At 71.1% G+C, this 56,452-nt stretch carries 55 protein-coding genes and 1 tRNA gene (1 of these 56 cut by a window edge); 43 read left to right on the top strand and 13 right to left on the bottom strand.

The genetic code is table 11. The annotated features are described in order from the left end of the window. The 15 genes from prfA to NCCP_RS13295 all read left to right on the top strand — a co-directional run. Window positions 1-936: the 3' portion of a peptide chain release factor 1 gene (prfA, locus tag NCCP_RS13365; protein WP_149957781.1), read on the top strand. It extends 147 nt beyond the left edge of the window; the window shows 936 of its 1,083 coding nt (coding positions 148-1,083); its start codon lies beyond the left edge, outside the window; the stop codon is at window positions 934-936. A gap of 7 nt (window positions 937-943) precedes the next feature. Further along, window positions 944-1,840 carry a peptide chain release factor N(5)-glutamine methyltransferase gene (gene prmC / locus NCCP_RS13360; RefSeq protein WP_225873834.1) on the top strand — a complete coding sequence of 299 codons (897 nt, stop codon included), beginning with the start codon at window positions 944-946 and terminating at the stop codon, window positions 1,838-1,840. Between the two features lie 4 nt (window positions 1,841-1,844). Continuing rightward, entirely contained in the window at window positions 1,845-2,537 is a 693-nt protein-coding gene (locus NCCP_RS13355; protein WP_149957779.1) for an L-threonylcarbamoyladenylate synthase, read from the top strand. Then, a complete protein-coding gene (locus NCCP_RS13350; protein WP_149957778.1) occupies window positions 2,534-3,643 on the top strand; it encodes an MraY family glycosyltransferase in 1,110 nt (369 codons plus the stop codon). The genes NCCP_RS13355 and NCCP_RS13350 overlap by 4 nt, the downstream gene beginning before the upstream one ends. A gap of 209 nt (window positions 3,644-3,852) precedes the next feature. Next, window positions 3,853-4,344 (top strand): Cg1360 family ATP-synthase-associated protein, encoded by a 492-nt coding sequence (locus tag NCCP_RS13345; protein WP_149957777.1) that lies wholly within the window; start codon window positions 3,853-3,855, stop codon window positions 4,342-4,344. Further along, window positions 4,334-4,576: a hypothetical protein gene (locus tag NCCP_RS13340; protein WP_149957776.1), complete on the top strand. Its 243-nt coding sequence runs from the start codon at window positions 4,334-4,336 to the stop codon at window positions 4,574-4,576. The genes NCCP_RS13345 and NCCP_RS13340 overlap by 11 nt, the downstream gene beginning before the upstream one ends. 88 nt (window positions 4,577-4,664) lie before the next feature. Then, on the top strand, window positions 4,665-5,471 hold the full coding sequence (atpB, locus tag NCCP_RS13335; protein ID WP_149957775.1) for a F0F1 ATP synthase subunit A: 807 nt from the start codon (window positions 4,665-4,667) through the stop codon (window positions 5,469-5,471). An 81-nt stretch (window positions 5,472-5,552) separates the two neighbouring features. Beyond that, window positions 5,553-5,768 carry an ATP synthase F0 subunit C gene (locus tag NCCP_RS13330; RefSeq protein ID WP_149957774.1) on the top strand — a complete coding sequence of 72 codons (216 nt, stop codon included), beginning with the start codon at window positions 5,553-5,555 and terminating at the stop codon, window positions 5,766-5,768. A gap of 50 nt (window positions 5,769-5,818) precedes the next feature. After that, on the top strand, window positions 5,819-6,367 hold the full coding sequence (locus NCCP_RS13325; RefSeq protein WP_149957773.1) for a F0F1 ATP synthase subunit B: 549 nt from the start codon (window positions 5,819-5,821) through the stop codon (window positions 6,365-6,367). Next, complete coding sequence (locus NCCP_RS13320; RefSeq protein ID WP_149957772.1) at window positions 6,367-7,182, top strand: F0F1 ATP synthase subunit delta; 816 nt, start codon at window positions 6,367-6,369, stop codon at window positions 7,180-7,182. Before NCCP_RS13325 ends, NCCP_RS13320 begins: the two co-directional genes overlap by 1 nt. Window positions 7,183-7,285: 103 nt before the next feature. After that, a complete protein-coding gene (gene atpA / locus NCCP_RS13315) occupies window positions 7,286-8,923 on the top strand; it encodes a F0F1 ATP synthase subunit alpha (RefSeq protein WP_149957771.1) in 1,638 nt (545 codons plus the stop codon). Window positions 8,924-8,989: 66 nt separating this feature from the next. Then, on the top strand, window positions 8,990-9,883 hold the full coding sequence (locus tag NCCP_RS13310) for a F0F1 ATP synthase subunit gamma (RefSeq protein WP_149957770.1): 894 nt from the start codon (window positions 8,990-8,992) through the stop codon (window positions 9,881-9,883). A gap of 51 nt (window positions 9,884-9,934) precedes the next feature. Beyond that, entirely contained in the window at window positions 9,935-11,395 is a 1,461-nt protein-coding gene (gene atpD, locus NCCP_RS13305) for a F0F1 ATP synthase subunit beta (RefSeq protein ID WP_149957786.1), read from the top strand. A 2-nt stretch (window positions 11,396-11,397) separates the two neighbouring features. Continuing rightward, window positions 11,398-11,682 carry a F0F1 ATP synthase subunit epsilon gene (locus NCCP_RS13300; RefSeq protein ID WP_149957769.1) on the top strand — a complete coding sequence of 95 codons (285 nt, stop codon included), beginning with the start codon at window positions 11,398-11,400 and terminating at the stop codon, window positions 11,680-11,682. A 7-nt stretch (window positions 11,683-11,689) separates the two neighbouring features. Continuing rightward, a complete protein-coding gene (locus NCCP_RS13295; protein WP_149957768.1) occupies window positions 11,690-12,121 on the top strand; it encodes a DUF2550 domain-containing protein in 432 nt (143 codons plus the stop codon). Window positions 12,122-12,237: 116 nt separating this feature from the next. Here the strand turns inward: NCCP_RS13295 and NCCP_RS13290 are convergent, their stop codons facing one another. The 3 genes from NCCP_RS13290 to nucS all read right to left on the bottom strand — a co-directional run bounded on the left by NCCP_RS13290 (window position 12,238) and on the right by nucS (window position 14,660). Then, a complete protein-coding gene (locus tag NCCP_RS13290) occupies window positions 12,238-12,441 on the bottom strand; it encodes a cold-shock protein (RefSeq protein ID WP_149957767.1) in 204 nt (67 codons plus the stop codon). A 257-nt stretch (window positions 12,442-12,698) separates the two neighbouring features. Beyond that, window positions 12,699-13,940, bottom strand: a complete 1,242-nt coding sequence (locus tag NCCP_RS13285; RefSeq protein ID WP_149957766.1) for an N-acetylglucosamine-6-phosphate deacetylase — start codon at window positions 13,938-13,940, stop codon at window positions 12,699-12,701. 24 nt (window positions 13,941-13,964) lie between these two features. After that, the gene (gene nucS / locus NCCP_RS13280) at window positions 13,965-14,660 is read right to left on the bottom strand and encodes an endonuclease NucS (protein ID WP_149957765.1); all 696 of its coding nucleotides are present in this window, start codon (window positions 14,658-14,660) and stop codon (window positions 13,965-13,967) included. Between the two features lie 51 nt (window positions 14,661-14,711). On the opposite strand from nucS, the gene NCCP_RS13275 reads away from it, so the two are divergent. Together NCCP_RS13275 and NCCP_RS13270 are read left to right on the top strand one after the other, a co-directional pair. Beyond that, entirely contained in the window at window positions 14,712-15,062 is a 351-nt protein-coding gene (locus NCCP_RS13275; RefSeq protein ID WP_149957764.1) for a hypothetical protein, read from the top strand. Between the two features lie 18 nt (window positions 15,063-15,080). Continuing rightward, a complete protein-coding gene (locus NCCP_RS13270; protein WP_149957763.1) occupies window positions 15,081-15,800 on the top strand; it encodes an alpha/beta hydrolase in 720 nt (239 codons plus the stop codon). On the opposite strand, the gene NCCP_RS13265 is transcribed toward NCCP_RS13270, so the two are convergent. Continuing rightward, complete coding sequence (locus tag NCCP_RS13265; RefSeq protein ID WP_225873833.1) at window positions 15,797-17,113, bottom strand: AI-2E family transporter; 1,317 nt, start codon at window positions 17,111-17,113, stop codon at window positions 15,797-15,799. The genes NCCP_RS13270 and NCCP_RS13265 overlap by 4 nt on opposite strands. Window positions 17,114-17,288: 175 nt before the next feature. On the opposite strand from NCCP_RS13265, the gene NCCP_RS13260 reads away from it, so the two are divergent. The 6 genes from NCCP_RS13260 (at window position 17,289) to NCCP_RS13235 (ending at window position 24,895) form a co-directional block, all read left to right on the top strand. Further along, window positions 17,289-19,076, top strand: coding sequence for a DUF8094 domain-containing protein (locus NCCP_RS13260; RefSeq protein WP_149957761.1), 1,788 nt, complete (start codon window positions 17,289-17,291; stop codon window positions 19,074-19,076). Between the two features lie 137 nt (window positions 19,077-19,213). Further along, window positions 19,214-20,161: a tetratricopeptide repeat protein gene (locus NCCP_RS13255; RefSeq protein ID WP_149957760.1), complete on the top strand. Its 948-nt coding sequence runs from the start codon at window positions 19,214-19,216 to the stop codon at window positions 20,159-20,161. A 79-nt stretch (window positions 20,162-20,240) separates the two neighbouring features. Then, window positions 20,241-21,047 (top strand): ABC transporter ATP-binding protein, encoded by an 807-nt coding sequence (locus tag NCCP_RS13250; protein ID WP_149957759.1) that lies wholly within the window; start codon window positions 20,241-20,243, stop codon window positions 21,045-21,047. Beyond that, the gene (locus NCCP_RS13245; protein WP_149957758.1) at window positions 21,029-22,600 is read left to right on the top strand and encodes a transporter; all 1,572 of its coding nucleotides are present in this window, start codon (window positions 21,029-21,031) and stop codon (window positions 22,598-22,600) included. The genes NCCP_RS13250 and NCCP_RS13245 overlap by 19 nt, the downstream gene beginning before the upstream one ends. 75 nt (window positions 22,601-22,675) lie before the next feature. Next, the gene (locus NCCP_RS13240; protein ID WP_149957757.1) at window positions 22,676-23,005 is read left to right on the top strand and encodes a DUF3039 domain-containing protein; all 330 of its coding nucleotides are present in this window, start codon (window positions 22,676-22,678) and stop codon (window positions 23,003-23,005) included. A gap of 108 nt (window positions 23,006-23,113) precedes the next feature. After that, on the top strand, window positions 23,114-24,895 hold the full coding sequence (locus tag NCCP_RS13235; protein WP_149957756.1) for a DEAD/DEAH box helicase: 1,782 nt from the start codon (window positions 23,114-23,116) through the stop codon (window positions 24,893-24,895). Between the two features lie 11 nt (window positions 24,896-24,906). Here NCCP_RS13235 and NCCP_RS13230 read toward each other — a convergent pair whose 3' ends face one another. Further along, the gene (locus NCCP_RS13230) at window positions 24,907-26,220 is read right to left on the bottom strand and encodes a nicotinate phosphoribosyltransferase (protein ID WP_149957755.1); all 1,314 of its coding nucleotides are present in this window, start codon (window positions 26,218-26,220) and stop codon (window positions 24,907-24,909) included. A gap of 139 nt (window positions 26,221-26,359) precedes the next feature. Between NCCP_RS13230 and clpS the strand changes: the two genes are divergently transcribed. From clpS to NCCP_RS13175, 11 genes are all read left to right on the top strand, one after another. Continuing rightward, window positions 26,360-26,665 carry an ATP-dependent Clp protease adapter ClpS gene (gene clpS, locus NCCP_RS13225; RefSeq protein WP_149957754.1) on the top strand — a complete coding sequence of 102 codons (306 nt, stop codon included), beginning with the start codon at window positions 26,360-26,362 and terminating at the stop codon, window positions 26,663-26,665. Window positions 26,666-26,668: 3 nt separating this feature from the next. Continuing rightward, complete coding sequence (locus NCCP_RS13220; RefSeq protein ID WP_149957753.1) at window positions 26,669-27,238, top strand: DUF2017 domain-containing protein; 570 nt, start codon at window positions 26,669-26,671, stop codon at window positions 27,236-27,238. Window positions 27,239-27,327: 89 nt separating this feature from the next. Beyond that, entirely contained in the window at window positions 27,328-28,335 is a 1,008-nt protein-coding gene (gene murI / locus NCCP_RS13215) for a glutamate racemase (RefSeq protein WP_149957752.1), read from the top strand. After that, window positions 28,332-29,198, top strand: a complete 867-nt coding sequence (locus NCCP_RS13210) for an MBL fold metallo-hydrolase (protein WP_149957751.1) — start codon at window positions 28,332-28,334, stop codon at window positions 29,196-29,198. The genes murI and NCCP_RS13210 overlap by 4 nt, the downstream gene beginning before the upstream one ends. Window positions 29,199-29,269: 71 nt before the next feature. Next, complete coding sequence (gene rph, locus NCCP_RS13205; protein ID WP_149957750.1) at window positions 29,270-30,028, top strand: ribonuclease PH; 759 nt, start codon at window positions 29,270-29,272, stop codon at window positions 30,026-30,028. After that, window positions 30,025-30,702: an RdgB/HAM1 family non-canonical purine NTP pyrophosphatase gene (gene rdgB / locus NCCP_RS13200; RefSeq protein WP_149957749.1), complete on the top strand. Its 678-nt coding sequence runs from the start codon at window positions 30,025-30,027 to the stop codon at window positions 30,700-30,702. The genes rph and rdgB overlap by 4 nt, the downstream gene beginning before the upstream one ends. A gap of 75 nt (window positions 30,703-30,777) precedes the next feature. Then, a complete protein-coding gene (locus NCCP_RS13195; RefSeq protein WP_149957748.1) occupies window positions 30,778-31,467 on the top strand; it encodes a DedA family protein in 690 nt (229 codons plus the stop codon). Between the two features lie 11 nt (window positions 31,468-31,478). Beyond that, window positions 31,479-32,483 (top strand): 3'-5' exonuclease, encoded by a 1,005-nt coding sequence (locus tag NCCP_RS13190; RefSeq protein WP_149957785.1) that lies wholly within the window; start codon window positions 31,479-31,481, stop codon window positions 32,481-32,483. A 331-nt stretch (window positions 32,484-32,814) separates the two neighbouring features. Continuing rightward, window positions 32,815-36,987, top strand: coding sequence for a Pls/PosA family non-ribosomal peptide synthetase (locus tag NCCP_RS13185; RefSeq protein ID WP_225873832.1), 4,173 nt, complete (start codon window positions 32,815-32,817; stop codon window positions 36,985-36,987). A 160-nt stretch (window positions 36,988-37,147) separates the two neighbouring features. After that, window positions 37,148-37,870: a hypothetical protein gene (locus NCCP_RS13180; protein WP_149957747.1), complete on the top strand. Its 723-nt coding sequence runs from the start codon at window positions 37,148-37,150 to the stop codon at window positions 37,868-37,870. A gap of 210 nt (window positions 37,871-38,080) precedes the next feature. Further along, window positions 38,081-38,154 (top strand) — tRNA-Met (locus NCCP_RS13175). Window positions 38,155-38,261: 107 nt separating this feature from the next. Here NCCP_RS13175 and NCCP_RS13170 read toward each other — a convergent pair. Together NCCP_RS13170 and NCCP_RS13165 are read right to left on the bottom strand one after the other, a co-directional pair. Then, a complete protein-coding gene (locus tag NCCP_RS13170) occupies window positions 38,262-38,999 on the bottom strand; it encodes a PspA/IM30 family protein (RefSeq protein WP_149957746.1) in 738 nt (245 codons plus the stop codon). Window positions 39,000-39,120: 121 nt separating this feature from the next. Then, entirely contained in the window at window positions 39,121-41,250 is a 2,130-nt protein-coding gene (locus NCCP_RS13165) for a TPM domain-containing protein (protein ID WP_149957745.1), read from the bottom strand. Between the two features lie 239 nt (window positions 41,251-41,489). Between NCCP_RS13165 and NCCP_RS13160 the strand changes: the two genes are divergently transcribed. From NCCP_RS13160 to NCCP_RS13145, 4 genes are all read left to right on the top strand, one after another. After that, complete coding sequence (locus NCCP_RS13160) at window positions 41,490-42,884, top strand: S1C family serine protease (RefSeq protein WP_149957744.1); 1,395 nt, start codon at window positions 41,490-41,492, stop codon at window positions 42,882-42,884. A gap of 78 nt (window positions 42,885-42,962) precedes the next feature. After that, complete coding sequence (locus NCCP_RS13155; protein ID WP_216364722.1) at window positions 42,963-43,781, top strand: electron transfer flavoprotein subunit beta/FixA family protein; 819 nt, start codon at window positions 42,963-42,965, stop codon at window positions 43,779-43,781. A gap of 21 nt (window positions 43,782-43,802) precedes the next feature. Beyond that, window positions 43,803-44,747 carry an electron transfer flavoprotein subunit alpha/FixB family protein gene (locus tag NCCP_RS13150; protein ID WP_149957743.1) on the top strand — a complete coding sequence of 315 codons (945 nt, stop codon included), beginning with the start codon at window positions 43,803-43,805 and terminating at the stop codon, window positions 44,745-44,747. Next, complete coding sequence (locus tag NCCP_RS13145; RefSeq protein WP_149957742.1) at window positions 44,747-45,502, top strand: PIG-L deacetylase family protein; 756 nt, start codon at window positions 44,747-44,749, stop codon at window positions 45,500-45,502. Before NCCP_RS13150 ends, NCCP_RS13145 begins: the two co-directional genes overlap by 1 nt. A 30-nt stretch (window positions 45,503-45,532) precedes the next feature. Here NCCP_RS13145 and NCCP_RS13140 read toward each other — a convergent pair whose 3' ends face one another. From NCCP_RS13140 to NCCP_RS13130, 3 genes are all read right to left on the bottom strand, one after another. After that, window positions 45,533-46,102, bottom strand: a complete 570-nt coding sequence (locus tag NCCP_RS13140; RefSeq protein ID WP_349766080.1) for an anti-sigma factor — start codon at window positions 46,100-46,102, stop codon at window positions 45,533-45,535. A 231-nt stretch (window positions 46,103-46,333) separates the two neighbouring features. Continuing rightward, a complete protein-coding gene (locus NCCP_RS13135) occupies window positions 46,334-46,828 on the bottom strand; it encodes a tRNA (cytidine(34)-2'-O)-methyltransferase (RefSeq protein WP_149957740.1) in 495 nt (164 codons plus the stop codon). Between the two features lie 35 nt (window positions 46,829-46,863). Beyond that, window positions 46,864-47,790, bottom strand: coding sequence for a J domain-containing protein (locus tag NCCP_RS13130; RefSeq protein ID WP_149957739.1), 927 nt, complete (start codon window positions 47,788-47,790; stop codon window positions 46,864-46,866). Window positions 47,791-48,015: 225 nt separating this feature from the next. Here NCCP_RS13130 and NCCP_RS13125 point away from each other — a divergent pair, with 225 nt between their 5' ends. From NCCP_RS13125 to NCCP_RS13105, 5 genes are all read left to right on the top strand, one after another. Next, the gene (locus tag NCCP_RS13125; protein WP_149957738.1) at window positions 48,016-48,876 is read left to right on the top strand and encodes a hypothetical protein; all 861 of its coding nucleotides are present in this window, start codon (window positions 48,016-48,018) and stop codon (window positions 48,874-48,876) included. A gap of 73 nt (window positions 48,877-48,949) precedes the next feature. After that, the gene (locus NCCP_RS13120) at window positions 48,950-50,188 is read left to right on the top strand and encodes a cysteine desulfurase family protein (protein WP_149957737.1); all 1,239 of its coding nucleotides are present in this window, start codon (window positions 48,950-48,952) and stop codon (window positions 50,186-50,188) included. Next, window positions 50,185-51,318, top strand: coding sequence for a tRNA 2-thiouridine(34) synthase MnmA (gene mnmA / locus NCCP_RS13115; RefSeq protein ID WP_149957736.1), 1,134 nt, complete (start codon window positions 50,185-50,187; stop codon window positions 51,316-51,318). The genes NCCP_RS13120 and mnmA overlap by 4 nt, the downstream gene beginning before the upstream one ends. Window positions 51,319-51,472: 154 nt before the next feature. Next, the gene (locus tag NCCP_RS13110) at window positions 51,473-51,892 is read left to right on the top strand and encodes a chorismate mutase (RefSeq protein ID WP_149957735.1); all 420 of its coding nucleotides are present in this window, start codon (window positions 51,473-51,475) and stop codon (window positions 51,890-51,892) included. Between the two features lie 86 nt (window positions 51,893-51,978). Beyond that, entirely contained in the window at window positions 51,979-52,971 is a 993-nt protein-coding gene (locus tag NCCP_RS13105) for a uroporphyrinogen decarboxylase/cobalamine-independent methonine synthase family protein (RefSeq protein WP_149957734.1), read from the top strand. Here NCCP_RS13105 and NCCP_RS13100 read toward each other — a convergent pair. The 3 genes from NCCP_RS13100 to NCCP_RS13090 all read right to left on the bottom strand — a co-directional run. Further along, a complete protein-coding gene (locus NCCP_RS13100) occupies window positions 52,968-54,260 on the bottom strand; it encodes a DUF58 domain-containing protein (protein ID WP_149957733.1) in 1,293 nt (430 codons plus the stop codon). The genes NCCP_RS13105 and NCCP_RS13100 overlap by 4 nt on opposite strands. Window positions 54,261-54,273: 13 nt before the next feature. After that, window positions 54,274-55,266, bottom strand: coding sequence for an AAA family ATPase (locus NCCP_RS13095; protein WP_149957732.1), 993 nt, complete (start codon window positions 55,264-55,266; stop codon window positions 54,274-54,276). Continuing rightward, a partial coding sequence (locus NCCP_RS13090; RefSeq protein WP_172627406.1) for a DUF4350 domain-containing protein occupies window positions 55,263-56,452 on the bottom strand: 1,190 nt, incomplete at its 5' end. The genes NCCP_RS13095 and NCCP_RS13090, both read right to left, overlap by 4 nt.

The raw sequence follows: 56,452 nt of genomic DNA, 5'->3' as shown, positions 1-56,452 counted from the left end.
CGCTGGAAGCAGATCACCGAGGACCTGGCGGCCGCCCGCGAGATGGCCGACGAGGACCCGGACTTCGCGGCCGAGGTGGCCGAACTCGAGGAGGCCCTGCCGGCCGCCGAGGAGAAGCTGCGCCGGCTGCTCATCCCGCGTGACCCCAACGACGCCCGCAACGTGATCCTCGAGGTCAAGGGTGGCGAGGGCGGGGACGAGGCGGCCCTGTTCGCCGCCGACCTGCTGCGCATGTACACGCGCTACGCCGAGTCCAAGGGCTGGAAGACGGAGATGATCTCCTACAACGAGTCGGACCTCGGCGGCTACAAGGACGCGCAGGTTGCCATCAAGGGCACCTCCAACGACCCCGCCGAGGGCGTCTACGCGCACCTGAAGTACGAGGGCGGCGTGCACCGCGTCCAGCGCGTTCCCGTGACGGAGTCCCAGGGCCGCATCCACACCTCGGCCGCCGGGGTGCTGGTGCTGCCGGAGGTCGACGAGCCCGAAGAGATCGAGATCCACCAGAATGACCTCAAGATCGACGTCTACCGCTCTTCCGGCCCCGGCGGACAGTCGGTCAACACCACCGACTCCGCGGTGCGCATCACCCACCTGCCCACCGGCATCGTGGTGGCCATGCAGAACGAGAAGTCCCAGCTGCAGAACCGCGAAGCCGCGATGCGCGTGCTCCGCTCCCGCCTGCTGGCCCACCAGCAGGAGCAGATCGACGCGGAAAACTCCGCGGCCCGGGCCTCCCAGGTGCGCACCATGGACCGCTCCGAGCGCATCCGCACCTACAACTTCCCGGAAAACCGCATCGCGGACCACCGCACCGGCTACAAGGCGTACAACCTCGACGCGGTCATGAACGGGGACCTCGAGCCGGTCATCCAGTCCTGCATTGAGATGGACGAACAGTCCCGCCTCGATGCCCTCGCCGACGAGAAGAAGTAGGTCCCCGGTGCCTGATGCCCGTACCGGCCCGCAGGGCGCGGACCGGGACCTGGACCAGGCGCTGCGCGAGGCCGCGGCCCGGCTCTCCGTGGCCGGGGTGCCGACCCCGCGCGTGGACGCCGAGCTGCTGGCCGCCCACCTGCTGGGCGTCGGACGCGGCCGCGTGGCCGCGCTGGCGCTGGCCGGGGCGCCCGTCCCGGACGGTTTCGACGACCTGGTGGGGGAGCGCTGCCGGCGCATCCCGCTGCAGCACCTCACCGGCGTCGCCCACTTCCGCCACCTCGAGCTGGCCGTGGGACCGGGGGTCTTCGTTCCCCGCCCGGAGACCGAGACGGTGGCGCAGTTGGCGATTGACCGCGCCGCGCTGTTGCCCGCGCCGGTGGTCGCCGACCTGGGCACCGGGTCCGGCGCAATCGCGGCCGCCCTCGCCTCCGAGGTGCCCGGGGCCCGCGTGGTGGCCGTGGAGCTCAGTGACCTTGCCCACGCCTGGGCCGAACGCAACCTGGCCCCGCACGGGGTGGAACTGGTCCTGGGGGACCTGGCCACGGCCCTTCCCGAACGCAACGGGACCTTCGACGTCGTGGTCAGCAACCCGCCCTACATTCCCGCCGCGGCGGTCCCCAACGAACCCGAGGCGCGGGACCACGATCCCGAGATGGCCCTGTACGGCGGGGGCGAGGACGGAATGCGCCTGCCCGCGGCGGCGGCGGCCACCGCGGCCCGGCTGCTCAAGCCCGGAGGGTTCTTTGTCATGGAGCACGCCGAGGTGCAGGCTCCGGCGGTTGCGGCGCTGCTGCGCTCCAGCGGCGACTGGGAGTCGGTGGCGACCCACCAGGACCTCGCCGGGCGCGACCGCTGCACCTCCGGCATCCGCCGCAATCCACAGATTCGCATGGAAGAATGACCCCGTGACATCACGCTTTGACTGCCAGAATGAACAGGAAAAGGCCGCCGGCCTCGAGGCCGCCCGCGCAGCCATCGCGGCGAAGCAGTGCGTGGTGCTGCCGACCGACACCGTCTACGGCATTGCCGCGGACGCGTTCTCCCCGCAGGCCGTAGCCACGCTGCTGGCGGCCAAGGGCCGCGGCCGCACCATGCCGCCGCCGGTCCTGATCCCGCACGCGGCCACCCTGGACGGGCTGGCCACCGAGGTGAACGGGGACGCCCGCGCGCTGGCGGAGGCGTTCTGGCCCGGCCCGCTGACGCTGATCCTGCGCTCCCAGCCCTCCCTGACCTGGGACCTGGGGGAAACCCGGGGAACCGTCGCGCTGCGCATCCCGGACGACCCGCTGGCCCGCGAGCTTCTTGAGGCCACCGGCCCGCTGGCGGTGTCCTCGGCCAACCGCACCGGAAACCCCGCCGCGGCCACCGCGGCCGAGGCCGAGGAACAGCTCGGCGGCGCCGTAGCGGTCTACCTCGAGGACGGCCGGCGCCCGGTCGCGGGGGAGTCCCTGGCCTCCACGATCGTCGACTGCACCGGCCCGGTGCCCGCCGTCGTCCGCCAGGGGGCCCTGCCGCTGGAGGAGCTGCGCCGCGTGGTCCCCGCCGTGCTCGGCCTGGGCGAAGAACGACTGGGCGAGGAGCCGGCCACGCAGCCATGAGGGTCTACATCCTGCTCATGGGCGTTGCGTTCGCGGCGTCCTACCTGCTCACGCCGGTGATGCGCCGGCTGGGCCTGAGGGTCATGGGCTCGGCTCCGCTGCGCGACCGCGACGTCCACCTGAGCCCCATCCCCAAGCTCGGCGGTGTCGCCATGATCGCCGGCATCCTGGCGGGCCTGCTGGTGGCGTCCCGGATCCCCTTCCTGGAGGGCGTCTTCAGCGACACGGACCAGGTGCTCGGCGTCGTGGCCGCGGCCGGCCTGATCCTGCTGATCGGCGTGGCCGACGACATCTGGGACCTGCGCTGGTACGTCAAGTTCGCCGGCCAGACGCTGGTGGGGTTGACTGTCGCGTTCTCCGGCGTCCGGCTGGAGGCCATGCCCGTGGGCTGGATCCACATTTCCAGCGAGCCCCTGCAGATCGTGCTCACCACCTTCCTGGTGGTCCTGACCATGAACGCCATCAACTTCGTCGACGGCCTGGACGGGCTGGCCGCGGGCATGGCGGCCATCGGCGCCGCCGCGTTCTTCATCTACTGCTACCTGCTGGCGCGCACCATCAACGAGTACGACCACTCCAACTACTCCGCCCTGCTGATGGCCCTGCTGCTGGGCTCGTGCCTGGGCTTCCTTCCGCACAACTTCAACCCCGCGAAGATCTTCATGGGGGAGTCCGGGGCCATGATCATCGGCCTGATGATGGCCGTCGCCACCATTGCGGTGACCACCGACCTCGATGCGCTGGAAGGCTTCCGCTTCCGTAACGTGCCCGCCTACATGCCGATCATCCTGCCCATCGCGGTGATCCTGCTGCCGATGGCGGATCTGGTCCTGGCCATCATCCGGCGCACCGCCCGGGGGCGTTCGCCCTTCTCCGCAGACCGCGGGCACCTGCACCACAAACTGGTCGACGGCGGCTACTCGCACCGCCAGGCGGTGCTGATGCTCTACCTGTGGTCGGCGCTGGTGGCCTTCGGCACGGTGTCGTTCAACTTCTTCGATCCCAACGTGCTGATCCCCGTGCTGGCCGTGCTGCTGGTCGGGGCCGCGTGGCTGACCATGCGCCCGCTGCTGCGCCACGCCCGGGGCGCCCGGGACGCCCGCTAGCCGCATTTTCCCGTGAGGTTGGTGCGCGGCCGGCCCGTGGCTGGCCCATGGGCGGGGTAGGGCCGGCGGCCGCCGCAGGCGTGTGACCGGCGGCACGTCCGGGCCCGGCGTCACACGCGCGGGTGGAAGTTCTATCTCGTGTAGAATTTTCGCTGGCGTCCCATCCGGCGCCGTCCACAGATCCACGCACCGCAAGCGACGGGACCACCATGACCACCAATGGCAGCGGTAGGCCTTCCGTGCCCTCCGCCTCCGGGGCCACCCCCGGGCCCTGGCTGGCGATCCTTCGCACCTGCCTTGTGGCCACCGCGGTCCTGGTGGCGGTGCTTGCCGCCGCCGCGGGCCTGGTCTCCGGGTCCCTGGCGGGCGCCGCCAGCGCCGTCGCGGGCGGCCTGCTCGTGGCCGTGTTCTTCGGCATCAGCCTGCTGGTGGGCCACCTGGTCGGCCGGCGCAACCCGTCGGCCGCGCTCGGCGCCTTCCTGGCCGGGTACGTCATCAAGGTGCTTGGCTTCGGCGTGCTGGCCTTCGGAGTCGGACGGCCCGAGTGGCTGGACACGCTGTGGTTCTTCGTCGCCGCCGTCGCGTCCGTGGTGGTGTGGCAGGCCGCCGAGCTGCGCGCCTTCTCCAAGCTGCGGCTGCGCCTTTACGACGAGCCGGCCGATGGCCCCGCGCCGCAGGAGGGAGGTGCCCGTGGGCACTGAGAATACCGGGGGCCCACGCGCCGCCGGAATGAGCTGGCGCCGGGCCCTGGCCACCTATGTCCTTGGCGGGATCCTCGCCTGGGGTTTGGTAGGGTGGGGGTTGGACTTCCTGTTGCATACCCGCTGGATCTGGATCGTCGGCGCCGTTTTGGGTGCGGGCGGAGGGTACTACCTGGCCCGCCTCCACAGAGACGACCGCGCCCCCGGGCGCGGCGCGGAGGAAAATTCGTGACAGCCCAAAAACTTCATTTGGGGGACAGCCGCGCCGCGGCGGACCACCCACCATGCCCAATGACGGACACCTGCAGAGAGGAAACGCGTTGATCGCGCTTGCGCTTCCGGCGGAAACTGAAAATGGCGGCTTCCACGCCCCCGGCCTCGAAGACTTGCATCTTCCCGAAATCCTTCCGTGGGGGGCTGAATACGGCACCGGCTTCGGCAAGCAGATGCTGCTTGTCCTGCTCTCCATCGCACTGATCTCCTGGTTCCTCGTTGCGGCCTCCCGCCGCGGTGCGATGGTCCCGGGCAAGTTCCAGTTCCTGGGGGAGTACTCGTACAGCTTCGTGCGCAACTCGGTGGGCAAGGACGTCATCGGCGAACGCGACTTCAGGCCGTTCATCCCGCTGCTGGTCTCCCTCTTCTTCTTCATCCTGGTGAACAACCTGTTCGGTTCGATCCCGCTGCTGCAGCTGCCGACCACCTCCCACGTGGGCACGGCCTACGCGCTGGCCGGCATCGTGTACGTGTTCTGGATCGGCCTGGGCATCAAGAAGCACGGCCTGCGCTACTTCAAGGTCGCCACGGTCCCCTCCGGCGTGCCGAAGGCCATCCTGCCGCTGATCGTGGTCATCGAGATCATCTCCACCTTCTTCGTCCGGCCGATCACGCACAGCCTCCGTCTCTTCGCGACCATGCTCTCCGGCCACCTGATCATCGCGCTCTCCGCCGCCGGCAGCTCCTTCCTGCTCCTGGAGGCCGACGGGCTGCTCAAGCCGCTGGGCCTGCTGACCCTCGCGGGCGGCGTCGGAATGTACCTGTTCGAAATCCTGATCCAGGTCCTGCAGGCCTACGTGTTCGTCCTGCTGACCGCGATCTACATCCAAGGCTCCCTGGCCGAGGACCACTAGACCATCCCCTCGCGGGGATCGATGCAAAACCAGCAACCTGTTGCGGGCCAGTAAGGCGCGCGGCATCTTGAAAGGAAAACAATGGAAGTTCACGGCTCTCTCAACCTCATCGGCTACGGTCTCTCCGCCATCGGCGGTGGTATCGGTGTGGGTCTCGTCTTCGCCGCGTACATCAACGGTGTTGCCCGCCAGCCGGAGGCCCAGCGCGTCCTGCAGCCGATCGCCTTCCTGGGTCTGGCACTGACCGAAGCCCTCGCCATCCTCGGCCTGGTTTTCTCCTTCGTTATCGGCGCCTAACGGCACCCCTTCCATAACGCAGGCTCTGGTTATAGAAAGACGGGTGAAATATGAACAACGCAGTTATCCTCGCAGCTGAAGGCGCTAACCCGCTGATCCCCAATGTGTGGGAAATCGTGGTGACGGTCATCGGCTTCGCCATCCTGCTGTTCATCGTCTCCAAGTTTGTCGTTCCGGCATTCGAGAAGACCTATGAAGAGCGTTCGGCGGCGATCGAAGGCGGCATCGCCAAGGCGGAGGCCGCGCAGGCCGAAGCCAACGCCGCGCTGGAGTCGTACAAGCAGCAGCTGACCGACGCCCGCACCGAGGCAAACCGCATCCGTGAGGAAGCGCGCGCCGAAGGTGCACAGATCCTGGCCGACCTGAAGGAGAAGGCGGCGGCCGAGTCCGCGCGCATCACCGAGCAGGCCCACGTCCAGATCGAGGCGGAGCGCCAGGCGGCCGTTGCGTCCCTGCGCAACGAGGTCGGTACCCTGGCCACCGCGCTGGCCGGCAAGATCGTTGGCGAGTCCCTCGCCGACGACGCCCGCTCCGCACGTGTGGTGGACCGCTTCCTGTCCGACCTCGAGTCCCAGCAGAGCGCAGGTGCATCGAAATAATGGCAGGTGTATCGAGCGAGTCATTGTCCGCGGCGCAGGCCGCGCTGGAGGCCAAGCTGCCGACGGCGACCCTGTCCCTGGCGGAGGACCTCTTTGGCATCCTTGGCATTCTGGACGGTAACCCCGGACTGCTCCGCGCCCTGACTGATCCGGCTCGCGAGGGCAAGGACAAGGCTGCGCTGGTTTCGCAGCTTCTGGCGGGGAAGGTCTCGGCCGACGCCGTGGCCATCGTCGCCGACCTTGCTTCCGCGCGCTGGGGCTCGGCACGTGACATTGTGGACGCACTGGAGACCCTGGCCGCGTCGGTGGCGATTGCCGTCGCCGAGAACCAGGGGCTCGGCCCCGCGGGCCTCGAGGCCCTTGAAGAGGACCTCTTCCGGTTCAACCGAGTGGTCGGGTCCAACCACGAGCTGCAGCGCGCGCTCGACGATTCACGGGCGCCGGCCAAGGCGCGCAGCGCCTTGGCCCTGAAGGTTGTGCCCGGGATCGGCGCGGTTGCGCGCCTGCTGGTGACCCAGGCTGTGGCCGCCCCGCGCGGCCTCAAGCCGATGGCACTGGTGCAGCGCTTCCTGGAGCTTGTTGCCAAGCGGCAGCAGCGGTGGATCGCACAGGTCAGCGTCACCCGTCCGCTGACGGCGGAGCAGAGCCACCGTCTGCAGGCCGGCCTGGACAACCTCTACGGGCGCAAGCTGAAGATCAATGTCACCGTCGACCCGACACTAGTTGGCGGCGTCCGCGTGGCTGTGGGGGACGAGGTTGTTGACGCAACCGCCGCGACCCGCCTCGCGGAACTCCGCCGGAGGCTGGCAGGCTAGGACCCTTCGGGGTCCTGGCCTGGCGCCCGAGAACAGACATCACACACCGGTCGTCGCTGCGAAACAAGGCGATGATCACAATTTAGGAGAGCAGGGACTGCAGATGGCCGAATTGACCATCAACGCCGATGACGTCCGCAATGCCTTGAACGATTTCGCGGCGTCCTATGAACCGGGCACCGCGGAGCGCGTCGAGGTCGGCCACGTCACAACGGCTGGCGACGGCATCGCCAAGGTGGAGGGTCTTCCCTCCGTCATGGCGAACGAGCTGATTCGCTTCGAAGACGGCACCCTGGGCCTGGCCCAGAACCTCGACACCCGCGAGATCGGCGTCGTCGTGCTTGGCGACTTCACCGGCATCGAAGAAGGCCAGGAAGTCTACCGCACCGGGGAGATCCTCTCCGTGCCGGTTGGCGACGCCTTCCTCGGCCGCGTGGTCGACCCGCTGGGACAGCCCATCGACGACCTTGGCGCCATCGAGGCCGAGGGCCGCCGCGCCCTGGAGCTCCAGGCTCCGGGCGTCACCCAGCGCAAGTCGGTCCACGAGCCGCTGCAGACCGGCCTCAAGGCCATCGACGCGATGATTCCGATCGGCCGCGGCCAGCGCCAGCTGCTCATCGGCGACCGCCAGACCGGCAAGACCGCCATCGCGGTCGACACCATCATCAACCAGAAGGCCAACTGGGCCACGGGCGATGTCACCAAGCAGGTCCGCTGCATCTACGTCGCGATCGGCCAGAAGGCCTCCACCATCGCGGCCGTGCGCCAGACCCTCGAGGACAACGGCGCGCTGGAATACACCACCATCGTGGCTTCCCCGGCGTCCGACTCCGCGGGCTTCAAGTACCTGGCCCCCTACGCCGGCTCGGCGATCGGCCAGCACTGGATGTACGGCGGCAAGCACGTCCTGATCGTGTTCGACGACCTGTCCAAGCAGGCGGAAGCCTACCGCGCGGTGTCCCTGCTGCTCCGCCGTCCGCCGGGACGCGAAGCCTACCCCGGCGACGTGTTCTACCTGCACTCCCGCCTCCTGGAGCGTTGCGCCAAGCTCTCCGACGAGCTCGGTGCCGGCTCGATGACCGGCCTGCCGCTGATCGAGACCAAGGCCAATGACGTCTCGGCCTACATCCCGACCAACGTCATCTCCATCACCGACGGACAGATCTTCCTGCAGTCGGACCTGTTCAACGCCAACCAGCGTCCGGCCGTCGACGTGGGCATCTCGGTGTCCCGCGTCGGTGGTGCCGCGCAGGTCAAGGCCATGAAGAAGGTCTCCGGCACGCTGAAGCTCGAGCTGGCCCAGTACCGCGACATGCAGGCCTTCGCCATGTTCGCCTCGGACCTGGACGCCGCCTCCAAGCAGCAGCTGACCCGCGGCGCGCGCCTCATGGAACTGCTCAAGCAGGGCCAGTACGCACCGTTCCCGGTCGAGGAGCAGGTTGTCTCCGTCTGGGCCGGCACCAACGGCTACCTGGACGACGTCCCGGTCGAGGACGTCCGCCGCTTCGAGGCAGAGTTCCTGGACCACCTGCGCCACCGCACCCAGGTGCTGACCACGCTGGCCCAGACCAACGTGCTCGAGGACTCCACGGTGGACGCACTCAAGGCCAGCATCGCGGACTTCAAGAAGGGCTTCTTCGGCGTGGGCGACAACCACCTCGTTGCCGCGGGCCACGAGGAGTTCCCGGCACTGGGCGAAGAGAACGTCGACCAGGAAAAGATCGTCAAGCAGAAGCGCTGACCCCCATCCGCAACGCGGTGCCGGCCCTGGCCGGCACCGCGTCCAGCGGATAAGGAAAGGAAAAACATGGGAGCCCAGATCCGGGTCTACCGCCAGAAGATCTCCTCGACGTCGTCGATGCGCAAGATCTTCAAGGCGATGGAACTGATCGCCACTTCCCGCATCGGCAAGGCGCGCAGCCGCGTCGCGGCGTCCGCGCCGTATGCCAATGCGATCACCCGTGCTGTTTCTGCCGTGTCGTCCCAGTCCGAGATCGACCACCCGCTGACGACCGAGCCGGAGCAGATCCGCCGCTCGGCCGTCCTGGTGATGACCTCGGACCGCGGCCTTGCCGGTTCCTACTCCGCCAGCGTGCTTAAGCAGGCGGAGCAGCTCGTCGAACTCCTTCGTGAAGAAGGCAAGGAAGTCAAGATGTACCTGAGCGGCCGCAAGGCCCAGGCGTACTTCGACTTCCGCTCGCGCGAGTACGCGAAGGTCTGGACCGGGGGCACCGACAACCCCGAGTTCTCCGTCGCGCAGGAAATCGGGAAGGCCCTGCTCGAGGACTTCAGCACCGCCTACGAGGACGGGGGAGTCGACGAGATCCACGTCGTCTTCACCCAGTTCAAGTCGATGGTCGTGCAGGAACCCACCGTGATCCGCCTGCTGCCCCTCGAGGTGGTTGAGGAGGAGGTCACCGACCAGGCCGAACTGCTGCCGCTCTACGAATACGAGCCGGAGCCCGAACAGGTGCTGGATGCGCTGCTGCCGCGCTACATCGAGTCCCGCATCTTTGCGGCGCTCCTGCAGGCCGCCGCTTCCGAACTGGCGGCACGCCAGCGCGCGATGAAGTCCGCGGGGGACAACGCCAGCGAGTTGATCAAGAAGTACACGCGACTTCGCAACAACGCGCGCCAGGCGGAGATCACCCAGGAACTCACCGAGATCGTCGGCGGCGCCGACGCCCTCAGCGCGTCCTAGCCACCCGAGCACAACGCAACCCACGCTATAAACACAAGCGAAGTGAGAGACATGACTGCCCAACTGAATGAGCAGGGAACCGCCGCCGCGGCGTCCGGTGCCATCGGCCGCATCGCGCGCGTCATCGGCCCGGTCGTCGACGTGGAATTCCCGGCTGACGCCCTCCCCGAGATTTACAACGCCCTCACCACCGAGGTCACGCTCAACGGTGAGACCAAGACCATCACGTTCGAGACCGCCCTCCACCTGGGCGACAACCTCGTGCGCGCCATCTCCCTGCAGGCGACCGACGGCCTCGTCCGCGGCACCCAGGTGAGGGACTCCGGCGCCCCGATCTCCGTCCCGGTCGGGGACGGCGTCAAGGGCCACATCTTCAACGTCCTCGGCAAGCCGCTGGACGTCGAGGAGTCCGAGCTGCAGGTGACGGAGCGCTGGCCGATCCACCGCAAGGCCCCGCACTTCGCGACGCTGGAAGGCTCCACCGAGATGCTGGAGACCGGCATCAAGGTGATCGACCTGCTGACCCCGTACATCAAGGGCGGCAAGATCGGCCTGTTCGGCGGCGCAGGCGTCGGCAAGACCGTGCTGATCCAGGAAATGATCACCCGTGTCGCGCGCAACTTCGGCGGCACCTCGGTGTTCGCCGGCGTCGGCGAGCGTACCCGCGAGGGCAACGATCTCTGGGTCGAAATGGAAGAGGCCGGCGTCCTGAAGGACACCGCCCTCGTGTTCGGCCAGATGGACGAGCCGCCGGGAACGCGTCTGCGCGTGGCCCTGTCCGCGCTGACCATGGCGGAGTACTTCCGCGATGTGCAGAACCAGGACGTGCTGCTCTTCATCGACAACATCTTCCGCTTCACCCAGGCCGGTTCCGAGGTCTCCACGCTGCTGGGCCGCATGCCCTCCGCCGTGGGCTACCAGCCGAACCTGGCCGACGAGATGGGCCTCCTGCAGGAGCGCATCACCTCGACCAAGGGCCACTCGATCACCTCCATGCAGGCGATCTACGTCCCCGCCGACGACTACACCGACCCGGCTCCGGCGACGACCTTCGCCCACCTGGATGCGACCACGGAACTTTCCCGTGAAATCGCCTCCCGTGGCCTGTACCCGGCCGTGGATCCGCTGACCTCCACCTCGCGTATCCTCGACCCGCAGTACGTCGGCCAGGACCACTACGACACCGCCGTGCGCGTCAAGCAGATCCTCCAGAAGAACAAGGAACTGCAGGACATCATCGCCATCCTCGGTGTCGACGAACTGTCCGAAGAGGACAAGATCGTCGTGGCCCGCGCCCGCCGCATCCAGCAGTTCCTGTCCCAGAACACCTACACCGCGAAGCAGTTCACCGGTGTCGAGGGCTCGACCGTGTCCATCAAGGACACCATCGAGGGCTTCAAGGCGATCTGCGACGGCGACCTTGACCACATCGCGGAGCAGGCGTTCTTCAACGTCGGTGGCCTCGACGACGTCGAGCGCCAGTGGGCCAAGATCCAGGAATCGACCAAGTAGCCATGGCTGAGCTCGAAGTCGAGATCGTTGCGGCGGACCACTTCGTGTGGTCCGGTGCGGCGAGCAAGGTCAACGCACGCACCAGCGACGGCGAGATCGGCGTCCTGCCGGGCCACAGCCCCGTGCTGGCCGTCCTTGCCGCCGGTGAGCTGTCGATCGAACCGGTCGAGGGCTCCCGCTTCACGCTCCAGGCCGACGGCGGTTTCTTCTCCGTCGACAAGGACCGGGTCGTGATCGTCGCCGACAACGCCAAGCTGGACGACACCGTCACGGCAGGGAACCGCTAGTCCCGCCTTGAACGAGGTCGGCATTTCCCTAGTCGCCCTGGCCGCGGCGCTGCTGCTGGTCCTGGCGGTGCTGGCTGCCATGGGGGTGCGCCGCATGAGTTTGCGGCGTGCCCTCGGCACCTTCGACGCCTCCATCTCCTCCGCGGACAAGCGGTGGACGATGGGGGTTTGTCGTTATGCGGACCACGAGCTGGAGTTCCTCCGCCTGTTCACGCTGTCCCCGCTCCCGGCCCGGCGCTTCCTGCGCAGCTCGCTGGAGATGCGCGGGTGGCGGGCGCCTGAGGAGAACGAGATCCGCCGGGTGCCTCCGGGCAGCGTGGTGGTCACGTTGGGCTACCGGGACGAGACCATCCTGCTGGCGATGGACTACGGCGCCTACACGGGGCTGAGCTCCTGGCTGGAGGCCGGCCCCGTGGCCGGCATCGGCATCTGGCGCTGAGCCCGCACGCGCCCGCCGCGGCTTCCGCGGCAGCCAGGCTGGCAAACGCAAGGGGCCGCATCCCGCGAGGGATGCGGCCCCTTCTCCGTGCCGCGGCTGCGGCCGGATCGGACGAACTAGAGGGCGACGACGCCGGTGGCCTGCGGCCCCTTGGCGCCCTGCCCGATCTCGAACTCCACCCGCTGGTTTTCCTCCAGCGTGCGGAAGCCGTTGGACTGGATCTCCGAGTAGTGGACGAAGACGTCGCCTTCGGCGCCGTCCGGGGTGATGAAGCCAAAGCCCTTTTCGGCGTTGAACCACTTCACGGTGCCCTGAGCCATATGTTTCTCCTCCGGTCTGGACGATACGTCCGGCACACCGTGCGCCGGACGGGCGGTGCCCAAGTGAGAAGAACTGCCCCCATTTGTGGAGCGGCGACTTCACACCCGCAACCTGCTTTGCGGGTATTACAATCACCAACACAAAGACTGGGAACAGCATCACACAGGGGTGTGGGCAGGTCAACGGTCTTTTTGCCAAAAGGCGGAATGTAACGAGGAATTCACCCGGTGCGGCCGCAGGGGGGCGCTATGTTTCGCTATGTTGCCCGGTTGTTGGGTTCCAGTTCAACGCCGCGGCGGTACACCGCCCGCAGGCGCAGGTCGGGGGAGAGCACCAGCAGGTCGGCCCGGAAGCCCGCGTGCAGGGCCCCCACCTCGTCGGCCAGCCCCAGTACGGTGGCCGGAACGCAGGTGGCCGAAACCACGGCCTCGGCCAGCGGTACTCCGGCCTCCACGGTGGAGCGCAGGACCTCCAGCAGGGTGGCGGTTCCCCCGGCCAGGCGGCCGTCAGCGGCCAGCCGGGCCTCTCCGCCGCGCACCACCACGTCCGCCCGGCCCAGCCGGTAGTCGCCGTCGGGCAGGCCGGTGGCGGCCATCGAGTCGGTGACCAGGGCGACCGCCTCCGGCCCGGCCAGGGCAAAGACCGCACGGACGGTCTCCGGGGCCAGATGGTGGCCGTCCGCGATGAGTTCGACGACGGCCCCGCCGGTGGCGGCCGCCTCGAGGCATGCGGTGACGGCCCCCGGGCGGCGGTGGTGCGGCGGCGTCATGGCGTTGAACAGGTGGGTCACGGTGGGGCGCTCGGTGAAGCCGTCGAAGCCGGCGGACGCAAGCTCCTCGCGGGCCAGCCGCAGCGAGGCCGCGGTGGTCTCCAGGTCCGCGTCGGTGTGGCCGATCGAGGGAACGACGCCGTGCTGGGCCAGCTGCTCCACCAGTCCGTCGGCGTCGGCCAGTTCGGGCGCATAGGTCATGGTGCGCAGCTGCCCGCGGGAGACGGCCACCAGCGCATCCACGAAGCCGGGGTCGGGATCGGTCAGCACGGAGGGGTCCTGGGCGCCGCAGCGGGACGCGGCCAGGAAGGGGCCCTCGGCGTGGATCCCCTCAACCAGGCCCTCTTCGGCGAGCCCGGCCAGGGTCCCGGCCGCCTCCAGCATGGCCTCGGGAGGGGCGGAGACCAGGCTCGCCAGCAGGGTGGTGGTGCCGGCCTGGTGCAGGAAGTCAACCGCCCGGCGGACCATGGCCGGGTCCGCGGACGCGAAGTCACCGCCGGCGGCGCCGTGGCAGTGGAGGTCGACGAGGCCGGGCAGCAGCAGCGAACCGGCCGGCACGTCCACGCCCGCGTAGCTGCCGGCCTCGGGCAGGGTCTCGAACTCGGCGGCGGGCCCGGCGAAAGCGATCCGGTCGCCGTCGAAGGCCACGGCGCCGTCCCCGATGCTGCGGTCGTCGCTGATCAGGTGGCCGCGGATGACCAGGCGGCCGGAAGCTTCGCTGGTAGTCATGCCCCCATCATAGGCACCCCGCCGCTAGAACAGGCGGGCGTCGCTGTCGTCGACGCCGCGCATCGCGTCGTAGTCCAGCAGCAGGCACTCGATGCCGCGGTCGGTGGCCAGGGTGCGCGCCTGCGGCTTGATCTGCTGGGCCGCGAAGATGCCACGGACCGGGGCCAGCAGCGGGTCGCGGTTCATCAGCTCCAGGTAGCGGGTGAGCTGTTCGACGCCGTCGATGTCGCCGCGCCGCTTCAGTTCCACCGCAACCGTCCCGCCGGCGGCGTCGCGGGCCAGGATGTCCACCGGGCCGATCGGGGTCATGTATTCGCGGCGCACCAGCGTGAACCCCGCTCCGAGCAGGGTGATCTGCTCGGCGAGCAGGCGCTGCAGGTCCGCCTCGACGCCGTCCTTGACCAGGCCAGGGTCGATGCCCAACTCGTGGCTGGTGTCGTGCAGGGTCTCGTGGATGCGGATGACCAGCCGGTCGTCGGTCTTGGCGTGCTGGACCTGCCAAATGTCCTCGACGCCGGCCTCGCGCTCGTCCTCGTCCGGAGGGAGCGTGCGCAGGGACGCGGGCGGGCTCATCCAATTCAGCGGCTTGTAGGAGCCGCCGTCGGAATGGATGAGGACGGAACCGTCCGCCTTGACCATCAGCAGGCGGGTCGCCAGGGGCAGGTGGGCCCGCAGGCGGCCCTCGTAGTCGACGGAGCACCGGGCAATCACTAAACGCACGGAAGTCCACTGTACCGGCATCGGTGCCGGGAGTGCGGCACAATGGAGGGCATGCCGCGCTCCAACCGTCCCCGCCGCCCAGCCGCCGGCGGGCGTTCCCCCGCCCGCGGAAAATGGGCCCGCGGCGGACCGGACGACGCCCGGGGCGGGTTCGAGCGGGCCCGGTTCGGGATCGACGAGCTGCAGGAGGCCCCCGACGGGGCCTGGCACGTGCGCCGCATCTCGCCCACCAACGCGGCCAAGACCTACACCTGCCCGGGGTGCCGGAACCAGATTTCGCCCGGGATCGAGCATATTGTCGCCTGGCGCGCGGACGCGTGGTTCGGCGATGACCGGGCCGCCGCCGAGCGCCGGCACTGGCACGCCCACTGCTGGCGCACGCGCAGCCACCGCTACCTCTAAGGCCGCCAGGACCGTCCGGTGATCCAGATTGCAGCGCCCCTCCGGGCCGACACCGTCCTTCCGGCCCTGCGCCGCCGCATCGGGCTGGGCACCGCTGACGGGTTGCGGCTGGTGGGCGAGCTGGCGCTGCCGGAGGGCCGCCCGCCCGCGGCCACGCTGGTGATGTGCCACCCGCTGCCCACCGGCGGGGGGTCCATGGATTCCCACGTGTTCCGGAAGGCCTCCTTCCGGCTGCCGGCGCTGGCCGGGCTGGCGGTGCTGCGCTTCAACACCCGCGGCACCGGGTCCCCGCACGGGCGCAGCGAAGGGGAGTTCGGGGACGGGGTGGGGGAACGCTTCGACGTGGAGGCGGCGGTGGATTTCGCGCTGGCCCGGGGCCTTCCCGCGCCGTGGCTGGTGGGCTGGTCCTTCGGCACCGAGCTGGCCCTGAAGTATGGGGCGGTGGAACCGCTGGGAGCGCGCACCGCCGGGGCCGTGCTGCTGTCCCCGCCGCTGCGCCGCGCCGGGGACGCCGACCTGGACGCGTGGGCGGCCTCCGGCAAGCCGCTGACGGTGCTGGTCCCGGAGCGCGACCACCTCCTGCGCCCGGCCGAGGCCGTGCGGCGCTTCGCCCGGGTCCCGCAGGCCCGCGTGGTCCCGGTGGAGGGCGCCCGGCACCTGTGGCTGGGGGAGAAGTACGCCTCGGCGGCGCTGAACGGGATCGTCGCGGCGGTGCTGGGCCCCGCCGGGAAGGGCTAGCGGCGGTCCTGGCGGGCGATGAAGACCTCCTTCAGCAGCAGCATGGCCGCGGCCGCCAGCGGGATCGCCATGAGCGCGCCGGCAATCCCCATGAGCGCGCCGCCGGCGATCACCGCGATCACCGCCACCGCGCCGGGCACGGCGACGGCTCGGTGCATGATGCGCGGGGAGATGAAATAGGCCTCGAACTGCAGGTACGCGAAGTACAGCACCGCGTACGTGATGCCGGGCTGCCACCCCACGGTCAGCGCGATCAGGGAGACCAGGATGCCGGCGATCAGGGCGCCCACCAGGGGCACGAACGCGAGGATCGCGACCACCAGGGCCAGCAGGATGCTGAAGGGCACCCCCACGATGCTCATGATGATGAACGCGTAGGTGGCGTTGAGGAAGGCGACCACCGCCTGGCCCATCACGTAGTTGCCCACGCTGTTGGTGATCTGTTCCGAGAGCGCCTGCACGCGGGCGCGGCGCGAACGCGGGGCCAGGCGGTAGGCCCAGGCCTTCATTCCCGGCAGCGAGGCCAGGAAGTACACCGCCAGCACCAGGACGGTCAGCGTTCCGAAGAGGGTCTGGGCGATCACCGTTCCGGCGCCGATCACCCCGCCGAACAGCCCGCCCACCGCGCCGCTGTCGGCGAAGAACTTGTTGACCTCCTCGGTCAACCGGTCCCGGATCTGGAACTGCGAGTCGATGCTCAGGAAGAATTCGGAGGCCAGGAAGTCGTCGACATAGCCGGGAGCGTTCTCCACGAACTGCCCCGTCTGGGACACGAGGGTGGGGATCAGGGTGCCGAAGAACGCCGCGGCGCCCAGTGCCAGCAGCGCCATGGCCATCAGCACGCCCAGGGGGCGCGGCAGGTTCCGGGCCTCGGCCCAGCGCACCAGCGGGTCCAGGCCGAGCGCGATGAACAGCGCCACGGCGATCCACACCATCAACTGTCCGACGTTCGTCAGGACGAAGAACCCCAGCAGCGCAAGCCCCACGCCCACCGCCCCCAGGAACCCCGTGGCAATGGGATGGTTGGCCCACGCGATGGAGTGCGGCCCGAACGGTTCCGCGGCGCCGTCCTCGGGCTCGGGCGGGACGGCATACCGTGCCCTGCGTCCCAGGGGAGCAAGGGCCGCCGCCAGCCGCCGGAGCCGGCCGGCGGGCGGTCCCGCCGGCACCGGGGCGGCGGTTTCCCGGGGCTGGGACGGTGGCGCTTCCGTGGCGGGAAGGCTGGAGCCGTCAGGGCCGGGAGCGGGGTGGGGCTCCGCCCCGGCCCCGGGGAATGGGGCGGGTGGCGGCTGCCCCTGGTCGTCGTTCGTCACCCTTCCGAGCCTACCCCGGCCCGCGGACGTGCCCGTGGTCCCGCACACGTCCGGGAACCGGCGCGTTGACCGGTTCGTTACCCTTAAGTTGATGGGCCGTCCGCCGCCAGGAGCGGAGTCCGGCCGCCCCGGGACTGGAACAGACCCCGAATCCGACCCAGCCGTGAGGTGCATAGTGAGATTGCTGATATCCGTGTTGTCCATCCTGCTTGGTGCCGTGGCCCTTCTGGTCGGCATCGGGCAGAAGACCTTCTGGGCGCCGCCGGAAATCGCCACGGCAACGCTGGCCGTTCCCCTGGAAGGCGCCCCGGTGACGGTGATCGAACCCGGGGTCGCCTCGGTGCCGGGTTCGCCGGTCGACATCGCCATCGACGCGGAGGGCGAGTTCACGCTGTCCCTGGGCCGGTCGGCCGATGTTGAGGCCTGGGTCGGCAGCGCCGCCCACAACACGGTGTCCGGGGTCGATGCCGAGCAGGGAACCCTGCTGGCCGAACACACCCCCGGGGACGCCACGGTTCCGAACCCGCGGGATTCGGATCTCTGGGTCGCCACGCAAAGCGCCGAGGGGCACCTGGTGCACCAGTGGACCGAGCCGGCCGAGGGCGAGTGGTCCCTGCTGGTCGCCGCGGACGGCACCCAGCCCGCACCCACCGCGGTCACCGTCTCCTGGCCCAACGACGCCAGCACCCCCTTCGCGATTCCACTGATGATTCTTGGCGCCCTGCTGCTCATCTTCGGGCTCGCCGTCGCGGCCGGCATGCGCCGTGGAGGCGCCGGTGGCGGATCGGGGTCCGCCGCCGGACGCGGCAGGGCCGGCAGCGCTCCGGCCCCGGCCGGCGGCCGCGGCTTCGAGGAAACCGCGTTCGGCGGCCCGCCCGCCGGGCCTGCCGGAACGGCCGGGGAAAAGCCCGCCGGCGAGGGGCCACACGGCAGGAACGAACCGCCCGTCGCGCGCCGCGCCGCCACCCGCCTCGCCGCCGCCGCCGCGGCCGGCCTCCTGGCCGCGCTGCCGGCGCTCCCCGCCCAGGCGGCCACCACGCCGGCGCCGTCCTCCGGACCCGCCAGCGAGTCCGCGCCGCCCGCGGACTCCTACCCGGTGCTGCTGGAGGCCCAGCTGGAACGCATCCTCGAATCGGTGGTGGCCGCCGTGGAGGAGGGTGACAAGGCCAAGGACGCCGGCAAGCTGGGGGACCGCGTCGGCGGCAAGGCCCTGGAACTGCGCCAGGCCAACTACGCGCTCCAGGCCAAGGGCGCGGACATCGGCGCGCCGGTGGCGCTGGCCGCTGCTCCCGTCCGCTCGGCCGCCGTCACCACCAGCACCGAGTGGCCGCGCACGGCCATGGCCGTGACCTGGGTCGAGAATGCCAGGGTTCCACAGGTCCTGGTCCTGCGCCAGGACTCGGCCCGCGCAAACTACAAGCTGGTCTCCAGCCCGTCGGTCCTGCCGGGCTCCTCCTTCCCGGGCATCGCCGTGGGCGACACCTCGGTGAGCACCCTCCCGCTGGACTCCAAGCTCTCCCGCACCCCCAAGGAGGCCGCCCAAGCGGTGGCCGACTACCTGAGCGACGGAAACTCGGAGGCCAAGGACAGGGTCCAGGAGAACGTCTTCATCTCCTCGATGCACACGGCGCAGGACGAGCTGAAGAACGCCAACCAGAATGCGACGATCAAGTTCTCGCGCACCGTGGACGAGGGGCAGACCGTGGCCCTGTCCACCCCCGATGGCGGGGCCCTGGTGGCCACCTACGTCACCAGCACGGTCACCAGCACCCCGAAGGAGGAGGGCGGTACCGTCGAACTCGACGACCTCAGCGCCGCCTCCGCCGGGGAGGACTCCACCACCAAGGGCGTGGACGTGGTCTACGGGGAACCAATGGTCCTCTATGTTCCGGCCAGCGGCAGCCAGGACAAGATCTCCCTGCTGGCCGCCGACGACGTGTTCCTCTCGGCCAAGCTGAAGTAGCGGCGCCGCCCGGGGCCTGTCGCCGCCCGGGATCCGGCGGTGGCCGGGCCCGGGCTGCGGCGTGTGCGGAAACCCGCGTGTCCGGAATCGGGTGTGGTGGGGGCGGGGGCGCCCGCGCGGCGGCATAGAGTATGACCATGACCACCACGCCCGAACCCGCAGCGCCCGCCTCCCGGGGCGCAGTTGACCTGTCCGCCCTTGGCCATGCTCCCGCGCCCGCCGCGGGGACCGGCGCCGGCCCTGCCGCCCCGGAGGCGTCCCGGCCCCCGGCCGGCTCCTGGTCCCGCCCCGTGGGCCAGCAGGACTTCGCCGACCTGATGCAGCTGTCCGCCCGCGTCCCGGTCGTCGTGTCCCTGGGCAGTGCCCGCCTGCCGGTCTCCGCCGAGATCGATGCGGTCCTGGCCTCCGCCGTCGACGCCCAGGCCGGACGCCTGGTCCTGGCGACCGTGGACACCGACCGGGAGCCGGCCATAGCCCAGGCCTTCCGCATCCAGCAGGTCCCCGCCGTCGTCGCCCTGCTCAACGGCCAGCCCGTGCCGATGTTCCAGGGAGCGGCCGCGCCGGAGGAAATCCGCGCGCTGCTGGACGAGCTGGTGCAGCTGGGCGTGCAGCACGGCGTGGCCGGCACGGTGCCGCCCTTCAGCCAGGGCGGCGGGGGTGAGGAGCCGGCACTGCCGCCCCTGCACCAGAAGGCGATCGAGGCCATCGACGCCGGCGACTACGAGGCCGCCGCGGCGGCCTACCGCCAGGCGCTCGCGGAGAAGCCCAACGACGCCGACGCCCAGACCGGCCTGAGCCAGGTCGGCCTGCTGCAGCGCACCGCGGACCTGGACCTGCAGGCGGTGCGCCAGGCGGCCGCCGAACATCCGGACGGCCTCGCCGAGCAGCTCGCGGTCGCCGACCTCGACGTCGTGGGCGGGCATGTGGAGGACGCCTTCGCCCGCCTGGTGGCCTTCATCGGCCGCCACGCCGGGGAGGAGCGCGAGGCGGCCCGCCAGCGCCTGGTGGAGCTCTACGCCGTGGTCGGCGTCCAGGACCCCCGCGTCGTCAAGTCGCGCCAGGCCCTGGCGCGCGTCCTGTTCTAGCGGCTCCCGGAGGCTGCGGGCGCGGAGTCCTCACTTCGGATGACGCCCCGCGGCCGGGCCCGCTGCTAGCGTCGGTGCCATGACCATGCCATTGCCCTCCCTGCCGCCGGCCACCCCGCCGGTTACGCAACCGGCCCCCGCGATCGCGATGCGCGGGCTCGCCAAGCGCTTCGCGGACAAGGTTGCCGTCAACGGCATTTCCCTGGACGTTCCCGCCGGCTCTTTCTACGGGCTGGTGGGCCCCAACGGTGCCGGAAAGACCACGGCTTTATCCATGGTGACGGGCCTGCTGCGCCCCGACGCGGGCCAAGTCTGGGTGCATGGCGCCGACGTGTGGGCCGATCCGCGGGCGGCCAAGGCCATGATGGGGGTCCTCGCCGACGGCGTGCGCCTGTTCGACCGGCTCACCGGAAGGCAGTTGGTCACCTACGCGGGCCTGCTGCGCGGCATGGACCGGGACACGGTTGCCGCCCGCGCCGGGGACCTGCTGCACGTGCTGGGGCTTGAGGAGTCAGCGGGCAAGCTGGTCGTCGACTATTCGGCGGGCATGGCCAAAAAGATCGCCCTCGCCACCGCCCTCATCCATGCTCCGCGCGTGCTGGTGCTGGACGAGCCGTTCGAGGCGGTGGACCCCGTCTCCGCCGCGAGCATTCGCGGGATCCTTGCCGACTACGTGGCCCACGGCGGCACGGTGGTGGTCTCCAGCCACGTGATGGACCTGGTCCAGCGCATGTGCTCCCATGTGGCGGTGATCGCCGGGGGCAACCTGCTCGCGGCCGGCACCGTGGACGCCGTCCGCGCCGGCGGGAGCCTGGAGGACCGCTTCGTGGAGCTGGTGGGTGGCGGCTCCGCCACCGGGGGGCTGTCGTGGTTGCACACCTCCTGAGGCTGAAGGCGATCCTGCTGCGGAACGGTTTCCGGCGCAGCCCCTGGCAGCTGGTGGGCGTGGCGGCGGCCGGCCTCTACGGGCTGTTCCTGGTCGCCCTGCTGTTCATGGGGCTCTTCTACCTTGGCGGCACGGACCCGGGGTTCGCCGCCGCCGTCCTGGTGCCGGCCGTTTCCGCCGCCGTGCTGGGCTGGGCGCTGCTTCCGGTCCTGGCCACCGGCGTGGACCTGACCCTGGACCCCGCCCGCTTCACCACCTTCACGGTCCGTCCCTGGGAACTGGTGGCCGGGCTGCTGCTGAGCGGCTTCATCGGCGTGCCCGGCCTGGTGACGCTGTTCCTTTTCGCCGGCCAGGCGCTGGCCTGGCGCCAGGTGCCGGCCGCGGCGGCCGTGGCCGTACCCTGCGGCGTGCTGGCGGCGGTGCTGTGCCTGGCGCTGGCGAGGCTGACCACGACGGCGGCCTCGGCCCTCACCGCCAGCCGCCGCTTCCGCGACGCGGCCGCCGTGCTCCTGATCGTGCCGCTGCTCGGGCTGGGGCCCGTCCTCACCGTCGTCGTGGCCGGGTTCGAGGATGCCCTGGGGTGGCTGCCGCGGGCGGCGGCGGTGCTGGGCTGGACGCCGCTGGGATCCTTCGCCGCCGTTCCCGCGGACGTGGCGGCCGGGTCATGGGGCACGGCCGCGGTCCGCCTGGCGCTGTCGCTGGCGTACCTGGCCGCCGTCGTCGGGCTCTGGAAGCGCACCCTCGAACGGGCGCTGGAAACCCCGCGGGAGGGCCCCCGCGGGGGCAGGACGGCTTCGGGGCTGGGCGCCTTCGCCCGCTTCCCGGCCACGCCGTGGGGCGCCGTGGCCGCGCGCTGCCTGGCCTACTGGCGCCGGGATCCGCGCTACGCCGTGGCGATCCTGGCGGTCCCGCTGGTGCCGGCGATGATGTGGGTCGTCGCCGTGCAGGCCGGGTCCACGGCGCTCATGCTCTGGACCGGACCGATCGTGGCGGTCCTGCTGGCGTTCAGCATCTCCGCCGACGTCTCCTACGACAGCACCGCTTTCGCGCTGCACGCCACCAGCGGCATCCGCGGGGTGCATGACCGGCTCGGCCGGGTGGCCGCCTGCGCTGTGTTCGCCTTGCCGGCCGTCCTGGCGGCCGCGGTGCTGCCGCCGGTGCTGCTGGGGGAGGCCCGCCTGCTGCCGGGCGTGGCGGGGCTTTCCCTGGGTGCGCTGGCCAGCGGGTTCGGGGTGGCCTCCGTGGCCTCGGCGCGCTTCACCTATGCCGTCCCGCCGCCGGGGGAGAGCCCCTTCAAGAACCCGCCCGGGGCGGGGATGCGGATGGTGGTGGTGCAGCTGGCGACCATGTGGGTGATGGGCCTGCTGCTGCTGCCCCCGCTGGCCCTGCTGGTCGCGCACCTGGTGACCGGCAACGCCGCCTTCGGCTGGGCGGGCCTGGTGGCGGGACCGGCGCTGGGCGCCGTGCTGCTGGTGGCCGGGGTCCGGCTGGGCGGGCGCTGGTTCGATGCCCGGGTGCCGGAGCTGATGCAGGCCACGGTTTTGAACAGGTAGCCCCTGCCGGCGTCCACCGCCCTCCCGCCCCCCGCTTCGCACGCGGCCGGGCCCCCGGGCGCTAGACTGGGACGCATGAGCCTTCCCCCGGACCCCTTCAGGAACGACCCGCGCGACCCCGACTCCAGCGGCGGCGGCACGGCCACGATCGAGCGCCAGGAACAGCTCCAGGAGATCGAGCCGGGCGACCGCGAACGCTTCGCGCACTACGTGCGCAAGGAGAAGATCATGGAGTCGGCGCTCACCGGCGAACCCGTGATCGCGCTGTGCGGCAAGGTCTGGGTGCCCGGCCGGGACCCGAACAAGTTCCCCGTCTGCCCCGACTGCAAGGCCATCTACGAGGGCCTGCGTCCGGGCGGCGACGGCGGCAAGGGCGACGGCGGCAAGGGCGACGGCGGCAAGTAGCCCGTCCGTGTCGAAGGGACGGGACGCGCCCGTCCACGCGTAGGATTGAACACCGCCGGCGGCTGCCGGCAACCACACACGCCACCGAGCGTTCCTAGGAGGTTGGCCGTGGGCGATGCCCTGTTCACTTTGGGCGGGAACCTGCCGCCGGCATACCCCGAGCGCGCAGCATGGGGCACCGCGCCCAAGCTGCGCCAGTGGCAGGCGGAGGCCCTGGAGCTGTACTTCAGCCGGGCTCCCCAGGACTTCCTGGCGGTGGCGACCCCCGGGGCGGGCAAGACCACGTTCGCGCTGCGGGTGGCGAAGATGCTGGTGGACTCCGGCACCGTGAACCGCATCACCGTGGTCGCGCCGACCGACCACCTCAAGCGCCAGTGGGCCGATGCCGCCGCGCGGATCGGGCTCTCCATCGACCCGAACTTCAAGAACTCCGACGGGCGCCACGGCGCCGGGTTCATCGGCGTCGCCGTCACCTATGCACAGGTCGCCTCCAAGCCGCTGCTGCACCGGGCAAAGACCGAGGCGGCCCGCACCCTGGTCATCCTCGACGAGATTCACCACGGAGGTGACGCGCTCAGCTGGGGCGACGGCATCCGCGAGGCGTTCGACCCGGCCACCCGGAGGCTGGCGCTGACCGGCACCCCGTTCCGCTCCGACACCGCGCCCATCCCGTTCGTGGAGTACACCGAGGACAAGGACGGCATCCGCCGCTCCAAGGCGGACTACACCTACGGGTACGGCAACGCGCTCAAGGACCACGTGGTCCGGCCGGTGCTGTTCATGGCCTACTCGGGCTCCATGCGCTGGCGCACGTCAGCCGGCGAGGAAATGGAGGCCCAACTCGGCGAGGGCTTCACCAAGGACATCACCGCCCATGCGTGGCGCACCGCGCTGGACCCGCAGGGCGAGTGGATCCCCTCCGTCCTGGCCGCCGCGGACCGGCGCCTGACCGAGGTCCGGCGCACCGTGCCCGACGCCGGCGCGCTGGTCATCGCCACCGACCACGACGACGCCCGGGCCTACGCGGACCAGCTCAAGCGCATCACGGGCGAAAAGGTCACCGTGATCCTCTCCGACGACGCCAAGGCCTCGGAGAAGATCGAGGAGTTCTCCGCGGGGGACTCGCGCTGGATGGTGGCGGTGCGCATGGTGTCCGAGGGCGTCGACGTGCCCCGCCTGTGCGTGGGTGTCTACGCCACCAGCACCTCCACCCCGCTGTTCTTCGCCCAGGCGATCGGACGCTTCGTGCGCTCGCGCAAGCGCGGCGAGGTCGCCTCCGTGTTCCTGCCCTCCGTGCCGGCGCTGATGGAACTGGCCAACCAGATGGAACTCGAGCGCGACCACGCCCTGGACCGCCCGGAGCAGCACATCGAGGACCCCGACTTCGTCCCCGAAGAGTCCCTGATGGACGAGGCGAACCGCGAGGAAAAGGCCTCCGACGCGCTCACCAAGCAGAAGTTCGAGGCCCTGCATTCGCAGGCGTCCTTCGACCGGGTGCTGTTCGACGGCGGCGAGTTCGGCACCGGCGGGGCCGTGGGCTCCGAGGAGGAGCAGGACTTCCTCGGCATCCCCGGACTGCTGGACGCGGACCAGGTGGGCGTGCTGCTGCGCCAGCGCCAGCTGGACCAGGTCAGCCGCCGCCGCAACCGGCCGGCGGCGCACGCGGAGGAGACGGGGGCCGACGTCGTGGACCACCGCCAGCTGCTGGAGCTGCGCAACCAGCTCGCCAAGAACGTCTCCGCCTGGAGTGCCCGCACCGGAACCCCGCACGGGATCATCCACAACAAGCTGCGCGAGGTCTGCGGCGGCCCGGCGGTGGCCCAGGCCAACGCGGACCAGCTGAACCGGCGCCTGTCCAAGCTGCAGGACTGGTTCGTCGGGCGCAAGTAGCGCCCGGCGCGTCAGTACTCGTCGACGTACTCGGTGGGGATGACCGGCTCGCCGCGGTGGAGGCCCCGGGCGACGCCGGGCATTTCCTGGATGCTGTCGCGGTGGCGCTGCGCGGCCCGCGCGACCCCCTCGGCGCCGGTCCAGCCCGGCAGCACCTGGCCGCCCCGGACGAACTCGCGCAGCAGCAGCCGGTCGTTGCCGTCGGCCAGCGGAATCTCCCCGACGCCGATCAGCTCAGCGGTCGCCCGGCCACGCTCGTTGAGCCGGCGCAGCGCGAACTTGCGCCCGCCCACGCTGCCCTTGCTCTTGGCCGTCTTCGCGACATCGACCCAGACGCCGTCGTTGTTGTGCCGGCTGACCAGCTTGTACACCATGGACGCGGTGGGGGCCCCGGACCCGGTCACCAGCGCGGTCCCGACGCCGTAGGCGTCCACCGGGGCGGACTGCAGGGCGGCGATCGCGTGCTCGTCCAGGTCGGAGGTCACCAGGATGCGGGTGTTCTCGTTGCCCAGGTCGTCCAGCAGCGCGCGCACCCAGCGTGCCTGCTCCACCAGGTCCCCGGAGTCCAGGCGCACCGCGCCCAGCTCCGGCCCGGCCACCTCGACGGCGGTACGCACTCCCTGTTCGACGTCGTAGGTGTCCACCAGCAGCGTGGTGTCGGCGCCGAAGGAGGCCACCTGGGCCTCGAACGCGGCGCGTTCGGAATCGTGCAGCAGCGTGAAGGCGTGCGCGGCGGTGCCGATGGTCCGTACCCCGTAGCGGAGCCCTGCCTCAAGGTTGGAGGTGCTGGCGAACCCGGCGATGATCGCCGCCCGGGCCGCGGCCACCGCGGATTCCTCGTGGGTGCGCCGCGAGCCCATCTCCACGCAGGGGCGGGAACCGGCCGCGGCACACATCCGCGACGCGGCCGAGGCGATCGCGGAGTCGTGGTTGAGCACGGACAGGATGAACGTCTCCAGTACGCACGCCTCGGCGAACGTCGACTCGACGACCAGCACGGGGGAGCCCGGAAAATAGATCTCGCCCTCCGCGTACCCGTGGATGTCCCCGGTGAACCGGAAGTCAGCCAGGTACTCCAGGGTCTGGCGGTCCACCACGTTGGCGCGCTCCAGGAACGCCAACTGCTCCGCGTCGAAGCGGAAGTGCTCCAGCCCCTCCAGGATCCGCCCGGTGCCGGCCACCACGCCGTAGCGCCGGCCCTCCGGCAGGCGGCGGGCAAACACCTCGAACACCGACCGGCGGTGCGCCGTCCCCGCCTGCAGGGACGCCTGGAGCATCGTCAGTTCGTAGTGGTCGGTGAAGAGCGAGGTGGGCTGCTGCCACATGGCGGGGGGACTCCTCGGGTCGGCGGTGCGTGCGGGGGCGGTGCGCGGGAAGACCGCGCGGCCCCGCATGACACTCTATCCGGGGTATCCGCGGGATCCGGCGCGGCCACGAAACCTCCGGCGGACGTAGAATGGAGGCATGCCAATTGTGACCGCGCGGACCGATGTCCTGCCCCGCCCGGAGACGGACGGGGCAACCCTGACCGAGACCCCGTACGTCCTGATCGTCTGGAACGACCCGGTCAACCTCATGAGTTACGTCAGCTTCGTCTTCCGCAGCCATTTCGGCTACAGCGAGGCCAAGGCGAACGCGCTGATGCTTGAGGTCCACCACCAGGGCCGCTCCGTGGTGTCCACGGGCACCCGCGAAAAGATCGAGGCCGACGTCGCCGCCATGCACGGCTACGGCCTGTGGGCCACCTTCCAGCGGGCGGACCAGGCCTGAACCGTGGCGAAGGCATTCAAGAACACCCGCCGCGGCATCACCTGCGAGCTGGACAAGGCCGAGCGCGACCTGCTGCGCGGCCTCTTCCAGGACATCGTCACCCTGCTTGAGCCCGAGCGCGATGCCGACGAGGACCCGCTCTGGGCACTCGTGGGCATGGACCCCAACGCCCACGCGGAGCACTTTCCGGTCCCGCGCGACCGCGCCGAGCTGCGCCTTCTGCCCGACGCCGTGAAGGGCGACGCCGATGCGTCCCTGGAGTTCCGCCGGCTCACCGAGCGCGGACTGCGCGAGCGCAAGATCGGGGGCCTGCGCGCCGCCGCGCTCGCCGTCGAAACCTCCCCGCTGCTGCTGTCCCCGGCGGCGGCGGCGCAGTTTGCCGCGGCCCTGAATGACGTGCGCCTGGTCCTGGCCGAACGGTTGGGCCTGGAGACCGAGGCCGATGCCGAGCGCATCCACGACATCGACGACTGGGGCCGCGCGGACACCGTGGAGGAGTACCTGGCGCTGGTCTACAACTTTGTCACCTGGCTGCAGGAATCCCTGATGCAGGCCCTGCTGCAGACCCTGTGACGGGCCCCGGGGCCCCGGCCCCGGCCGCTGCCGCCCCGGTGCAGGCGATGTACGGCGGGACCGCCGCGACGCAGTATTCTCGGTAGACCATGACTACTGCTTCCGGCCCGCGCCCCACCGCGGAGACGGCGACCTCGCCGCGTGCCGCGGCGCCCCTGGGGATCTTCGATTCCGGCGTCGGCGGCCTCACCGTCTCGCGCGCGATCATCGACCAGCTCCCCACCGAGTCCACGCTCTACGTCGGCGACACCGCCAACGGCCCCTACGGCCCGCTGCCGATCGCCGAAGTCCGGGCCAACGCCCTGGGCGTGATGGATGAACTCGTCGATGCCGGCGTAAAGCTGCTGGTGATCGCCTGCAATTCGGCCTCCGCGGCGGTGCTGCGCGACGCGCGCGAACGCTACACCGCCCGCTACGGCATCCCCGTGGTGGAAGTGATCCAGCCGGCGGTGCGCCGGGCAGTCGCCGCGACCCGCAACGGCAGGATCGGCGTGATCGGCACCGTCGCCACCGTCGGTTCGCGCGCCTACGACGACGCCTTTGCCGCCGCCCCCCACCTGGAGATCGCCTCCGCGGCCTGCCCCCGCTTCGTGGAGTTCGTCGAAAACGGCATCACCACCGGGCCGGAACTGCTGGAGACCGCCCAGGAGTACCTGGCTCCGCTGCGGCGCGCCGGAGTGGACACCCTGGTGCTGGGCTGCACCCACTACCCGCTGCTCACCGGCATCATCTCCTACGTCATGGGCGATGGCGTCACCCTGGTCTCCAGCGCCGAGGAGACGGCCAAGGACGTCTACGGAGCCCTGCTGCGCAACGGCCTGTCCCGCCCCGGCGGGACCCCGCCCACCCACCACTTCATGGCCACCGGCGACGCGGCCTCGTTCGAGGTCCTCGCCCGCCGCTTCCTGGGTCCCGAGGTGCTGGGGGTCGAACAGGTCGAGCACGTCTCGGCCCGCTATCCCACCGGGTCCCTGGCGCGCGTCACCCCTGAGATGATTGCCCGGGCCAAGGCCCGCAGCGGCGGTCCGCGACCCGCGGAACCGCCCTTCAGCCCGCGCTCGGACAGCGCCGCCAGCGTCCCGGGAGGACATGCATGAAGCTGACCATCATCGGCTGCACCGGATCGTTCCCGGGGCCCGGCTCGCCCGCCTCCTGCTACCTGGTCACCGCGCACGACGGCGAACGGCCCTGGCGGATCCTGCTGGACCTGGGCAGCGGCGCCCTGGGCGTCCTGCAGCGCTACGCCGACATCAAGGACCTGGACGGCATCTTCGTATCCCACCTGCATCCGGACCACTGCATGGACCTGTGCGGCCTGCACGTGGCCATCCACTGGGATCCCGCCGGGTGGGGCCGCGACCGGATGCTGGTGTGGGGCCCGGCCGCCACCGCCGACCGGATCGCCACCGCGTACGGGCTGCCCCTGGACCCCGGCATGCACGAGGACTTCGACTTCCAGTCCTGGACCCCGCGGGAGCCGGTCCGGATCGGTCCCTTCACCATCACCCCCTATCCGGTGCGCCACCCCATCGAGGAGGCCTACGCCCTGCGCGTGGAGGCGACCGAGCCGCTGGCCGACGGCAGCCTGCGCACCTCCGTGCTGGCCTACTCGGGAGACACGGACACCTGCGCGGAGCTGGTGGAAGCCGCCCGCGAGTCGGACATGTTCCTCTGCGAGGCCGCGTTCGAGGAGGGCCGCGACGACGCCATCGACGGCGTGCACCTGACCGGCAAGCGGGCCGGGCAGATGGCCGCCGAGGCTGCCGCGCGGCGCCTGCTGCTGACCCACATCCCCGTCTGGACGGACATCAACACCGTCGTCGACGAGGCCAAGGAGGCCTACGGGGGGTCGATCGCCGTGGCCGTCTCCGGAGTGACCTACGGCGTGTGGACCGGGGACCGGCTGGGCGACCCCAAGACCGGGTCGGTCCGGGCCATCCCCAACCCGCCGGGCACCTAGCATCTGCCGGCCCCGGCGCGCTCCTCCGGGGCCCTCGGCGCCCGGCGGTGCGGGCGCCTAGACTTAGCACCATGACTCAGCAATCCGTCCCTTCCTCCGCCGTGCGCGCCGACGGGCGCGCCCCCGACCAGTTGCGTCCCATCAGCATTACCCGCGGCTGGTCCTCCCAGGCCGAAGGCTCCGCGCTGATCGAGTTCGGCAACACCCGCGTGCTGTGCACCGCCTCCTTCACCGAGGGCGTGCCGCGCTGGCTCAAGGGCGAGGGCCGCGGCTGGGTGACCGCCGAATACGCGATGCTCCCGCGCGCCACCAACACCCGCTCCGACCGCGAGTCCGTCAAGGGCAAGGTGGGCGGGCGCACCCACGAAATCTCCCGCCTGATCGGCCGCTCGCTGCGCTCCATCATCGACACCAAGGCCTTGGGCGAAAACACGATCGTGCTGGACTGCGACGTGCTGCAGGCCGACGGCGGCACCCGCACGGCGGCGATCACCGGCGCCTACGTCGCCCTGGCCGAGTCGATCCGGTGGGCCCGCGGGAAGAAGATCGTCAAGGCCAACGCCCAGGTGCTCAAGGACACCGTCGCGGCCGTGAGCGTGGGCATCATCGACGGCGTCCCGATGCTGGACCTGCCCTACGTCGAGGACGTGCGCGCCGAGACCGACATGAACGTCGTCGTCACCGGCAGCGGCCAGTTCGTCGAGGTCCAGGGCACCGCCGAGGGCGCTCCCTTCGACCGCGACGAACTCGACGCACTGCTGGATTTGGCCCTGGCCGGGACCACGGAGCTGTCCCGCATCCAGCGCGAGACGCTGGCGGAGCCGGCATGAGCGGGAACCCGGTGCTGGTGCTGGCCACCCGCAACCAGGGCAAGCTGCGCGAGTTGCGCGACCTGCTGCGCGGACAGATCCCCGGCCTGGACGTGGACACCCAGGTCATCGACGCCGAATCCGCCGGCGCGCCGGACGTCGCCGAAACCGGCACGACCTTCGCGGAGAACTCGCTGCTGAAGGCGCGGGCCGTGGCGGAGGCCACCGGGCTGGTCGCCATCGCCGACGACTCCGGGCTGGCCGTGGACGTCCTGGGCGGCGCGCCCGGGATTTTCTCGGCCCGCTGGGCCGGAACCCACGGCAACGACGCCGCCAACCTGCAACTGCTGCTGGACCAGCTCTCCGACATCGGCGAGGAGCACCGCGGGGCGGCCTTTGTCTGCGCCGCCGCCCTGGCCGTGCCGGGAGGCACGGAGCACGTCGAATCCGCCCGCCTCGAAGGCACGCTGCTGACCGGTCCGCGCGGCAGCGGGGGCTTCGGCTACGACCCGATCCTGCGCCCGGCCGGCCTGGAGGTCAGCTGCGCCGAGCTCACCGCGGAAGAGAAGAACGCCATCAGCCACCGGGGCCAGGCGTTCCGGGCCCTGCTGCCGCACATCGTCGCGGCCCTGAAGGACGCGGCGCTGAAGGACGCGGTGCCGGACGACGCGGACGCCCGGCCCGACGCCGGATAGCCGGCATGAGTCGTTGGCCACACGCCCGGAAGCCGTGCGGCCAACGTCCGGCCGGGTAAGGCACACTGGATAGCGATGAATACGACGATCATGACGCAAGCTGCCCAGGACTCCGCCGCACCGGGCGGCTTCCTCACCGACCTCGCGGACTGGGCGGTGGGGCTGATGGAGTTCATTGGCGCCCCGGGCGCCGGGCTGGCGATCGCGTTGGAGAACCTGTTCCCGCCGCTGCCCTCCGAGGTGATCCTGCCGCTGGCCGGCTTCACCGCCAGCCGCGGCTCGTTCACGCTCTTCGAGGCGCTGCTGTGGACCACCCTGGGGTCGGTCTTCGGTGCCGTCGCCCTGTACTGGGTGGGCCGGGCGCTGGGCCGCGAGCGCACCCGGAAGCTGTTTTCCAAGCTGCCGCTGGTGGACATCACCGACGTGGACAAGGTGGAGTCCTGGTTCGACCGCCACGGGGCCAAGGCCGTGTTCTTCGGCCGCATGATCCCAATCTTCCGCAGCCTGATTTCCATCCCGGCCGGCGTCACGGCGATGCCCCAGTGGAAGTTCATCGGGCTGACCAGCCTGGGAAGCCTGATCTGGAACTCGGTCTTCGTCCTGGCCGGCTTCTACCTGGGCGAGAGCTGGCACCTGGTGGAAGACTACGTCGGCGTTTTCCAGAAGATCGTCATCATTGCCGTCGTGCTCTACCTGGCATTCTTCGTCTTCAACAAGATCCGCAAGGCCCGCGCCAAGCGCGCCGCCGGCGTTTCTCCCGAGTGAGTGCCGCGCAGATGGCGTACGACTTCACCGCGATCGACTTCGAGACCGCCAACGGGTTCCGCGGCTCCGCCTGCAGCGTCGGACTCACCCGGGTCCGCGGCGGGCGGATCGTGGAGGAGGGGTACTGGCTCATGCGCCCGCCGGAGGGCTATGACCACTTCGACCCGCGCAACGTGCAAATCCACGGCATCACCCCCGAGGCGGTCGCCGGGTCTCCGCGCTTCGGGGAGGTGTTCGGGGAGTTGGCCGGGTTCATCGGCACGGATACCCTGGTGGCCCACAACGCCGCCTTCGACCTGGGCGTGATCCGTTCGGCCCTTGAGGTCTCCGAGCTGTCCGGTCCCGCCTATGATTTCGCGTGCACCGTGAAGCTCTCCCGCAAGAGCTACTCGCTGCCCTCCTACTCGCTGCCGTTCGTGGCCGAAGCGGCGGGCTCGCCGCTGGAAAACCACCACGACGCCGGCGCCGACGCGCGTGCCTGCGCCGCGGTCATGATCGACCTGGGCCGCCGCCACGGGGGCGGGTCGGTGGCGGCCGTCGCCGCCGGGTTGGGCGTGGCCCTCGGCCACGCCCCCGCCTACACCCCCGGGGACCCCCTCTCCAAAGCCACCGCCGATGCGCAGGGCTGGCGCAGCGCCGGGCACCAGGTGCCGGCCCGCCAGGACTGGGCCCTGTGGCCGCAGGAGGGGGAAAACCCGGACCCGAATCCCGCGGCCGACCCGGCCCACCCGCTGTTCGGGGAGTTGGTGGTGTTCACCGGCAACCTCGCCATCAGCCGCCAGGACGCCAAAAACCGGGCGGCCCACGCGGGGGCCCGCACGGCCAGCCGCGTCACCCGCTCCACCACGGTCCTGGTGGTCGGGGACGGCTTCGCCGCAGCCGACCTGCGCACGGGAAGGCTGACATCCAAGGCCCAGCGCGTGCTGCGCATGCAGGAGGCCGGGACGCCGATCTCCATCCTTTCCGAGGGCGAATTCCTCCAGATGGTCGGAGGATCCTGGCCCCAGGGAAGCTAGCCGCGGGGAAGCTGGCCGCAGGGAAGCAAGCGGCACCCCGCCAGTAACCCCCCCGCCTGCCCCGCCGCGCCTTCCACCCTTTTGGCCCGGCCCCGGCCCTCCCTCGCAGGCAAGGACCGGGGCCGGGCCCGGTGACACCTCAATAACGCCGCAATAACGCGCGGCTAACACCCCCTATCGTCCAATGGCCGTGGAGCATTCGCACACGTTGGGTTAAGGCACGTGCGGCCACCTGCGGTCCGCACTGTTGGGGGAAGGGGACTGCCATGACCGCACGGCATGAGGTAATCAGTTGCGCCCTGCCACGGGCAGCGCGGATCGGGGCCAGGGCATGAGCGCGCCGGCGGAGCGCCGGGGCCAGCACCGTTCGGCCACGTGGACAGCCACACCGGGCACGGGGTCCAAGGGCGGGGGGCGGCACCGGCTGGCCCAGCCGCTGGATGCCCTCCGCGTACCGGCCGGCGTGCTGCTGGCGGGCACGCCGGCGGGGGTGCGGTGGCGTCCGGGACAGCGGCTGGAGGGATTGTTCGAGGACCGGTGCGACGCCCTGGCCGCCGCGGGCCACGCGGACCGGCTGGCGGTGGACGGCCGGGAGATGTCCCTGACCTACGCACAGCTCGATGCCCGGGCCAACCAGCTGGCCCGCTACCTCATTGCCCGGGGCGTGCGTCCCGGGGACCGGCTGGCCCTGCTGTTCGACCAGCCGGTGCGCTCCTACGTCGCCCTGCTGGCCGTACTCAAGGCCCGCGCCGCCTTCGTGCCGCTGGACGTAGGGTTCCCCGAGGACCGGCTGGCCTACATCATTGGCGATGCCGGCGTCGGCTTTGTCCTCACGCTCTCCGCGCAGCGCGAGCGGGTCGAGCGCACCGGGGCGGTGGTGGTCTGCCTCGACGAGGAGGACGCGCTGGTCGCCGGCCAGGAGGCGGGCCGGCTGGAATCCGGGGAGCTCGGTGAACCGGCCGGCGACCTCGCCTACATCATCTACACCTCCGGTTCCACCGGCCGGCCCAAGGGCGTCGCCGTCGAGCACCCGAGCATCTGCAACTTCGTGCAGGTCGCCGCGGAGACCTATGGCTACGTCCCCGAGGACCGCGTCTACCAGGGCATGACAATCGCCTTCGACTTCTCGATGGAGGAAATCTGGGTGCCCTGGATGGTCGGGGCCACCCTGGTCCCCAAGCCCGGGGGCACCAGCCTGCTGGGCATGGAACTGGGCCAGTTCATCCGGGAACGCGGCATCACCGCGATGTGCTGCGTTCCCACCCTGCTGGCCACCCTGGACGAGGACCTGCCGCAACTGCGCTTCCTGCTGGTCTCCGGCGAGGCGTGCCCGCGGGACCTGGTGGCGCGCTGGCACCGCCCGGGGCGGCGTTTCCTCAACGTCTACGGCCCCACCGAGGCCACCGTCACCGCGACCTGGGACGAGGTGCACCCCGACAAGCCGGTGACCCTGGGCACTCCACTGCCCACCTACACCGCGGTGATCCTGGACCCCGACGCGCCCCGCGCCCTGGCCCCGGGCGAGACGGGCGAGATTGGCGTGGCCGGGATCGGCCTGGCCCGCGGCTACGTCAACCGGGACGACCTGACCGCCCGGGCCTTCATCCCCGACTTCCTCGGCATCCCCGACAACCCTTCGGGGCGCATCTACCGCACCGGGGACCTGGGACGCTTCACCGCCGAGGGCACCATCGAATACCTGGGCCGGATCGACACCCAGGTCAAGATCCGCGGCTACCGCATCGAACTGACCGAGATCGAATCGGTGCTCCTGCAGCACCCGGGCATCGCCCAGGCCGTGGTGGACACCTACACCCCGGCCCCCGGTGCCGTTGAACTGGTTGCCTACTACAGCCTGCGCCACGGCGTGAGCGAGGTGGACGTGCGCGAGCTCCAGGAGCGGCTGCGCGAGCGCCTGCCCGCCTACATGGTGCCGGCCTACCTGGAACAGCTGGACAAGATCCCGATGCTTCCCAGCGACAAGGCCGACCGCAAGAACCTGCCCGCACCCACAAGGGCCCGCATCACCGGCGGCGACGGCGGGGAGTTCACCACCGCGGCCACCCCGACCGAGGAACTGCTCGCCCGGTGCCTGGGGTCGGTGCTGGGCGTGGAGAAGGTCTCCACGACGGCGCACTTCTTCAACGACTTGGGGGCCAACTCGCTGCTGATGGCAAACTTCTCGGCGGGCCTGCGGAAATCCGGCTTCACGTTCCCGCCGGCCATGCGCGACATCTACCAGAATCCGGACATCCGCCGCCTGGCCGCGGTGCTGGATCAACGTGCGGGCGAGGAGTCCGCGGAACAGGTGGAAGCCGCGGCGGAGCCGGTGTACAAGGCCCCGACCGCGCAGTACGTGCTGTGCGGAGCCCTGCAGCTGCTGATCGCGGCCGCCTATGGCTACGCCATGGTCTCCATCGTGATTGCGGCCTTCTTCTGGATCATCGATGATCCCTACCCCGTGACGGTCATCCAAAAGTCCATCGTGTTCGGCGTCGGCGCCTTCCTGGTGTTCAGCATCCTCCCCATCCTGCTCAAATGGATCCTCGTTGGGCGCTGGAAGGAACAGGAGTTCCCGATCTGGGGGCTGGCCTACATCCGCTTCTGGTTCGTCAAGAACCTCGTGAACCTCAACCCCCTGCGGATGTTTGTGGGTACCCCGGTCTACTCGCTGTACCTGCGGGCCCTGGGCGCGAAGATCGGCAAGGGCGTCACCATCTTCTCCGCAGTGCCGGTGTGCACGGACCTGCTCACCGTTGGAAACTGGACCATAGCGGAAAAGGACGCCTTCTTCAGCTGCTACCGGGCCCGCGGCGGACGGATCCAAACGGGCCCGGTCACGCTGGGCAGCAACGTCCTCATCCGCGAACGCACCTTCCTGGACATCCACACGTCCATGGGCGACGACGCCCAACTGGGGCATGCCTCCGCGCTGCACCGGGGCCAGTCGGTGCCGGCCGGGCAGTCCTGGCACGGCTCGCCGGCCCAGCCCGCCACGGCCAACTACCGGACGGTGGAACCGGTGGCGGAGGGAGCAATGCGCCGGCGGGTGCTGTACAGCCTCTGGACGGTTTTCACCCGGTTTGCGATCGTGCTGCCCCTGGGGATGAGCGCGGTGGCGCTCACCCTGCCGCCGTTCCTGGCGACCGGCCTGCTGACCGCGACCAGGTGGCCCCTATACCTCGAGCTCCTGGGCATTTCCGTGGCGGTGTTCTTTCCCGGAATCATGGCCGGCCTGCTTGCGGTGGCCCTCATTCCCCGCCTGCTGAACCTCTTCCTGGCCCCCGGGCAGGTCTACCCGCTGTTCGGCATCCGCTTTGTGGTCCAGCGGTGGATCCAGGGCCTGACCAACAACAGGTTCTTCATGCAGGTTTCGGGCGACAGCTCCCTGGTGGTCCACTACCTGCGGCTGCTGGGCTACCACCAGCCCGGACTGGTGCAGACCGGATCGAACTTCGGCACCGGGCTCGCACAGGACAATCCGCTGCTGTCCACCGTGGGCAGCGGAACGATGGTCTCGGACGGGCTGTCCATCATCAACACCGACTACTCCAGCACCTCCTTCCGGGCCGCCCACGTATCGATCGGCGCGCGCAGCTACTACGGAAACGAGATCGCCTACCCGCCCGGTGGCCGCACCGGAGACAACTGCCTCTTTGGGACCAAGGTCATGGTTCCCATCGACGGGCCGCTGCGGGAAAACACCGGGCTGCTGGGGTCCCCACCCTTCGAGATTCCGCGTTCGGTGGAACGCGACAGCACCTTCGACGAGATGAAGACCGAAGAGGAACTGCGCGAGCGCCTGCCGCTGAAGAACCGGCACAACGGCGTGACGCTGGCCCTTTTCTTCCTCGTCCGCTGGTTCAACTTCTACGTGGCCCTGGTGGTCGGGGCACTGACACTGGGCCTGCTCTTCCAGTTCGGGGCCTTCGCGGTGATGGCATCGGCAGTGTTCCTGCTGTTCTACCGCATTGCCGTCAGCGCTTTTGTGGAACATGCCAGCCAGGGCTTCCGGAGGCTGGTTCCGCTGTTCTGCTCCATCTACCAGGAGCCCTTCTGGCGGCACGAACGCTTCTGGAAACTCAGCGCCCCCGACGGAGTGGAACAGCTGTTCAACGGCACCCCGTTCAAACCGCTCCTTCTGCGCCTGCTCGGCGTCAGGGTCGGAAAGCAGCTCTTTGACGACGGCGTGGTCATACCGGAGAAGACCCTGGTGACCATTGGCGACTACTGCACCATCAACGCCCAAAGCTGCATCCAGTGCCACTCCATGGAGGACGGAGCCTTCAAGCTCGATGGCACCACGATCGGGAACGAATGCACCCTGGGCACCGGAAGCTTTGTCCACTACAGCGTGGCCATGGGCGACGGTGCCGTCCTGGAGACCGATTCCTTCCTCATGAAGGGGGAGGAAGTGCCGGCCAACGTCCTGTATGGCGGCAACCCGGCCCGGCAGATAGCGGACCGCTCGGGCCGCCGGCAGGTGGGCGCGGCACCAAAATAGGGAGCGCGATCGTCCCCGCGCCGGGCCGCCCCGGCCCCCCTCGGATCCGCTGCGACCGACTCGGATCCGCTGCGACCGACTCGGATCCGAAGCGACTCCGGGGACACGGCCGGCCCGCCAGGACTTCTCCCTTGAAGGCTACCCAGAGGAAGGTTCCACCATGTATGACCAAACGCCCCGGTCCGACATTTCTCCCGCAACGGATCCGCACGACGGCAAGGCGCCGGAGAGCCTACCCCCGGAGGGCGGCACTCCCGAGGGAACCGTTCCGGCACCCCGGGGAATCGTCCAGGACCTCCAGTCCCGGTACCCGGGACTGGCCGGCCACGACTACGCCGAGGGCGCGCCGCCGCCGATGGGGCTGGCCCTCACTGCCCTGGTCATCGGCATTGTCTCCTTCCTGGAGGCTTCCGTTCCGGTGATTGGCCTTTTCAGCTTCCTGGCGGGCCCCCTGGCCATCGTTTTCGGCGTGGTGGCCCTGCGGAAGAAGCAGAAGAAGGCCATGGCCATCGCCGGTATTGTGCTGGGAGCCGCAGGCATGGTGATTGCGGGAATTGTCACGGTGATGGTCGCCTACTTCGCGAACCAGGTCGTCGGGACGCACACCGTGCGCTACGTGGTGACGTCGGATGAGCCGGCAGTCGTGGCGTACTTCAACGGATCCGAGACGGTGGAGGAGGAAATCACCGGCGACTGGCAAAAGGACGTGTCCTTCACGGGACTGCCGTACGCGGCCGTCTCCGTCGAATCCACCGGCACCGCGACCCTGGGCTGCGAAGTATCCATGGACGGGTCTTCCGCTTCCACGAATACCGGGACCGGGCAGGTCTCCTGCGTGACGGGGAATATGCAGTTCTGGCAAAAGATGCCGGGGCAGCAGTAGTCGGGCAGCCGTCCCCGGCTTGGATGTACCCCTGGCTTGTAACCCCTGGCCTATGCCCCTGGTCCGGTGCCACCGGGCCGGGGCCTTTGGCAGGCGGGTGCTCCGGCCCGCGCGGGCGGGCTGGAGCGGGGGAGTGGGGGGGCGGAAATATACGGCCGGACCGCCGATTTGTACATAGTCGCCGATGTCTGTATAGTTTTGTCTTGCCGACGCGGGGTGGAGCAGTTCGGTAGCTCGCCGGGCTCATAACCCGGAGGTCAGAGGTTCAAATCCTCTCCCCGCAACGAGAGCAAGGCCGGTCAGGAGTAATCCTGACCGGCCTTGCGCGTTTTCCGCCCCAAGAGGGCGCTCGCGCGCGGCGGCGGAAGCGGCCCTCCGGAGGCAAGGGGCGTTAGGCTCCGCCGCCGAGTGCCGGGGAGCCGCCGGACTTAAGCGCGGCCAGGCGGGCCTCGATCTCCGTCTGCTCGCCCAGGTCCTCCAGTGACTCGAACTGGGCGTCGAGGCTGGATGCGGCCAGTTCGCTGGCACCGCGCACGCGGGCTTCCTCGTGGCGGATCTTCTCCTCGAATCGGGAGACCTCGCTGGTGGGGTCCATGATGTCGATGCTCTTGATGGCATCCTGGACCTGGGCCTGGGCGTGGGCCGCTTTGGCGCGGGCGATCAGCTCGTCCCGCTTGGCGACCAGTTCCTGGCGCTTGAACTTCATGGCCTGGAGGCCGCTCTTGAGCTTGGCGACGATCTCCTCCTGGGAGGCGATCGTCGGCTCGGCGGCCCTGGCCTCTTTTTCGGCCTGCAACTGGCGCTGGATGGCGACCTTGGCGAGGTTGTCGAACTTCTCCGCATCGGCCGTGGAACCGGCCGCGCGGAACTCGTCGGCCTTGCGGGAGGCGGCCAGGGCCTTGTTGCCCCAGTCCGCGGCGGTTTGGATGTCCTCCGCGTGGTCTTCCTGCAGGAGGCGCAGGTTGCCGATCGTTTGGGCCACGGCGGCTTCGGCCTCCGCGATGTTGTTCGTGTAGTCGCGAACCATCTGGTCCAGCATCAGCTGCGGGTCCTCGGCCGAGTCGATGATGGCGTTGATGTTGGCCTTGGCCAGCTGAGCGATGCGCCCAAAGATTGATTGCTTCACCACGGGGTCACCTTCCGGTTTGTCTTCGGTTGCCACTTGCCTTTGATTGACTGCCCGTGCGCCGGCCCGGGGGCCGGCGCAACGCCTGTTTTCCGCCCCGCTCCGGCATCTGCCGGAGCGGGGCTCAGAAGTTTCCGCCGCCCCCTCCGCCGTCGAATCCTCCGCCGCCGAAGCCTCCCCCGCCGCCAAAGCCGCCGAAGCCGCCCCCGCCGAAGAGGCCGCCGCCGTCCCCGTGCCCATCCCCGTGGCCACCGTGCAGGATCGAGTCGATGAGGATCCCGCCCAGGATGGCGCCGCTGAGCCCTCCTCCGAAGCCTCCGCCGCCAAAGCCCCCACCGCCAAAGCCGCCGCCACCGCGGCCGCCGAAGCCGTTGACGTCGTTCTCCGCCTCTGCGGCCGCCTGGTCGGCCAGGTAGATGGCCTGGTGGGCATAGTGGAGCGAGGCGACCGGGTCGCTGGAGGAGAGCCGCAGCGCCTCCTCGAGGTTCCGCTGCGCCTCGGCCAGGCGGGTGCGCGCGCGCGATCCGACGCCCCCGCGCCGCGTGCGGATGAAGTCATTGGTGCCCTGGATGCGCGCCTGCGCCGAACGGATCGCCGAGTGCAGCTGCTCCGCGGCAAGGCGCGCCTGTTCCTGCCGGTCGCGGACGCCGGCCAGCGGCGCCTCAATGCGGGCCCGGGCCTGCTCCACGGTGCGCAGCAGCTCCCCGGGGTCGATCCGGCCCGTCCGCATCCGCGCGCCCACCTCCTCAAGGGCCCGGGACAGGGCGGCGGCCGGGCCGGCCAGCTCCGGGTTCCGCCCGCCGGCGACCAGTGCCTGCGCCTGGGCGAGGTCCTGCGCCGCCGCGGACACGGCTTCCTCCAAGGCCTCCCGCGTGTCCGCCAGGCCGCCGCCGGCCCGGTCAATCGCGTCCAGCAGGACTCCGGCCTGGTGCAGGCCCTCCTCCCCGGCGCGGATGGCGACGGCGGCCTCGGGGCTCTGCTGCGCCTCCAGCTTGGCTTGGGCCTCGGCCACGGCGGTCCCGACGAAGTCCAGGCGCGCGGTGGCCTGGGCGATGTTGTCGCGGACCTGGGCCAGCGCCGACTCGGCGTATTCCTTCGCCAGGGCCGCCAGCGTGCCCTCGGCGGTGGCCAGCCGGGACCGCAGCGCGGGAACCTGGCCCTTGAGCGAGGCGATCGCTTCCGGAGCCCGTCGCTCCAGCTTGCGCAGTTGCTCGAAGTCCGCGCGGTGCCGCTCAAGGCTCTCGTTGACGGCTTCGCAGCGGCGGATGATGTCCCCCAGCCAGGTACGCTGCTGCTCCTCGGTGTCCGGAATGTGGTCGTCGAGCTGCTGCTGCAACCTGAAGGACTCGCTCATGTGCGCCTTGGCGGCGGCAAGGTCCTCGGAGAAGGGACGGATGGCCTCGTCGCCATACTGGGCCTGGGCGAAGCCCAGCTCCTGCTCGCTGGAACGGATGGCGTCGTCGGCCGCAACGAGCAGGCTTCCGCTGCGCTGGCGCAGTTCCTCCACGGAGAGCCCTGCGAGCGGGTCAGGCGGCTCCGAGGGCCCGGGCCCGTATCCGGGCTCGGGCCTGTAGTCAGGGCCGTACCCGGCCGGGATCCCGGCCGGGACCGGTTGCCGGGCGCGCCGCCGGCTCAGTGCCCAGGCGGCGGCGCCGCCGGCGGCCAGGACCCCGCCGATGATCCAGGGTGCAGCGGTTCCGGAGGATCCGGAGGGCCCGGATCCGGACCTGCCGGAGAGGCTGCCGTCGGCGGCATCCTCGATGCCGGCGGCCGCACGCACGCCGGCCTCCGCCCACCGGTTCTCGACGAGGCTGGGGAGGATGTACCGGCGGTAGATCTGCTCGTCCAGGGGCGCAATCCGGCCGGCGTTGTCCGACTTGAACCGGGCCTGGCGGGTTTCGACGGCCACCGCCAGCACCGAGTCCGTGCTGCCCATGCCCTTGGTTTCGGCCACTTCCTCGACCCAGGCGTCCATGTCGCTGGGATTGGTGAAGCTGTCCACGTAGATGACGAAGAGCGTCTGGCCCGCGCTCTCGCGCAGGTTCTTGATGGCCTGCTCCACTTCGCCCCGGTCCGGACCCAGGACCCCGGCCTGGTCGACCACGAATTCGCCGGGGGGAATGGTGACGGGGGAATCCGCAGCCGCGGCCGGGGCGAAGACGACGGCGGGCGCAAGGACCAGGGCAACCGCCGCCGCCCGCCAGGGCAGGGACCTCCGCCGTGCCGTAGCCTGCCTCGGGACTGTGGATAGCATGCGTCATCCTTCGGGATCGTGGACGGCCCGCGCCGGCTGGCCCGCGCGGGGCTGTCGGTCATGAGTCTAGGGGCGCCCCCGGGGCGAGTCCACCGCTGCGGCCTTGCGGAAGCAGGCTCCCGGCAGTTCCATCGGATACTCGGCGGGCCCACAGCAAACGTTCAGGAAATGCTGGCGCTCGGCACAGCCTGACTTGGCATAGTAGCGTTGCGAGGAACCCCAGAAAGGACCCCACAGCCATGAGCGAGACCAACGGCACCACCCCCACCGGCGCCGATTCCGGCCCTGCCGTGCCGCCGCGCCCGGACACCCCGCCCTTGGGCCCCGGCGCGCCCCAGCCGCCGTATTCCTCATGGAACGCCACCGCCCCGATCCCCACCGGGGGCGCCGCCTTTGGCTACCCGTCCCCCCACGCGCCCGCACCCAAGAAGCAGCCGCGCAGGTTCGGCGCCCCCGTGCTGATCGGCGGCATGCTGGCAGCGGCCCTGGTGGGTGGCGGGACGGCGGTGGCCACCGGGTATGCGGTCAACGCCTCCGGTCCCGCCGGCCTCACCGCGGTCTCCGGCCAGCCGGTAGTGATCAACAACCCCGAGAACGTGACCGCGGTGACCGCGGCCGCCGCCAAGGCCTCCCCGAGCGTGGTGACGATCGAGGTCAGCGGCGGCAATGCTTCCGGCTCCGGCTCCGGCATCATCCTGGACGCCGCCGGCCACATCCTCACCAACACCCATGTGGTGACGCTGGGGGGAGAGGTGGCCAACCCGGCCATTGCGGTGCGCACCAGCGACGGGCAGGTCCACGATGCGAAGGTTGTCGGCACCGACCCGCTCTCCGACCTGGCGGTCATCAAAATCGACGCCGCCAACCTGACCGCGGCCACGTTGGGCAGCTCCTCCTCCCTGAACGTCGGCGATACCGCGATCGCCATCGGTGCTCCGCTGGGCCTGAGCGGAACCGTCACCGACGGCATTGTCTCCACCCTGAACCGGACCATCAGCATCGCCTCCTCGGCGGTGCCGGACGCTCCCGCCGAGGGGTCGCAGGACAGCAGCGACGACGAGTTCAATTTCCAGTTCCCCGGCCAGCAGGAGGCCCCCTCCGGCCAGGGCTCGATCGCGGTCAACGTCATCCAGACCGACGCCGCGATCAACCAGGGCAACTCCGGCGGTGCGCTGGTGGACGTCAACGGCGACATCATCGGGGTGAACGTGGCCATCGCCTCGGCCTCCTCCGGCTCCACCGCCTCCGGGGACAGCGGCAACATCGGCGTGGGCTTCGCCGTCCCGATCGACTACGCCAAGCGCATCGCCAACGACCTGGTGGCCCACGGCACCGCCACCCATGGGCTGCTCGGCGTCACGGTCCAGGCCAAGGCGGCCGATACCGCCTCCGGCAGCACCTCCTTCAGCGTCGGCGCCGAGGTGCGCAGCGTGAGCGGGGGATCGCCCGCGGAGAAGGCCGGCCTGAAACAGGGGGACATCATCACCGGAGTGGGCGACCGCAGCGTGGAGGACAGCCTGTCCCTGACCGCCGTCATCCGCGAATATGCGGCCGGCAGCCAGGCTAAGGTGCACTTCACCCGCGACGGGCAGCCGCAAAGCGTCGATGTGACGGTTGCCGAAGTCACGGAGTAGCCCTTTCCGGGAGGGTCCGGCGCGGGCGATAGCATGGACCCTGGCCCCAGTGGCCACGTTCCCCAAGGAAAGGCAGCAATGAGCGACGCAACCGGCACGCCGCTGAAGATCCTGGTCCTGGTCAAGCACGTCCCGGACGCGCAGTTCGACCGGCACCTCTCCGGCCCAGGCCACACCATCGACCGTCAGGACAGCATCCTGTCCGAACTCGACGAGTACGCGGTGGAGGCGGCCCTGCAGTTGGCCGAATCCCGCGGCGGCCCCAAGGCCGGCAACACCGTCACGGCCCTGAGCATGGGGCCGGAGGCGGCCGCGAGCGCCGTCAAGAAGTCCCTGCAGATGGGCGCCACCGACGGGGTGCACCTGACCGATCCCGCGCTGGCGGGCTCCGACTCGGCTGCCACCTCGCTGGCGCTCGCCGCCGCGGTGCGCCACCTCGGGGGCTTCGACCTGATCGTGACCGGAATGGCCTCCACGGACGGGGAGACCTCCCTGGTGCCCTCCCAGCTCGCCGAGCGGCTGGGCCTGCCCCAGCTGACCCTGGCCTCCCGGGTGGAGCTGGATGGGGACGGCATCCTCACCGTCCGGCGCGACGGCGAGTTCGGTTCGCAGACGGTCCAGGCGCCGCTGCCGGCGCTGCTCTCCGTCACCGACCAGGCCAACGAGCCGCGCTACCCGAACTTCAAGAGCATCATCGCGGCCAAGAAGAAGAAGGTGCGGACCCTGGGCCTTGCCGAGATTGGCGTGTCCACGGAGCAGGTCGGTGCCGCCGGTTCCTGGACCCGCGTCCTCTCCGCCGAGGCCCGCCCGCCGCGCCAGGCCGGAACCATCATCAAGGACACCGGCGACGCCGGCATCCGCCTGGTGGATTTCCTGGCTGACCAGAAGCTGCTCTAGGACGACGAGAAGGACCGACCCATGGCCAACATCCTGGTTTACATCGACACCCCCGCAGGGGAAGAACCGACCAAGGCGCAGCGCGAACTGCTGGCCCTGGCCGCCGCGCTGGGCACCCCCGTTGCCGCCGTCGCCGCCGGCAGCGCGGACGCCGCCGCCGGCTTGGGCGCCTACGGCGTCACCACCGCCTACACCAGTGCGGGGGACCTGGACGGGCTGCTGGTCGCAGGCAAGGCCGCGTTCGTCGCCGCCGCAGCCCGGGCGGCCGATGCCGCCGCCGTGCTCCTGCCCAACACCGGGGAGGGCAAGGAGATCGCCGCCCGGGTGGGCATTAAGCTCTCCTCCGGCGTCATCACCGACGCCACGGGCATCGCCCCCGACCTGACGGTCACCAAGCCCGTGCTCGCCGGCTCCTACACCGTCGCTGCCCGCGCCGTGCACGGCATCCCCGTGGTGACGGTCAAGTCCAACAGCGTCGACCCGGCGGAACCGGGGGCAGGCACCGCCCACGTGGTGGAGCTCGAGGCCGGAGAGCCCGGGCCCGCGGCCCGCATCACCGGCACCGCGGCCAAGCCCGCCAGCGGCCGCCCCGCCCTGCAGGAGGCGCGCATCGTCGTCGCCGGCGGCCGCGGCGTCGACGGGGACTTCGGTCCGGTGGAGGAGCTGGCCGACGCGCTGGGCGCCGCCGTCGGCGCCTCCCGCGCGGCCACCGACGCCGGCTGGATCGGGCACGAGGCGCAGGTGGGACAGACCGGCACCACGGTCTCCCCGCAGCTGTACATCTCCGCCGGCATCTCCGGGGCCATCCAGCAGAAGGCAGGCATGCAGACCTCCACGGTGATCGTGGCGGTCAACAAGGACGAGGACGCTCCGGTGTTCGAGATCGCCGACTTCGGCGTGGTCGGAGACCTGGCCACCGTGCTGCCGCAGGCCGCCGCCGAGATCCGGCGCCGGCGGGGCGAGTGATGGCGTCCTTCGATCCGGCCATCCATCCCGTGCGCCGGGCGCTGTGCTTCGGCGCGCACCCCGACGACCTGGACTTCGGCGCGGCGGGCACCGTCGCGGCCTGGACCGCCGCCGGGGCGGAAGTGCACTACTGCATCATGACCGACGGCGACGCCGGGGGCTTCGCCAAGGAGGACCATGCCGGGATGGCCGCGCTGCGCCACGCCGAGCAGCGCCAGGCCGCGCTCACCGTCGGAGTGGAACACGTCCACTTCCTCGGTGAGCGCGACGGCTACCTGGAGCCGAGCCACGAGGTGATGCGCCGCGTGGTGGCGCTCATCCGGGAGGTGCGTCCCGACGTCGTGCTGGCCATGCACCCGGAACGGAACTGGGACCGCATCCAGTCCTCCCACCCGGACCACCTGGCCTGCGGCGAGGCCGTGGTGCGGGCCGTGTACCCGGCGGCCGAGAACCCGTTCGCCTACCCGGAACTGGAGGCGCAGGGCCTGCCCGCGTACAAGCTGCCCTGGCTGTGGCTCTACGCGGGCCCCCGGGAACGGGAGAACCACTGGGTGGACGTCACGGCGACCTTCGGACGCAAGATGGAGGCCCTGCGCCACCACCTGACCCAGCATCCCGACGTCGCCAAGATGGAGGCCTTCGTGGAGGCCAAGGCCCGGGACCGTGCGGCGGCCGGCGGAATGGCGGGGGACCGCCTGGCCGAATCCTTCCACGTGGTTGCCGTCAACCCCCCGGAGGCCATTGCGGGCTTCTAGCCCGCAGCGCCGGCCGCGTGGCGTCCCGCCCTATTTGGGGGCGGGAAGCTGCACCGTGACCACGGCGCCGGAGGTCGGCCCGGCCGATCCGCCCTGCGGCTCGACGGTGAGCGCGACGGCCTCGATGCCGTCCAGGCCCTTGAAGGCCGCGGTGGTGTCCAGCGCGTCGCGGGGGACAACCTGCAGCGGGCTCGGGTTTCCCGAATCCGCCGCCAGGACCCAGAGCTGGTAGTCGGATCCGGCCTGCGGGCCCGGAAGGCCGGACAGCGTCACAGTACCGGCGTCGGCATCGGCGGAGACCGCCACGACGGCGGTACCGCCGCCGTCGATTTCCACCGCCGTCTCGACCCGGTCGGGGGCCTTGGAGACTTCCGCGGCCAGGTCCCGGGGAGCGAGGGCCAGGGCCAGGCTGATGCCGCCAATCACCAACACGGCAACCGCGACGGCGACCAGGAGCCACTTCCTTGCGGGCCGGCCGGACCGCCCGCCGTCGTGTTCGGCGACCTCCTCGATCAGGTCCAAACCCAGGTCCGGGTGCGGATCCAGGTCCCCGTCCGCGGCGGGATCGGCGTGGATGTCAGCGGGGTGGGTGCGGCGCATGGTACTCGTTTCTTGCTTGGGACGGGCGCAGGGGCGCCAACCAGCATAAATCACGGACCTGAGCGCTTCCGGGATGCCGGCTCCAACGCGCCCCCAAAGCGCCCTGTGCGGAGATGCGGTGCGGAGATTCGGTGCGGACGTGCGGGGCAGACCCGGGGCGCGGGCCCGGGCGCGTGCCTCTGGAGCCGGGCCTGTGGGGTGGGCCTGCCGGCTGGGTCTGCGGGGCTGGGTCTACGGGGCGGGCCGGGCGCCGGGGCGCTTGGCCACGGCGCCGGCGAACCCGTGCTGGCGCCAGGCCTCAAAAAGCGCGATCGAGGCGGAATTGGCCAGGTTCAGCGAACGCCGCGCCTCCAGCATGGGCAGCCTCACCCGCGCGGTGACGCGGGGGTCGGCCTTGACCTCGGCGGGCAGCCCCACGGACTCGGGACCAAACATCAGCACGTCGCCGGCGCGGTATTCGATGTCGGTATACAGTTCCTCGCCGTCGGAGGTGAAGGCAAAGACCCGCTCTGGGGCCAGGGCCTCCCAGGCGTCCGCGAGCGTTTTGTGCACGGTGACCACGGCCAGGTCGTGGTAGTCGAGCCCGGCGCGGCGCAGCTTGGAGTCCCCGAAATCGAAGCCCAACGGCTCGACCAGGTGCAGCTCGGCGCCGGTGACCGCGGCCAGCCGGATCGCGTTTCCGGTGTTGCCGGGGATTTCGGGCGTGAAGAAAAGAATGCGGAACACGGCCCCCATCCTATGCGCGGACCGGGTCCCGGCGCTCAGTACATGCCGCCCAGGAGCCGGGCCAGCACCGGGACGTCCACCACGTTGGGGGCCGGGCCGGTGCCGAGGAACATCTTCAGCTCGCGCACCAGGTTCGCCGCGTTGACCACGTGCACGGCGGCGGCGGAGCCCGGGTCCGCCCCGCGGGCGTAGTCGATGACCGGCTCGTGGAGGTTCCCGTCCGGGGACAGGATCACCGTCCATCCGGTCACGTTCAGTTCCGGGAAGATTTCCTGCATGCGCCGCACCGCCGGCGCCAGCCGCGGCGGGTCGATGGCCTTGCCGTCCCGGAGCAGGCTGGTCCCGTCCCAGCGGTAGACGCCGCGCGGGAGCATCATCGAGTCGACCAGCGCCAGCCGGTACCCGGCCAGCAGGGCGTGGTCCAGGTAGCCGCGGTCGGCGGGGGAGTGCAGCCCGTTGACCAGGCGCGCCGAGGGCAGCGCCCCGAGCACGTGGGTGGAAAGCAGTTGGACGGTCCGGGCCTCCCGGGCCAGCCGGGCCTGCGCTCCGAAGACCCCACGCTTGCGGGGTGCCCCGTGCATGCGCTGGGCGGCGGTGGCCTGGTCCAGCACGGGAACGGAGCCGGGCGCGAACGCCGGGACGTACACCGTTTCATCGGTGGCTGTGGGGCGGGCCTGGCCGGGCCGGAGCACCGTCTCGGCGCCGGCCCGGTAGGCGCCGGCGTCGTCCGAGGCCGGGCGCCGGTAGGCGGAGGTGCCGCCGTAGCTGCGGTCGTAGGCGCTGCGTGCCGCGGGATCCGAAAGCGTCTCATAGGCCAGCGAGACCAGCCGGAACTCGGAGGCGTCCCCGCCGTGATCCGGGTGGGTGGCACGGGCCGCGCGCCGGTAGGCGGCCTTGACCGCGGCGCTGTCCGCGGTCACGGGGATCCCGAGCACCTCGTAGTGGGTCCGCTCCTGCGACACGGCGTGCGCCCCTTCCGCTCCTGATGCCAGTGGGATCGGCCCCGCCGTCCGGAACGGGTGCCCGGGAACAGCGCTCCTGCATGGTGCCGACTGCGAAAATCCTACCGGCGGGCGGACGGCTTGGCCCAACGCGCCGCACCCCCGCCTACCGCCTTAACCGCCGTCCCGCCCGTCGTTCCGGGCGGCTCCCCGCGGCCCGTGCCGGGGCGGGTTAGGGTGGGGCCCATGAGCTTGGAATTCGCGGGCCCCGAGCCCGGACGCTGGATCGTCGAAGACCTGGCCCAGGCGGCCACCGGCCCGGAGGTTGCCGCCACCGTCGCCGGGCAGGTGCCGGCCCGTTTTGCGGCCTACGCGCGGATTTTCCACCCGGCCACGGACGACGACGGCCGGCCGGTCCGCTGGGCCGAGGTCGCCGCCGCGCGGGGCACCGTCCTGCACGGGGAGGCCCAGTTCACGGCGCTGTCCGGGCTCTCCGAATACGGGGAGATGCTGGTGGAGGACGCGTGGGAGGGCGAGCCGCCCAGCGGCACCGGCCTGCCGCAGCCGGACCTGGCGGTGCTCGCCGGGATCCTGGCCCGCCACACCTCCACCCCGGAGGAGGTCTACCTGGGGCTGTGGAACGGGTTCGCGTTCATCCATGGCGGCGACGCGGTGGCCCTGCTGTCGGCAGCCGATGCGGGGGAGGCCGACCCCGCCGTGCTGGCCGGGCAGCGGGCCCTGGAGGAGGAGGCGAAAAAGCCGGCGTTCGGACCCGAGGTAATCGGCGGCCCCACCCTGGACCTCGCCGGAGGCTACCGTTCCTACTACGTCTTCCGCGGCACCATGAAGGACCTGGCCAACCCGCTGTGGAAGCGGTACGGGCACATCGAGGAGCGCCAGGCCCCAAACCTTGCCTGGCCGGCCGACCGCGCCTGGCTGGTCTCCAGCGAACTGTACGAGGACAGCACGATCGTGGCCGGCAGCACCGAACTGGTCCGCGAACTTTCCGCCGCCCCCGGACTCGAGGTGCGCACCGTGGTGCCCGGCTCGCGGCTGGACCTCCACGGGGACGGGATCAACCCGATGCCCGAAATGCCCGGCTACTGACCGGGCCGGCGGAAGGCCGGGGCCGGGGCAGGACCGGGGATCCGGGACAGCCGAAGCCCGGTAGAATTGGGGCGTGCCCGCCAACACCCCTGTCTACCTCGACCACGCCGCCACGACCCCCCTGTCCGCGGCCGCGCTGGCCGTCATGACCCGCGAACTGGCCCGCACCGGGAACCCCTCCTCCCTGCACGGGGCCGGCCGGCGGGCCCACATGGTCGTCGAGGAGGCCCGCGAGACCCTGGCCGCCGCCGCGGGCGCCCATTCCTCCGAGGTGATTTTCACCTCCGGCGGCACCGAAGCCGACAACCTGGCGGTCAAGGGCCTTTACTGGGCGCGGAACGCCGCGGATCCGCGCCGCCGCCGCATCCTGTGCAGCACGGTCGAGCACCACGCGGTGCTGGATACGGTGGAATGGCTTGAGGCCCACCAGGGCGCCGAGGCCGTCTGGATCCCGGTCGACGCCGACGGCCGCCTCGACCTGGACGTGCTGGGCGCCGAGATAGCGCGCGACCCGGGCTCGGTGGCGCTGGTGGCCGCCATGTGGGCCAACAACGAGGTCGGCACCGTGCAGCCGGTCGCCGAAGCCGTCGCGCTGGCCTCGGCCCACGGCATCCCCGTCCACTCGGACGCGGTGCAGGCCTTCACCTCCGTGCCGGTGGACTTCGCCGCCTCGGGGCTGGCGACGATGGCCGTCAGCGGCCATAAGATCGGCGGCCCGGTCGGTATCGGCGCGCTCTTCGTGGGCCGGGAGGTGGCCCTGGCCCCGCTCCTTCACGGAGGCGGGCACGAGCGCGCGCTCCGTTCCGGAACCCTCAACGCCGCCGCCGCCGCCGCGTTCGCCCGGGCGGCGCACGACGCCGCCGCGGCCCTGGCCACGGAAAGCGAACGCCTGGCGAGACTGCGCGACCGGCTGGTCGCCGGCGTCGCGCGGGCCGTGCCGGAAGCGGTGCTGAACGGACCCGACGATGCCGGGCACACCGGCACGCGCCTGCCCGGCAACGCCCACTTCACCTTCCCCGGCTGCGAGGGGGACTCGCTGCTGTTCATGCTGGACATGATGGGCATCGCGTCCTCCACCGGGTCCGCCTGCACCGCCGGAGTTCCCCGGCCCAGCCACGTCCTGCTGGCCATGGGCCGGGACGAGGAGACGGCGCGCGGGTCCCAGCGCTTCACGCTCGGGCATACATCCGGGGACTCCGACGTTGACGCTTTGGTGGCCGCGCTGCCCCAGGCCTACGCCCGGGCGCGGAAGGCGGGCATGGCCGGTCACGAAAGCAGCATTCGAACAGCGGGAACGGGTTTCATTTCATGAAGGTTTTGGCGGCAATGAGCGGCGGAGTCGACTCCGCGGTGGCAGCGGCACGCGCCGTGGAGGCCGGGCACGACGTCGTCGGCGTGCACCTGGCGCTGAGCCGGATGCCCGGCACGCTGCGCACCGGCAGCCGGGGATGCTGCACCATCGAGGATTCCCGCGACGCCTGGCGCGCCTGCGACGTGCTCGGCATCCCGTATTACGTGTGGGACTTCTCCGAGCGGTTCAAAGAGGACGTGGTCGAGGACTTCGTCGCCGAATACGCCGCCGGCCGCACCCCCAACCCGTGCATGCGCTGCAACGAGCGCATCAAGTTCGCCGCGCTGCTGGAGAAGGCCCTTGCGCTCGGCTTCGACGCCGTGTGCACCGGCCACTACGCCAAGGTCATCGAGGACGCCGACGGCAACCGCGAACTGCACCGTGCCGCCGACTGGGCCAAGGACCAGTCCTACGTCTTGGGCGTGCTGACCCACGAACAGCTCAAGCACTCGCTGTTCCCGCTGGCGGACACCCCCTCCAAGGCCGAGGTCCGCGCCGAGGCCGAGCGCCGGGGGCTGTCCGTGGCGAACAAGCCGGACAGCCACGACATCTGCTTCATCCCGGACGGGGACACCCGCGGTTGGCTCTCCGAGCGCATCGAAATGGCCGACGGCGAGATCCTGGACCACGAGGGCAACGTGGTGGGCACCCACCCGGGCGCGACCGCGTTCACCGTCGGGCAGCGCAAGGGCCTGCGGCTGGGACGCCCGGCTCCGGACGGGAAGCCCCGCTTCGTGCTGGAAATCCGTCCCAAGGACAACACCGTGGTGGTGGGCCCGCAGGAACTGCTCGCCGTGGACGTGCTGCGCGGCATCAAGGTCAGCTGGGCCGGCCTGCCGATCGCGGCGGCCGGGTCCGGGGAGGAATTCGCCTGCATGGTCCAGGTGCGGGCGCACGGGGACCCGGTCCCGGCACGCGCCCGCGTCCAGGCCGGAGCGGACGGGCGCCCCGAACTGGCCGTGTCGCTGGTGGAGCCGCTGCGGGGGGTGGCCCCCGGACAGACGATGGTCCTTTACCAGGGCACCCGCGTGCTGGGGCAGGCCACCATCGATTCGGCGCGCAGCGCCGCCTGGCGGGGCGCCGCCGGCTGAGCCCGCCCGGGGTGGGGCCCTCGGCCAGTAGCGTCTCCTGGCCTCCCACCCCTTCGCTTCGCTCGGGGCGGGGCCCTCGGCCAGTAGCGTCTCCTGGCCTCCCACCCCTTCGCTTCGCTCGGGGCGGGGCCCTCGGCCAGTAGACTTGGGGATCATGAGCGATCAGATGGAAACGGCCCCGGGGGCGGGCCCCGACTTCGACCCGGCCGCCAGCTCCCTGAACGGCGAAGTTGATCCCGCCGTCATGGAGGAGCTGCTGGGAATCCGCAGCAGCATCGACAACTTCGACGCGACGCTGGTCTACCTGCTCGCCGAACGGTTCAAGGCCACCCAGCGCGTCGGCTACCTCAAGGCCCGCCACAAGCTGCCGGCGAGCGATCCGGGGCGCGAGGCAGCGCAGATCCAGCGCCTTCACCGGCTGGCCCGCGAAGCGCACCTGGACCCGGTCTTTGCCGAAAAATTCCTGAACTTCATCATCGACGAGGTCATCCGCCACCACCAGGCCATCTCCGAGTCCCACGCCACCGACGACGCAGCGGCCCCGGCCCCCGCACATCAGGGCGGGCAGTCCTGAGCGTCGACGCCCGGGCCGGCGGCGCGGCGGGAGAAAAGGCAGCGGCCCCGGCCCCGGCCCGGGTTCAGGCCACGGCCCACGGCCCCATGCCCGGCCTGGACCCGCTGGAGCCCGTACGGATCGTCCGCGGCGAACTCGGCGAACCGAACCTGCCCCACCTGGTGGAACTCCCCGGTCGCGGGGTCGGGTCTGACGCCGTGGGCCGCACCGCGGGCATGCTGGAGGACCTCTACGTGGACGTGCAGCCGTTTGGCTGGCGCCTCGTCGACCGCCCCGGACTCGACCACCGCCGGGCGGTCTCCGCCCTGTCCACCGACCTCGGCGTGCAGGCGGACGTGATCGGCGCCGAGGAGCGTCCCGGCAATGCGCTGAAGATCCAGCTCCGCGGGCCGCTTTCCCTCGCGGCGAACCTGCACCTGCACAACGGCGAACGGGCGCTGAGCGACCACGGCGCCCGGCGCGACCTGGCCCTGTCCCTGGCTTCCGGCGCCGCGCGCCATGTGGCCGACGTCCTGCGCACCAGCGGGCGCCCGTACCTGACCGTCGTTGTCGAAGAACCCGAACTGGCCGACGTCCTGGCCGGAACCATTCCCACCGCCAGCGGCTACCGCAGCCTGCGCTCGGTCCCGCGCCCGGAGGCCGTCCGGGCCTGGTCCGGAATGGTGGAGGCTTTGCGGGGGGCGGGCGCGACCACTGTGGTCCTGGCCCCCGGCGCCGGGCCGGAGGTGCTGCCGGAGGTATGCGACGACGTGGTTTCCGCGGGTGCCGACGGCGTCTGCCTGCCTGTGACGGCACTGGATACCCGAGGCTGGGAGCGCAGCGCCGCGCTGGTCGAGGATGGACTGGAACTGTGGCTGGGACTGCTGGATCCGGGCAGGACACCGCCGGGGGTGCTCAAGGCCGTGGAGCGCGTGCTCCGGCCCTGGCGGCAACTCGGCCTGGGCGACAAGTCCCTGGGGGCCCTGACGCTGTTGCCCGTCACGGGCTTCGCCGACACCCCGCCGGAGGCGTTGCGGAATGTGCTCACCCTCCTGAGCCAGACCGTGGATGCACTCAACCAGGTCCTGGCCGAAGCCTAGAGACGCCCGGCCGCCTTGAGCCGGATGTAGGCGTCGGCGAGCGCGGGCGGCAGCTCCTGCGGGGCGGCGTCGACCACCTCCGCACCCATGCTCCGCAGTTCCGCCTTGAGCGTCTCGCGCTGCTGCAGGGCCCGTTCGGCCGCGGCCGCCCGGTAGACCTCCGACGCGGTACCGCGCCGGGTGCGGCGCCGCTCCAGTTCGGGGTCGCGCACGGCGGCCACCACCACCACGTGCCGCGCGGCCAGCGCCGGCAGCACCGGCAGCAGGCCCTCCTCGACGGCCCCCGAATCCAGCGAGGTCAAAAGAACCACCATGGCCCGCTGGCGGGAAATCGACTGCACCTGGGCCGGGATCCGGGACCAGTCCGCCTCTACCAGTTCCGGTTCCAGCGGTGCCATCGCCTCCACCATCTGGGTCAGCAGGCTGCCCTTGGCCACCGATTCCACGCGCGCCCGGGCCCGCCGGTCAAAGGCCAGGAAGTCCACGCGGTCGCCCCCGCGCTCGGCCAGGACCGCCAGCAGCAGGGCCGCCTCGATCCCGGTGTCCAGCCGCGGCTCGTCCTCCACCCGGGCCGCGGAGGTGCGCGAGGTGTCCAAAACCAGCACTACCCGGCGGTCGCGTTCGGGCCGCCAGGTGCGCACCACCACGCCCTGCCGGCGGGCGGTGGCCCGCCAGTCGATCGAGCGCACGTCGTCCCCGCGCACGTAGTCGCGCAGCGAATCGAATTCCGTGCCGGCCCCGCGGACCTGGATGGCGGCCCGGCCGTCCAGTTCGCGCAGGCGCTGCAGCTTCGAGGGCAGGTGCCGCTTGGCATGGAACGGCGGCAGCACACGCAGCGTCCCCGGGGCGGGCAGGGTCAGCTGGCGGGCTGCCAGCCCCAGCGGCCCGTTGCTGCGGACCGTCGCATGGACCGCATGCAGGTCCCCCCGGCGGCGCGGCACCAGTTCCGTGGCGAAGGCCCGGCGCTCGCCGGCCGGAATGTCCAGCGCAAAGGACGTCCTGGCGGACCCCGCCGAGGGCTGCCAGCCGTCGTGCACCGAGCCGGCCAGCCGGCGCCGCCCGGTGTTGGCCAGCAGCAGGCGGGACGGGGCGGACTCCTCCAGCCGGACGCTGCGCGGCAGTTCCCGCTCCACCGCCAGGGCGCGCGGGGAGGGTGCCAGCAGCACATCCAGCAGGGCCAGCGCGCACAGCGCCAGCGCGGTCCACAGCACCGTCCACCAGGTGGGAAACAGCACCACGGGCAGCACCGCCGCCAGCGCCAGCCACACGAAACGCCGGGTCAGGGCCATGGTTCCGTCCGTCCTAGCGGGGGACGGGCACGGTGGCGAGGATCGCGCGCAGCACGTCGTCCGCGCTCACGCCATCCATCGCCGCTTCCGGGCGCAACCCCACCCGGTGGCGCAGGCAGGGCAGGGTCAGCACCTTGACGTCGTCGGGGGAGACGAAGTCGCGTCCGGACAGCCAAGCCCAGGCACGGGAGGTGTTCAGCAGCGCCGTCGCCCCGCGCGGGGACACGCCCAGCTGGAAGCTTGGTGCCGACCGCGTCGCCCGCGCGATGTCCACGATGTACCCGATGACCTCCGGCGCCACGTGCACCTGGCGGACCCCGGCGCGGGCCGCGGCCAGGTCCGCGGCGGAGGCGACCGGCGCCACGCCCGCCGCGGCCAGGTCGCGCGGGTTGAACCCGGCCGAATGGCGGCGGATGATTTCGATCTCGTCCTCGCGTTCAGGCAGTTCCATGGTCAGCTTGAGCAGGAAGCGGTCCAGTTGCGCCTCGGGCAGCGGGTAGGTGCCCTCGTACTCCACCGGATTCTGCGTGGCCGCCACGATGAACGGCTCCGGCAGCGGCCGCGACACGCCGTCCACGCTGACCTGGCGTTCCTCCATCGCTTCCAGCAGGGAGGCCTGGGTCTTGGGCGGGGTCCGGTTGATCTCGTCGGCCAGCAGGATGTTGGTGAAGACCGGCCCCTCGCGGAAGCTGAAGCCCGCGGTGTGCGCGTCGTAGACCAGGGACCCGGTCACGTCGCCGGGCATCAGGTCCGGGGTGAACTGCACGCGCTTGGTGTCCAGGCTCAAGGCGGCGCTGAGGCTGCGCACCAGCAGCGTTTTCGCCACGCCGGGGACGCCTTCCAGCAGCACGTGCCCCTGGGACAGCAGGGCGATCAGCAGCCCGGTGATGGTGGCGTCCTGGCCGACGACGGCCTTGGCCACCTCGCGGCGCACGTCCAGCAGGGCCTGCCGGGCGGCTGCGTGCAGGTCCGTTGCCTGCGCGGTGTCGTTCGCTGAGTGGCTCACGGGATACCGATCTCCTTTTCGAGGGTCTGAAGGTCTTGGGCCCAGGCCACGAGGCTCGCCTCGGTGTGCACGTGGGTGGGGAAAAGCAGCCGGCGCAGCGCCGGCCCGGGGCGGTACCCGGCGGTTTCCAGCGTGGCGGCGATGTCTTCGGCCGTGGCCGCCGGACCCAGCCGCAGGCGGGCGGCGATCCGGGTCAGCGCCGCCGAACGCAGGCTCTCGACGGCGGCCCCCACCGCCCGTCCGTCCTGGTACAGCCGGGCACGGCCCTCCGCCGTTTCGGCGGCGGGCACCACGACGGGCAGCGGCTCCTCCACGAGCGGCCCGGGGCGCCGCCCGCGCCACAGCGCCGCGGCCGCCGCGGCCACGAACAGCCATCCGGTGGCGGGGCCCACCCAGCCGGGCAGCAGCTCGAACGGGTTGGCCGGCGCCTCCGCGGCGGCCAGGTCCGAGTACCCTGGCCGGTACCAGATGAGGGTCGGTTCCGCGCCCAGGGTCCACAGCGCCAGCGCGGGGTGGCCGTGGTCCAGCACGTGGGCATTGTCCAGGAAGTCCGTGCTGCCCAGGACAGTGGTGCTTCCGTCCACGGCGTAGCCGTAGGCGGTCCCGGCGGCGGTTTCCTGCCCGTAGCAGCCGGTGTCCGCGCGGTACATCTGCCCGCTGGCGGCTGCCCGGGGCGCCTGCGCTGCGACGGGCAGGTCGCAGCCGGCCCCGGCGGGCGACGCGGCGTCCGGCACGACGCCGGCCGGCAGGATCCGGTCCGTGAACGGCCTCAGCTGCGCCTGACCCGGCTGGATGAGCACGGTGCGGCCGGAGGCCCGGGCCAGGAGGCCAAGCTGGCCGGCGTCAAGGATCGCGCCGCGGTCGTCGAGCAGCAGCGTCGCGCCGCCGTCGGCTTCCTCCAGTGCGGCCAGCGCCGCGTCCAGGGTGGGAACGGGGGAGACCTGCACCCCGTGGCGGGCCAGCACCTGGGCCACCGCCATCGCCCCGTCCGGCGCCGCGTTCCGCGGCCCCAGGGGCGTGCGGTCTTCCCCGGTGGCGGTGGCCGCGTAGAACACTCCGGCGCCCAGCGCCAGCAGGAGCAGGCCCACCCACAGCCGGGCACGGCGCCAGCGGCGGCGCGCCACCGCTCCTGCCGGAGCCGGCGCCGGGGCGGCGTCGCGGCGCGCGTGGGGCGCCGGCGGCAGCG

Source organism: Zafaria cholistanensis, assembly GCF_008580665.1.
GTDB classification, from domain to species: domain Bacteria; phylum Actinomycetota; class Actinomycetes; order Actinomycetales; family Micrococcaceae; genus Zafaria; species Zafaria cholistanensis.
This window is presented reverse-complemented; position numbering and strand designations above follow the sequence as displayed.

Excerpts from the sequence above, each read along its gene's own strand:
- NCCP_RS13350 (WP_149957778.1), top strand. The coding sequence starts at position 2,534 with ATGAGGGTCTACATCCTGCTCATGGGCGTTGCGTTCGCGGCGTCCTAC.
- NCCP_RS13345 (WP_149957777.1), top strand. The coding sequence starts at position 3,853 with ATGACCACCAATGGCAGCGGTAGGCCTTCCGTGCCCTCCGCCTCCGGG.
- NCCP_RS13330 (WP_149957774.1), top strand. The coding sequence starts at position 5,553 with ATGGAAGTTCACGGCTCTCTCAACCTCATCGGCTACGGTCTCTCCGCC.
- NCCP_RS13325 (WP_149957773.1), top strand. The coding sequence starts at position 5,819 with ATGAACAACGCAGTTATCCTCGCAGCTGAAGGCGCTAACCCGCTGATC.
- NCCP_RS13320 (WP_149957772.1), top strand. The coding sequence starts at position 6,367 with ATGGCAGGTGTATCGAGCGAGTCATTGTCCGCGGCGCAGGCCGCGCTG.
- atpA (WP_149957771.1), top strand. The coding sequence starts at position 7,286 with ATGGCCGAATTGACCATCAACGCCGATGACGTCCGCAATGCCTTGAAC.
- NCCP_RS13310 (WP_149957770.1), top strand. The coding sequence starts at position 8,990 with ATGGGAGCCCAGATCCGGGTCTACCGCCAGAAGATCTCCTCGACGTCG.
- atpD (WP_149957786.1), top strand. The coding sequence starts at position 9,935 with ATGACTGCCCAACTGAATGAGCAGGGAACCGCCGCCGCGGCGTCCGGT.
- NCCP_RS13300 (WP_149957769.1), top strand. The coding sequence starts at position 11,398 with ATGGCTGAGCTCGAAGTCGAGATCGTTGCGGCGGACCACTTCGTGTGG.
- NCCP_RS13290 (WP_149957767.1), bottom strand. The coding sequence starts at position 12,441 with ATGGCTCAGGGCACCGTGAAGTGGTTCAACGCCGAAAAGGGCTTTGGC.
- NCCP_RS13285 (WP_149957766.1), bottom strand. The coding sequence starts at position 13,940 with ATGACTACCAGCGAAGCTTCCGGCCGCCTGGTCATCCGCGGCCACCTG.
- NCCP_RS13275 (WP_149957764.1), top strand. The coding sequence starts at position 14,712 with ATGCCGCGCTCCAACCGTCCCCGCCGCCCAGCCGCCGGCGGGCGTTCC.
- NCCP_RS13255 (WP_149957760.1), top strand. The coding sequence starts at position 19,214 with ATGACCACCACGCCCGAACCCGCAGCGCCCGCCTCCCGGGGCGCAGTT.
- NCCP_RS13250 (WP_149957759.1), top strand. The coding sequence starts at position 20,241 with ATGACCATGCCATTGCCCTCCCTGCCGCCGGCCACCCCGCCGGTTACG.
- NCCP_RS13240 (WP_149957757.1), top strand. The coding sequence starts at position 22,676 with ATGAGCCTTCCCCCGGACCCCTTCAGGAACGACCCGCGCGACCCCGAC.
- NCCP_RS13230 (WP_149957755.1), bottom strand. The coding sequence starts at position 26,220 with ATGTGGCAGCAGCCCACCTCGCTCTTCACCGACCACTACGAACTGACG.
- clpS (WP_149957754.1), top strand. The coding sequence starts at position 26,360 with ATGCCAATTGTGACCGCGCGGACCGATGTCCTGCCCCGCCCGGAGACG.
- murI (WP_149957752.1), top strand. The coding sequence starts at position 27,328 with ATGACTACTGCTTCCGGCCCGCGCCCCACCGCGGAGACGGCGACCTCG.
- NCCP_RS13210 (WP_149957751.1), top strand. The coding sequence starts at position 28,332 with ATGAAGCTGACCATCATCGGCTGCACCGGATCGTTCCCGGGGCCCGGC.
- rph (WP_149957750.1), top strand. The coding sequence starts at position 29,270 with ATGACTCAGCAATCCGTCCCTTCCTCCGCCGTGCGCGCCGACGGGCGC.
- rdgB (WP_149957749.1), top strand. The coding sequence starts at position 30,025 with ATGAGCGGGAACCCGGTGCTGGTGCTGGCCACCCGCAACCAGGGCAAG.
- NCCP_RS13195 (WP_149957748.1), top strand. The coding sequence starts at position 30,778 with ATGAATACGACGATCATGACGCAAGCTGCCCAGGACTCCGCCGCACCG.
- NCCP_RS13190 (WP_149957785.1), top strand. The coding sequence starts at position 31,479 with ATGGCGTACGACTTCACCGCGATCGACTTCGAGACCGCCAACGGGTTC.
- NCCP_RS13185 (WP_225873832.1), top strand. The coding sequence starts at position 32,815 with ATGAGCGCGCCGGCGGAGCGCCGGGGCCAGCACCGTTCGGCCACGTGG.
- NCCP_RS13180 (WP_149957747.1), top strand. The coding sequence starts at position 37,148 with ATGTATGACCAAACGCCCCGGTCCGACATTTCTCCCGCAACGGATCCG.
- NCCP_RS13165 (WP_149957745.1), bottom strand. The coding sequence starts at position 41,250 with ATGCTATCCACAGTCCCGAGGCAGGCTACGGCACGGCGGAGGTCCCTG.
- NCCP_RS13160 (WP_149957744.1), top strand. The coding sequence starts at position 41,490 with ATGAGCGAGACCAACGGCACCACCCCCACCGGCGCCGATTCCGGCCCT.
- NCCP_RS13155 (WP_216364722.1), top strand. The coding sequence starts at position 42,963 with ATGAGCGACGCAACCGGCACGCCGCTGAAGATCCTGGTCCTGGTCAAG.
- NCCP_RS13150 (WP_149957743.1), top strand. The coding sequence starts at position 43,803 with ATGGCCAACATCCTGGTTTACATCGACACCCCCGCAGGGGAAGAACCG.
- NCCP_RS13145 (WP_149957742.1), top strand. The coding sequence starts at position 44,747 with ATGGCGTCCTTCGATCCGGCCATCCATCCCGTGCGCCGGGCGCTGTGC.
- NCCP_RS13140 (WP_349766080.1), bottom strand. The coding sequence starts at position 46,102 with ATGCGCCGCACCCACCCCGCTGACATCCACGCCGATCCCGCCGCGGAC.
- NCCP_RS13125 (WP_149957738.1), top strand. The coding sequence starts at position 48,016 with ATGAGCTTGGAATTCGCGGGCCCCGAGCCCGGACGCTGGATCGTCGAA.
- mnmA (WP_149957736.1), top strand. The coding sequence starts at position 50,185 with ATGAAGGTTTTGGCGGCAATGAGCGGCGGAGTCGACTCCGCGGTGGCA.
- NCCP_RS13110 (WP_149957735.1), top strand. The coding sequence starts at position 51,473 with ATGAGCGATCAGATGGAAACGGCCCCGGGGGCGGGCCCCGACTTCGAC.
- NCCP_RS13105 (WP_149957734.1), top strand. The coding sequence starts at position 51,979 with ATGCCCGGCCTGGACCCGCTGGAGCCCGTACGGATCGTCCGCGGCGAA.
- NCCP_RS13100 (WP_149957733.1), bottom strand. The coding sequence starts at position 54,260 with ATGGCCCTGACCCGGCGTTTCGTGTGGCTGGCGCTGGCGGCGGTGCTG.